General features: G+C 61.5%; 46 protein-coding genes and 3 pseudogenes (2 of these 49 cut by a window edge). 32 read left to right on the forward strand and 17 right to left on the reverse strand.

Going from position 1 to position 57,671, the window contains the following annotated elements; all coding sequences use genetic code 11:
* From NRS07_RS01020 to NRS07_RS01035, 4 genes are all read right to left on the reverse strand, one after another.
* On the reverse strand, positions 1 to 765 hold the 5' portion of the coding sequence (locus NRS07_RS01020; RefSeq protein WP_259210356.1) for a hypothetical protein. It extends 543 nt beyond the left edge of the window; only the first 765 of its 1,308 coding nucleotides appear in the window; the start codon lies at positions 763 to 765; its stop codon lies off the left edge, out of view.
* A gap of 4 nt (positions 766 to 769) precedes the next feature.
* Positions 770 to 1,861, reverse strand: a complete 1,092-nt coding sequence (locus NRS07_RS01025) for an NAD/NADP octopine/nopaline dehydrogenase family protein (RefSeq protein ID WP_259210357.1) — start codon at positions 1,859 to 1,861, stop codon at positions 770 to 772.
* 102 nt (positions 1,862 to 1,963) lie between these two features.
* Positions 1,964 to 3,199: a sensor histidine kinase KdpD gene (locus tag NRS07_RS01030; protein ID WP_259210359.1), complete on the reverse strand. Its 1,236-nt coding sequence runs from the start codon at positions 3,197 to 3,199 to the stop codon at positions 1,964 to 1,966.
* The gene (locus NRS07_RS01035) at positions 3,196 to 4,749 is read right to left on the reverse strand and encodes an ATPase domain-containing protein (protein WP_259210361.1); all 1,554 of its coding nucleotides are present in this window, start codon (positions 4,747 to 4,749) and stop codon (positions 3,196 to 3,198) included. Before NRS07_RS01035 ends, NRS07_RS01030 begins: the two co-directional genes overlap by 4 nt.
* A gap of 365 nt (positions 4,750 to 5,114) precedes the next feature.
* On the opposite strand from NRS07_RS01035, the gene NRS07_RS01040 reads away from it, so the two are divergent.
* A complete protein-coding gene (locus NRS07_RS01040; RefSeq protein ID WP_259210363.1) occupies positions 5,115 to 6,596 on the forward strand; it encodes a SulP family inorganic anion transporter in 1,482 nt (493 codons plus the stop codon).
* Here the strand turns inward: NRS07_RS01040 and NRS07_RS01045 are convergent.
* The 3 genes from NRS07_RS01045 to NRS07_RS01055 form a co-directional block, all read right to left on the reverse strand.
* A complete protein-coding gene (locus tag NRS07_RS01045; protein WP_259210364.1) occupies positions 6,593 to 7,708 on the reverse strand; it encodes an NADH:flavin oxidoreductase in 1,116 nt (371 codons plus the stop codon). The genes NRS07_RS01040 and NRS07_RS01045 overlap by 4 nt on opposite strands.
* A gap of 119 nt (positions 7,709 to 7,827) precedes the next feature.
* Positions 7,828 to 8,394, reverse strand: a complete 567-nt coding sequence (locus tag NRS07_RS01050; protein WP_259210365.1) for a carboxymuconolactone decarboxylase family protein — start codon at positions 8,392 to 8,394, stop codon at positions 7,828 to 7,830.
* Between the two features lie 65 nt (positions 8,395 to 8,459).
* Positions 8,460 to 9,338, reverse strand: a complete 879-nt coding sequence (locus tag NRS07_RS01055) for an AraC family transcriptional regulator (RefSeq protein WP_259210366.1) — start codon at positions 9,336 to 9,338, stop codon at positions 8,460 to 8,462.
* A gap of 149 nt (positions 9,339 to 9,487) precedes the next feature.
* On the opposite strand from NRS07_RS01055, the gene NRS07_RS01060 reads away from it, so the two are divergent.
* From NRS07_RS01060 to NRS07_RS01075, 4 genes are all read left to right on the forward strand, one after another.
* On the forward strand, positions 9,488 to 10,450 hold the full coding sequence (locus NRS07_RS01060; protein WP_373889849.1) for an IS1595 family transposase: 963 nt from the start codon (positions 9,488 to 9,490) through the stop codon (positions 10,448 to 10,450).
* Positions 10,451 to 10,622: 172 nt separating this feature from the next.
* A complete protein-coding gene (locus NRS07_RS01065) occupies positions 10,623 to 11,312 on the forward strand; it encodes a haloacid dehalogenase type II (RefSeq protein ID WP_259210369.1) in 690 nt (229 codons plus the stop codon).
* Between the two features lie 55 nt (positions 11,313 to 11,367).
* Positions 11,368 to 12,177 (forward strand): alpha/beta fold hydrolase, encoded by an 810-nt coding sequence (locus tag NRS07_RS01070; RefSeq protein ID WP_259210370.1) that lies wholly within the window; start codon positions 11,368 to 11,370, stop codon positions 12,175 to 12,177.
* Positions 12,178 to 12,202: 25 nt separating this feature from the next.
* The gene (locus NRS07_RS01075) at positions 12,203 to 13,015 is read left to right on the forward strand and encodes a deiodinase-like protein (RefSeq protein ID WP_259210376.1); all 813 of its coding nucleotides are present in this window, start codon (positions 12,203 to 12,205) and stop codon (positions 13,013 to 13,015) included.
* Positions 13,016 to 13,037: 22 nt separating this feature from the next.
* Here the strand turns inward: NRS07_RS01075 and NRS07_RS01080 are convergent.
* Positions 13,038 to 13,235, reverse strand: a pseudogene (locus NRS07_RS01080) (IS5/IS1182 family transposase); the annotation flags it as partial.
* Between the two features lie 151 nt (positions 13,236 to 13,386).
* Between NRS07_RS01080 and NRS07_RS01085 the strand changes: the two are divergent.
* The 4 genes from NRS07_RS01085 (at position 13,387) to NRS07_RS01100 (ending at position 22,148) form a co-directional block, all read left to right on the forward strand.
* Positions 13,387 to 16,218: a type VI secretion system Vgr family protein gene (locus NRS07_RS01085; RefSeq protein ID WP_259210377.1), complete on the forward strand. Its 2,832-nt coding sequence runs from the start codon at positions 13,387 to 13,389 to the stop codon at positions 16,216 to 16,218.
* A 20-nt stretch (positions 16,219 to 16,238) separates the two neighbouring features.
* Positions 16,239 to 18,512, forward strand: coding sequence for a DUF3274 domain-containing protein (locus NRS07_RS01090; protein WP_259210378.1), 2,274 nt, complete (start codon positions 16,239 to 16,241; stop codon positions 18,510 to 18,512).
* Positions 18,509 to 20,329: a DUF2875 family protein gene (locus tag NRS07_RS01095; protein ID WP_259210379.1), complete on the forward strand. Its 1,821-nt coding sequence runs from the start codon at positions 18,509 to 18,511 to the stop codon at positions 20,327 to 20,329. The genes NRS07_RS01090 and NRS07_RS01095 overlap by 4 nt, the downstream gene beginning before the upstream one ends.
* Before the next feature lie 76 nt (positions 20,330 to 20,405).
* Positions 20,406 to 22,148, forward strand: a complete 1,743-nt coding sequence (locus NRS07_RS01100) for a DUF2875 family protein (RefSeq protein ID WP_259210381.1) — start codon at positions 20,406 to 20,408, stop codon at positions 22,146 to 22,148.
* A 193-nt stretch (positions 22,149 to 22,341) separates the two neighbouring features.
* Here the strand turns inward: NRS07_RS01100 and NRS07_RS01105 are convergent.
* A pseudogene (locus tag NRS07_RS01105) lies at positions 22,342 to 23,086 on the reverse strand (IS3 family transposase).
* Positions 23,087 to 23,245: 159 nt separating this feature from the next.
* On the opposite strand from NRS07_RS01105, the gene NRS07_RS01110 reads away from it, so the two are divergent.
* From NRS07_RS01110 to NRS07_RS01125, 4 genes are all read left to right on the forward strand, one after another.
* Positions 23,246 to 25,042 carry a serine hydrolase gene (locus NRS07_RS01110; protein ID WP_259210382.1) on the forward strand — a complete coding sequence of 599 codons (1,797 nt, stop codon included), beginning with the start codon at positions 23,246 to 23,248 and terminating at the stop codon, positions 25,040 to 25,042.
* Positions 25,043 to 25,176: 134 nt separating this feature from the next.
* Positions 25,177 to 25,878: a response regulator transcription factor gene (locus NRS07_RS01115; RefSeq protein WP_259210383.1), complete on the forward strand. Its 702-nt coding sequence runs from the start codon at positions 25,177 to 25,179 to the stop codon at positions 25,876 to 25,878.
* 73 nt (positions 25,879 to 25,951) lie between these two features.
* Positions 25,952 to 27,091, forward strand: coding sequence for a HAMP domain-containing sensor histidine kinase (locus tag NRS07_RS01120; protein WP_259210384.1), 1,140 nt, complete (start codon positions 25,952 to 25,954; stop codon positions 27,089 to 27,091).
* A 73-nt stretch (positions 27,092 to 27,164) separates the two neighbouring features.
* The gene (locus NRS07_RS01125; protein WP_259210385.1) at positions 27,165 to 28,052 is read left to right on the forward strand and encodes a PHB depolymerase family esterase; all 888 of its coding nucleotides are present in this window, start codon (positions 27,165 to 27,167) and stop codon (positions 28,050 to 28,052) included.
* Positions 28,053 to 28,218: 166 nt separating this feature from the next.
* On the opposite strand, the pseudogene NRS07_RS01130 reads toward NRS07_RS01125, so the two are convergent.
* Both NRS07_RS01130 and glmS read right to left on the reverse strand, forming a co-directional pair.
* Positions 28,219 to 28,668 (reverse strand): annotated as a pseudogene (locus NRS07_RS01130) (transposase); the annotation flags it as partial.
* Positions 28,669 to 28,866: 198 nt separating this feature from the next.
* Positions 28,867 to 30,696, reverse strand: a complete 1,830-nt coding sequence (gene glmS, locus NRS07_RS01135) for a glutamine--fructose-6-phosphate transaminase (isomerizing) (RefSeq protein ID WP_259210386.1) — start codon at positions 30,694 to 30,696, stop codon at positions 28,867 to 28,869.
* A 160-nt stretch (positions 30,697 to 30,856) separates the two neighbouring features.
* Here glmS and NRS07_RS01140 point away from each other — a divergent pair, with 160 nt between their 5' ends.
* The gene (locus tag NRS07_RS01140; protein ID WP_259210387.1) at positions 30,857 to 31,327 is read left to right on the forward strand and encodes an Lrp/AsnC family transcriptional regulator; all 471 of its coding nucleotides are present in this window, start codon (positions 30,857 to 30,859) and stop codon (positions 31,325 to 31,327) included.
* 112 nt (positions 31,328 to 31,439) lie between these two features.
* Here NRS07_RS01140 and glmU read toward each other — a convergent pair whose 3' ends face one another.
* Complete coding sequence (gene glmU, locus NRS07_RS01145) at positions 31,440 to 32,816, reverse strand: bifunctional UDP-N-acetylglucosamine diphosphorylase/glucosamine-1-phosphate N-acetyltransferase GlmU (protein ID WP_259210388.1); 1,377 nt, start codon at positions 32,814 to 32,816, stop codon at positions 31,440 to 31,442.
* Positions 32,817 to 32,841: 25 nt separating this feature from the next.
* Between glmU and NRS07_RS01150 the strand changes: the two genes are divergently transcribed.
* The 5 genes from NRS07_RS01150 (at position 32,842) to NRS07_RS01170 (ending at position 36,018) form a co-directional block, all read left to right on the forward strand.
* On the forward strand, positions 32,842 to 33,735 hold the full coding sequence (locus NRS07_RS01150; RefSeq protein WP_259210389.1) for a DUF6279 family lipoprotein: 894 nt from the start codon (positions 32,842 to 32,844) through the stop codon (positions 33,733 to 33,735).
* Positions 33,736 to 33,811: 76 nt separating this feature from the next.
* The gene (gene rsmD, locus NRS07_RS01155; protein ID WP_259210395.1) at positions 33,812 to 34,444 is read left to right on the forward strand and encodes a 16S rRNA (guanine(966)-N(2))-methyltransferase RsmD; all 633 of its coding nucleotides are present in this window, start codon (positions 33,812 to 33,814) and stop codon (positions 34,442 to 34,444) included.
* Between the two features lie 143 nt (positions 34,445 to 34,587).
* Positions 34,588 to 35,088: a pantetheine-phosphate adenylyltransferase gene (gene coaD / locus NRS07_RS01160; RefSeq protein WP_259210398.1), complete on the forward strand. Its 501-nt coding sequence runs from the start codon at positions 34,588 to 34,590 to the stop codon at positions 35,086 to 35,088.
* A 13-nt stretch (positions 35,089 to 35,101) separates the two neighbouring features.
* The gene (locus NRS07_RS01165) at positions 35,102 to 35,362 is read left to right on the forward strand and encodes a YfhL family 4Fe-4S dicluster ferredoxin (RefSeq protein WP_259210399.1); all 261 of its coding nucleotides are present in this window, start codon (positions 35,102 to 35,104) and stop codon (positions 35,360 to 35,362) included.
* A 104-nt stretch (positions 35,363 to 35,466) separates the two neighbouring features.
* Positions 35,467 to 36,018, forward strand: a complete 552-nt coding sequence (locus NRS07_RS01170; protein ID WP_259210403.1) for a DUF1003 domain-containing protein — start codon at positions 35,467 to 35,469, stop codon at positions 36,016 to 36,018.
* A gap of 474 nt (positions 36,019 to 36,492) precedes the next feature.
* On the opposite strand, the gene NRS07_RS01175 is transcribed toward NRS07_RS01170, so the two are convergent.
* A complete protein-coding gene (locus NRS07_RS01175) occupies positions 36,493 to 36,708 on the reverse strand; it encodes a hypothetical protein (RefSeq protein WP_259210405.1) in 216 nt (71 codons plus the stop codon).
* 122 nt (positions 36,709 to 36,830) lie between these two features.
* On the opposite strand from NRS07_RS01175, the gene NRS07_RS01180 reads away from it, so the two are divergent.
* Positions 36,831 to 37,787: a LysR family transcriptional regulator gene (locus NRS07_RS01180; RefSeq protein WP_259210406.1), complete on the forward strand. Its 957-nt coding sequence runs from the start codon at positions 36,831 to 36,833 to the stop codon at positions 37,785 to 37,787.
* A 19-nt stretch (positions 37,788 to 37,806) separates the two neighbouring features.
* Here NRS07_RS01180 and NRS07_RS01185 read toward each other — a convergent pair whose 3' ends face one another.
* Positions 37,807 to 38,262, reverse strand: a complete 456-nt coding sequence (locus tag NRS07_RS01185; RefSeq protein ID WP_259210407.1) for an Lrp/AsnC ligand binding domain-containing protein — start codon at positions 38,260 to 38,262, stop codon at positions 37,807 to 37,809.
* Positions 38,263 to 38,481: 219 nt separating this feature from the next.
* Here NRS07_RS01185 and putA point away from each other — a divergent pair, with 219 nt between their 5' ends.
* Both putA and ald read left to right on the forward strand, forming a co-directional pair.
* Positions 38,482 to 42,129 (forward strand): trifunctional transcriptional regulator/proline dehydrogenase/L-glutamate gamma-semialdehyde dehydrogenase, encoded by a 3,648-nt coding sequence (gene putA / locus NRS07_RS01190; protein ID WP_259210410.1) that lies wholly within the window; start codon positions 38,482 to 38,484, stop codon positions 42,127 to 42,129.
* Positions 42,130 to 42,228: 99 nt separating this feature from the next.
* Positions 42,229 to 43,344, forward strand: a complete 1,116-nt coding sequence (gene ald, locus NRS07_RS01195; RefSeq protein WP_259210412.1) for an alanine dehydrogenase — start codon at positions 42,229 to 42,231, stop codon at positions 43,342 to 43,344.
* 338 nt (positions 43,345 to 43,682) lie between these two features.
* Here ald and NRS07_RS01200 read toward each other — a convergent pair whose 3' ends face one another.
* The 3 genes from NRS07_RS01200 to NRS07_RS01210 all read right to left on the reverse strand — a co-directional run bounded on the left by NRS07_RS01200 (position 43,683) and on the right by NRS07_RS01210 (position 45,107).
* A complete protein-coding gene (locus tag NRS07_RS01200; RefSeq protein WP_259210413.1) occupies positions 43,683 to 44,279 on the reverse strand; it encodes a hypothetical protein in 597 nt (198 codons plus the stop codon).
* 220 nt (positions 44,280 to 44,499) lie between these two features.
* Positions 44,500 to 44,772, reverse strand: a complete 273-nt coding sequence (gene tnpB, locus NRS07_RS01205; RefSeq protein ID WP_259210415.1) for an IS66 family insertion sequence element accessory protein TnpB — start codon at positions 44,770 to 44,772, stop codon at positions 44,500 to 44,502.
* A 200-nt stretch (positions 44,773 to 44,972) separates the two neighbouring features.
* A complete protein-coding gene (locus NRS07_RS01210) occupies positions 44,973 to 45,107 on the reverse strand; it encodes a hypothetical protein (RefSeq protein WP_259210416.1) in 135 nt (44 codons plus the stop codon).
* Positions 45,108 to 46,802: 1,695 nt separating this feature from the next.
* Between NRS07_RS01210 and NRS07_RS01215 the strand changes: the two genes are divergently transcribed.
* The 10 genes from NRS07_RS01215 to NRS07_RS01260 form a co-directional block, all read left to right on the forward strand.
* Positions 46,803 to 48,434 carry a GMC family oxidoreductase gene (locus NRS07_RS01215; protein WP_259210419.1) on the forward strand — a complete coding sequence of 544 codons (1,632 nt, stop codon included), beginning with the start codon at positions 46,803 to 46,805 and terminating at the stop codon, positions 48,432 to 48,434.
* A gap of 307 nt (positions 48,435 to 48,741) precedes the next feature.
* Positions 48,742 to 49,515, forward strand: a complete 774-nt coding sequence (locus NRS07_RS01220; protein WP_259210423.1) for an ABC transporter ATP-binding protein — start codon at positions 48,742 to 48,744, stop codon at positions 49,513 to 49,515.
* Complete coding sequence (locus NRS07_RS01225; protein ID WP_259210425.1) at positions 49,512 to 50,222, forward strand: ABC transporter ATP-binding protein; 711 nt, start codon at positions 49,512 to 49,514, stop codon at positions 50,220 to 50,222. Before NRS07_RS01220 ends, NRS07_RS01225 begins: the two co-directional genes overlap by 4 nt.
* 37 nt (positions 50,223 to 50,259) lie before the next feature.
* Positions 50,260 to 51,483, forward strand: coding sequence for an ABC transporter substrate-binding protein (locus NRS07_RS01230; protein ID WP_259210426.1), 1,224 nt, complete (start codon positions 50,260 to 50,262; stop codon positions 51,481 to 51,483).
* A gap of 13 nt (positions 51,484 to 51,496) precedes the next feature.
* Positions 51,497 to 52,381, forward strand: a complete 885-nt coding sequence (locus tag NRS07_RS01235; RefSeq protein WP_259210427.1) for a branched-chain amino acid ABC transporter permease — start codon at positions 51,497 to 51,499, stop codon at positions 52,379 to 52,381.
* A 4-nt stretch (positions 52,382 to 52,385) separates the two neighbouring features.
* On the forward strand, positions 52,386 to 53,360 hold the full coding sequence (locus NRS07_RS01240; protein WP_259210428.1) for a branched-chain amino acid ABC transporter permease: 975 nt from the start codon (positions 52,386 to 52,388) through the stop codon (positions 53,358 to 53,360).
* 204 nt (positions 53,361 to 53,564) lie between these two features.
* Positions 53,565 to 54,335, forward strand: coding sequence for a TSUP family transporter (locus NRS07_RS01245; RefSeq protein WP_259210429.1), 771 nt, complete (start codon positions 53,565 to 53,567; stop codon positions 54,333 to 54,335).
* 150 nt (positions 54,336 to 54,485) lie between these two features.
* Complete coding sequence (gene mnmG / locus NRS07_RS01250; RefSeq protein WP_259210431.1) at positions 54,486 to 56,429, forward strand: tRNA uridine-5-carboxymethylaminomethyl(34) synthesis enzyme MnmG; 1,944 nt, start codon at positions 54,486 to 54,488, stop codon at positions 56,427 to 56,429.
* On the forward strand, positions 56,426 to 57,085 hold the full coding sequence (gene rsmG, locus NRS07_RS01255) for a 16S rRNA (guanine(527)-N(7))-methyltransferase RsmG (RefSeq protein WP_259210432.1): 660 nt from the start codon (positions 56,426 to 56,428) through the stop codon (positions 57,083 to 57,085). Before mnmG ends, rsmG begins: the two co-directional genes overlap by 4 nt.
* 128 nt (positions 57,086 to 57,213) lie before the next feature.
* Positions 57,214 to 57,671, forward strand: partial view of a ParA family protein gene (locus NRS07_RS01260; protein WP_259210434.1) — the 5' portion only. Its footprint extends 313 nt past the window's final position; 458 of the gene's 771 nt are visible here — the first part of the coding sequence; it begins with the start codon at positions 57,214 to 57,216; its stop codon lies off the right edge, out of view.

A 57,671-nucleotide genomic window follows, 5' to 3' on the forward strand; every position in this document is an offset into this window, starting at 1 on the left:
CGGAGCGCGCAACACGCGGCGGATCGATCCGATCTGCGCCGCGGTGGCCGGCTCCGAGGCGAGCAACACCGCCTTGAACTGCACGCCGAGCTCGCCCGGCTCGAGCAGTTCGGCCAGCGCGGTCACGGAACTTGGATAACCATGCACATACTCGGGACGAAAGCGGCCGATGGCGTCGACGATCGCGGCCTTGTGCTGGTCGTGCACGTGATAGGGCGACAGCATCAAGCGGTTGCCAAGCACGCGCAGCGGTGCTTCGTGGGCCAGGCGGCGCGCGTCGGCGCCGATACGCAGGATGCGCGCCTTGTCGAAGGAAAAGCCGAACTTGCCCCATTCGTGGGTGAAAAAGGCTTTTTCGATATCGGCCAGGCGCTTGCTGCGCCACATGCCAATGCCTTGTCCGGATGAACCGCCACTGGTGGCATACGTCAGCCGGGACGGGTCGAGCCGGCTGTCGAGAAAGTCGCGCTGCTGCGCCATGACTTCTTCTTTGGACAAGTAGGGAAAGGCCGCCATGACCTGGTGCAGGGGTTCGTTCGCCGCTTGCGCCGCGCTGAGCCTGACCGTGCGGCGGTAGTACGGCACGTGTTGCAGCGCGTGTACCAGGATGTTGCGCAGACGCGCCCTGGACTGTGCGGCGATGGCGGCGCTGTCCTGTGCTAGCAAGGCGCGCACGCGGAAAAAATCGGGGTGGTACAGGACACGGCCGGGCAGATAAGGGCGCCAGGCATAGTAGTGATGCGACAGCAGGTCGTGCAGGGCCACGCGCTCACCCGTTCAGGAGGTGTGTGAATTCCTCGCGCGACACCTGCCCCAGGCCGAGGCTGGCCAGCGTGCGCGCCTCGGCGGCGAAGTCGCGCTCGAGCAGGCCGCTGGCGATCACGATCAGGGCGTCGGCGGTGGGGGTCGGCACCTGCATCAGGCGACCGATGGACGACAGCAGCGCCAGCCCCATCGGTACGTCTTCGGTAATGAAGCGCGTCTCGAGGGTGCTCGGTCCTTTTGGCCCGCCTTCGGCCGCGTAGCGGCGAAACACCGAGATCGACGGCTGCGACAGGTCTTCTTCGTTGCGGAACTTGCATTCGTCGAAATAAGGCGAGGGCTTGCCGCCGGTTGCGGCAATGACGGCGTTCTTTTCTGCATCGAGCCGGTTCAGCAGGCGCAGCACGGATGGCGTAAACGCTTCGCGGTACATCCAGAATTCGCCCTGCGCATATTCGATGCGGCTGGCCGACAACAGCGCGCCGATGGTGTGCACGATCAGGTTTGGATTGTGCATCGCGGACTCGACCACGTTGGTGCGGATCGCCACATAGGTAGGGAACAAGCTGGCAGCGCGTTCGAGCCCTTCGGCGGCACGCTCGCGCGGCAGGAAGGCCAGCGCGTTGCGCGTATTGCGAAACAGGACATTTACGACGCCGGGCGCGCTGATGCGGGCATCGTAGGGCAGGCTTTCGCCCTCGGCGAGCAGGAAACCGTGGCGCGCCTGGTAGGGCAAGAAATAGCATGACCCCATGTAGCCCGGCGCCAGCAGTACCAGTTGGTCTGCCCTGAGGTAGGGCCCGACCAGGGCGGCGACGCCGGGATGGCATTGGGTCTGGGTGGTGATGTAGACGACGTCTGGCGCCACGGCGAAGGCTTGCCCGGCATCGCGCGTGGCCAGCGCGATCGTCGCCGTGCTGCGCTGGCCGCCTTTCGGATTGCTGACGATGGTAATGCTGCCGGTGGCGCGCACCGTGTCGAAATTGGCGTCGTGCAGGGCGTGCGAGGTCTTGAGCAGGACCACGTGGTGTCCCTCTTGCGCGAGGATGGCGCCGAGCGCGCATCCGGCATTGCCGGCACCAACCATTAACACGTTCATGCGTCCTCCCATCAGCCAGAAGACACGATGCCTTTCTCCCCGGCGCCCGGATTGAACCGGATCAAACGGGTACGGATTTGCCGCGTACTGGCGACATGCGCCTCAGGCCGTGGCGGCCGGCAACCGGATGGTGAAGGTCGCGCCCTTGCCGCGACCGGCACTGCTGGCGCTGAGGCTGCCTTCGTGCAGCTCGACGATGCGGCGGGCAATGTACAGGCCCAGTCCGAGGCCGGTGGCATTGTCGTGCTGCTGCAGCCTGAACGCGCCGAACACGTGCGGCAGATCATCTGCTTCGATGCCCTGGCCGGAGTCGGCAATATCGATCTCGATCATGCCTTGCAGCTGGCGCAGATTGATGCGCACGACGCCGCCAGCCGGCGTGAACTTGACCGCGTTGAACAGCAGGTTCCAGAACACTTGTTGCAGGCGCCGGCCGTCGGCCTCGAAGCGCAGTTGGTCGCCGTAATCGACCGGCGTCACCTGCATCTGGATCTGTTTCGCATGCGCGTGGGTTTCCACCGTCGAAATGGCATCGCGCAAGACCTGGCCCAGCACGACCGGCGCACGGGTAATCGACATCTGCCCGGTCAGGGTGCGCGCCGCATCGATCAGGTCGTCGACCATGCCCGCTTCCTGGCGCACGTGCACGCGCATCGATTCGAGCCCGCTGACCGCTGCCGGCGGCAGGTCGGGCATCGTGCGCAGCAGCAGTTCGATGCGCATCGACAGCGCCGACAGCGGCGTCCGCATCTCGTGCGAAACAGTGGCCAGGAACAGTTCGCGCGTACGGTTTACGCGCGTCAGGTCATCGATGGTTTCACGTTGCCGATCGAGCGTACTCGACAGTGTGCCGAGCAGGGCGGTATAGGTTGCCATGCGCTGTTCCGATACCGGCGCATCGAGCCGCGCCTCGTTCCACAGCAAATGGCCTGGCAAGCCGATCTGCGTGGCAATGCGCTCGCAAGCCAGCGGCGAGCTGAAGTCGGAAAAGCGCCAGCCGAATACCAGCACGCCGTAGACTTCGCCGCGCAGCAGCAGTGGCTGCGCGCATACCCGCAAGACATCGCCAAACGGCGCCGACGCTGGTCTACCCTGCGCGCACACGGTGCGCACCAGGGCGCGCTCGTGCAGGGTACCGGCACCGTCCTCGGCCCACAGGCTGGAGCGCTCGGCCAGTAGCGCCGCCATGCGCGAGCCGGTCGCAGGTCCGAAGCGGCGCACCCCGGCCGTGTCGTAGGCGGCCGTGACCAGGCCGGTCGCTTCCGTAAACTGCCGCAGCGGTGTGGACCAGTCGTCCCAGTCGACCGGCGCCTTGTCGGGTAGATCGACCTTGATCACCGCGGGGTTTCGGTCGGCAGTTGCTCCGATTGGGGCAACGGAGCACCGCTGGCAAGGGCTTCTTCAACTGCCGGGCTTTGGCGTGACGGTGAGCGCGACAGCAAGCCGTAATAGGACGAGAACGGCAGTTGCGGCACGGCCTGGATATCGGTCGTGCTTTCGTCGACCAGCAGCAGGCCGCCCACGCCGATCGCGTATTCGCGCGTGACCTGCAGGTTGCGACTGCCGCGCACCTTGGGCACGGCAATGGCCCGTCTGAGTACGGTGGAAATTTCTACGTAGTTGAGCAGAATAATGTTGTCGACCAGGTGCGACCCCTTGAGTTCTTCGCTGATTTGCGACACCCCCAGGAGCTCCGGGCTTTCATAATTGAACAGGATCGTCGCCAGCCGGTTCTTGAAGTAGCTGGCCAGGGCGTACAGATAATCGGCGACCTCGCTGCGGCTGGTCATTTCGTAGACCGCGATCGAATCGAACACAACGCAGTCGATGTTTTCTTTCTCGACCAGCTTGACGATGCGGTCGAAGTGCACATCCAGGTCGAGTTCGAGCGGCGACTCGTAATGGATGAACAGGTCGCCCGTGTCGACCAGCGCCTGCAGATCGAAACCGAGCGACCTGGCGTTGCGCATCAGCTGGCGCGGATGCTCGTCCAGGCTCACCAGCAAGCCCTTGTGGCCATGTGCGATGGCGTTGGTCAGGAACTGGACGCTAAGCACGGTCTTGCCGGTGCCGGAAATGCCGCTCACCAGCGTCACCGAGCCCTTGTAGATGCCGCCGTCCATCATGTTGTCGATCGCGGCCGAGCCGGTCGACAAGCGCTCTTCCGAGGTCGGCTGGTCGGGCGAAGTCACCGGGCGCGACTGGGCGCGGCGGTACACATGCACGCCCACGCCCGGTTCAATACGCATGGTGTGGCTGCCGCCGATAAAATCCTGGCCGCGCGATTTCATCACGGTCAGGCGGCGCTGCACACGGCGCCGCGCTTCCTCGCGCGTGAGGGAAATGATGGTGTCGAACACGAACCGCTCATGCGCCAGCACCGCGCCCAGCGATTCGTCTTTCTCGGCGGTGACCATGGTGGTCACGCCCAGGCGCGTCAAGCCTTCGATCAGCAGGTGCACGTCTTCGCGGAAAGGCAGGTCGTTGACTTCGGCATACAGGCGCAGCGGCGTCAGGCCATCGATCAGCAGGCGCTTGGCGCCCATCGCAACGAGCGAGGCGGCGAACACGCCGTCGGCGCTGCGGAACTCGCTCAGCAACACAGCCGGGCTGGTCTGGATGATCTTGATCTTGCCCTGGTCGATCAGGCCCTGCAGGTCCCAGTTGAAACCGGCGGCGTCGCGCATCAGCTTGGCGGAATCGAGTTCGAACGACACGATGGCGCCCGGCTCGCCGTACTCGAGCGCGCCCTGATAGATAAAGCCCAGCCCGAGCGTGGTCTTGCCCGAGCCGGGTGGTCCCTCGACGATCAGGTTGTTATTCCGGGGCATGCCGCCAAGCAGTATCTCGTCGAGGCCGGGAATGCCGGTCTTTACCAATTCGTTCATACATTCAAGCTTATCGTGGGGGTGTTCAGCTTACCATGCGGGCACCAGACCATCGCCCACACCATGGAGGTGATGCCACGGTGACTTGACTCGCGCCATGTTGCAGTGCAATATGACAGGTTATGCCCCTGCCGCTTCCTTCATCCACCTTGACCTGCCCTGCACTGCAAAGCGCGCACCATGCACGTCTTGGGCATGCGAGCCTGGAAGCGCTCTCTTATCGCGGAGCCGGGCTGCCACGCGGTCATTTTTGCTCAGTGACCCCGCCGTAACGTTACCTCTCGCAAGTTGAACCGGCGACGCCGCGCCATCTGGCGGCGTCTTCCCCTTTCTTGTACTCGGCATCAGCCCGAGAAGGTATCTTCATGTCAATTCAAACGATTCGCCAGGACTGGTTTTCCAACGTCCGCAACGACCTGCTCGCAGGCCTTGTAGTCGCACTCGCGCTCATTCCCGAGGCGATTGCGTTTTCCATCATCGCCGGTGTCGATCCCAAAGTCGGCTTGTATGCGTCGTTCTCGATTGCGACCCTGATCGCCTTCTTTGGCGGCCGGCCGGGAATGATTTCCGCCGCCACCGGGGCCATGGCCCTGGTGATGGTGACGCTGGTAAAGGCGCACGGCCTGGATTACCTGCTTGCCGCCACGATCCTGGCGGGCCTGCTGCAGATCGTGGCCGGATGGATCAAGCTCGGCCGCTTGATGCGTTTCGTGTCGCGCTCGGTGGTGACGGGCTTCGTCAATGCACTGGCGATCCTGATCTTTCTGGCGCAACTACCCGAGCTGACCGGCGTGACCTGGCATGTCTACGCCATGACGGCCGCCGGCCTGGCGATCATCTACGGCTTGCCGTACATTACCCGCGCCGTACCGTCACCCCTGGTGGCGATTGTTGTGCTTACCGGCGTGTCCATGGTCCTGGGCCTGGGCATTCGTACGGTCGGCGACATGGGCCAGCTTCCGGACAGCCTGCCGTCGTTCCTGATCCCGAACCTGCCGTATACCTTCGAGACCTTGCAGATCATCCTGCCTTATTCGATCACGTTGATGGTGGTGGGCCTGCTCGAGTCCCTGATGACCGCCACGATCATCGACGACCTGACCGATACCAAGAGCGACAAGAACCGTGAATGTGTCGGCCAGGGCGTAGCCAATATCGCGACCGGCTTCATCGGCGGCATGGCCGGCTGCGCGATGATCGGCCAGTCAGTCATCAATGTGAAATCCGGAGGCCGCGGGCGCCTCTCGACCCTGACCGCGGGTGTCGTGCTCTTGCTTTTGGTCGTGTTCCTCGGTGAATGGGTTAGGCAGATTCCGATGGCGGCCCTGGTCGCGGTGATGATCATGGTATCGGTCGGCACCTTTAACTGGGACTCGATCAAGCACATGCGCCAGCATCCGGCCAGCTCGAGCATCGTCATGCTCGCCACTGTCGTCGTCACGGTGGCAACCCATGACCTGGCAAAAGGCGTGCTGACCGGCGTTCTGTTGTCCGGCGTGTTTTTCGCCCAAAAGGTCAGCCAGCTGCTCGCAGTGCGCTCGCAGACCGACGATGGGGGTCGCACCCACCGCTACCAGGTGACCGGACAAGTCTTCTTTGCCTCATCCGATCAGCTCGTCAACTCGTTCGACTACGGCGACGCCCCGGCCATGGTGCATATCGACCTGAGCCAGGCGCATTTCTGGGACATCACGGCGATCAGCGCCCTCGACAAGATCGTGCTGAAGTTCCGCAGGGCGGGCGCGCAAGTCGAGGTGCATGGCCTGAACGAGGCCAGTGCCACGCTAGTGGGCCGGTTCGCGGTCCACGACAAAGCTGACCGAAAAGATGTCGTGCCAGGTCATTAAGGGGTCGGCGCCAGAGTCTCTTGCTCCAGTTCGCTTTGCTTGATATTGGCCAGTGGCTGCAACAGTGCGAAGTCGAACTCGGTAATTGGCGCGGCGCCGGCCACCCGCAGCGGCCAGTCGGGATTGGCTAGTGCCGCCTTGCCCAGCGTGACCAGGGCCGCGTCGCCACGCTCGATGAGTGCCTCGGCTTTGTCGGGTTCGCCCAGCTGGCCATTGGCAATGACGGGCAGGCGGCCGTAGCGCACGGCCAGTGCGGCCAGGCTCTCGCCTTCGCCAAAGGCCGGCGCCGCCGCATCGAATTCGGTCGTATGGAGATAGTCGATGCCGGCACCTGCCAGGCTCTCGAAGATATCCTTGGCGTCCTGTTCGCCCTTGGCCCATTTGTGCTCGTAGTCATTGACCTTGCCCTGCGAGATACGCATGCCGACGGTGAAATCGTCGCCCACTTCGCGTCGCACCGCCTGGCTGACCTCGACCAGCAGCCGCACCCGGTCAAGGGTCGATCCACCGTATTGGTCGGTACGTTCGTTCGTATGCGCCGTCAGGAACTGGTCGAGCAGGTACCCGTTCGCCCCATGGATCTCGACGCCGTCGAATCCGGCCTGTTTGGCGCGGCCGGCGGCGCTGGCAAAGGCTGCTGTCACCGCGTCGATCTCGGCCAGCGTCATCTCGGCAGGCAGCGGGTAGGGTCCTTCGCCGCGATAAAAGCCCATCTGGGTACCGAGCGGCTGCACGGCCGAAGGCGCGACGGTGCCAGGTTCCCAGTGCGTTCCCTGGCTAAGCGCACCGGCATGCATCAGTTGCAGGACGATTTTGCTTCCTTCGGCGTGGACCGCATCGACCACCTTGCGCCAGGCATCGGCCTGGGCCGTGTTGGCGATGCCCGGCTGGTGCAGGTAACCCTGGCTATGAAGAAGATCGGGGTAGGTGCCCTCGGTGATCACGAGCGCATGTCCGCCCCGCGCAAAGCGCGCATAGTAGCGCGCCATATCGTCGGTGGCCAGGCCGTCGGCGCTGGCACTGGTGCGCGTCATCGGCGCGACGGCGATCCGGTTTTTCAGGACAAGGGTGCCGATGGTCGTGGGGGTAAAGAGCGTGGATGATTCAGTCATGGGTGCATTGCCTTCAAGTCATTTACGGTGGATGTAGACGACGGCCGGGTGCTTGCCCTGCCGCGGCATGTGGCGATCTGCCAGGGCCGTGACGACGGCCGGGCAAACAACGCGCTGCCTTACTCTACCCTGTACGCCGAAAATGCCTCGTCGAGTTCGGTGCCGAATGCCTGGTTGCTATAGTTGCTGAGCGTTTTGACCGCCGCTGCCAGCACAATGTAGAGCAAGTCGCGCTCTTCGAATCCGGCCTGCAGGAACTGGCCAACGATATCGGCCGAGGGCTGTCCGTGTTTCGCCACCATCTCCACCGACATGGCCGAGAGTGCGGCCAGGCGAGCGTCGGCAATGGGCTGGCGCGCCCGAATCGCCTGCACCACCTCCGCGGGAACCATCGACATCTTTTCCGCGATCATGCTATGTGCCGCCGTGCAATACGTGCAGCCGTTGTACTGGCTAATCGACAGGAAGACGACTTCCTGTTCTACGGGCGACAGGCCTGATTCTTTCCGGAAAGCGTCGTAACCGTGCAGGTAAGTGCTCAGCAGGCCAGGAGCGTTGGCCATGTTGGCATACATGTTTGGAATAAACCCGGTTCCCTTGAGTGCAGCGTCGAGGACGTCTTTCTGTTTTCCCTGTGCGCTGGCGTGATCGACCGGGGCAATTTGATGGATGATCTTGTTCGACATGCGTGGCTCTCCTGGAAGGTATTGACTGTGCGCAGGGCCGCTAGGCCTTGGCGCAAATCGTCATCCTATCCGTGTGCCGGGCCGGGCTGGGAATCGGGCGTCTCGTTGTGTGTTCCCGGCGTCTCGTCCTGGCTGTTGAGCCACTCGCGCGGCGAGCAGCCCAGTTGGCGGACAAATGCGCGGCTCAGGGCGCTGGCGCTGCCGTAGCCCACGTCGAACGCGACCTGCTTGGTCTGCAGGCCCTGTCTCAACAGCCGCTGCGCGGTCATGATCCGCCACGACGCCAGATAGCCGACCGGGGTGTCGCCAACGGTGGTGCGAAAGTGAAGCGCAAAGCGTGCGCGCGACATGCCAGCTTGCGCGGCCATGTCGGACAGCTTCCAGTCGCGCGCCGGATCTTCGTGCATGGCGATGAGCGCTTTCGCGAGGCGCGTGTCGGCTAGTCCCGCGAGCACACCGCCTTGCGTCAAGCCATGTTCCACGCAATACCCGAGCAGGCGGATCATCAGCACTTCGCACAGGCGGTCGAGGGCGGCCTGGCCACCGTAGCGGCCGGCGAAGGCCTCGTCGACCATCAGGCCGAGCAAGGCGTGTGCGCCCGGCAGGCGCTCAAGCGGGATGAGCACGACGTCCGGAAGCGAATCGGCGATCGGGCTGCGGCCCCCGCCACCGAAGCGCACGGTGCCGCACACGACCTCCGCCCCTTCGCCTTCATCGGCGATCAGGCGATGCGCCTTCGGGCGAGGCAGGAACAAGAGGGTGGGCGTGGTAACGAGCACTGTCTCTTGCTCAAGGCCGAGCACCTGAACCGGCCCCTGCTGCACCAGATGGAGGTGGCCCTGCATCGCATCGTCGGGAAAATCATGGATGCCGCAAATTTTTCCTGTGTAGAAAACACCTGCACTCAGGCTGAAGCGGTTCAATAGCAGCGATAAATGATCCATGGCCCGGTCGTAAGTAGTCGTGCGGCGCGCAACGCGATGCCTGCCAGCGGCCGATTATAGAGGGCGCTGTACTCGTTAGCTATGGATGAGCATTGAACTGCTGAGCCATTTCGCGGTCCAACCCCGGTCGATCTCGATGGGAGTCATCTGTGAAAACGCCCAGGTTTGCCAAGCTGTTTGCCCAGTTTCCCATGCTCAACCAGGGCCAGCGGCTGCAGGTGCTCGATGCCCTGCATCCCGCAGCCGGCCTCGACCGGGTAATCGCCCTGATTGGGCAGATCCGTTCCGCAGGGCGGCGCTGTCCGCAGTGCAGCTGCCAGCGCTATCACCGGCACGGCCAGGCCAACGACCTGCAGCGCTATCGCTGTTGCCAGTGCCGGCGCACGTTTAATGACCTGAGTGGCACGCCGCTGGCGCGGCTCAGGCTGCGCGGCAAGTGGCTCGACTACCTCGGCGCCGTACTCGATTCTCGTCCGGTGCGCGACGCCGCCAAGCGGGTCGGCGTCCATCGTAACACGGCATTTCGCTGGCGCCATCGCTTCCTGGACCGGGTCAAGCATGACCGGCCAGCGCAGCTCGTCGGCATCGTCGAAGCCGACGAAATGTATTTGCTGGAATCGCAGAAAGGCTCGCGCACACTCGGTCGCCCGCCGCGCAAGCGAGGCGGACGGGCCAGTCTGCCCGGTATCTCACGCCACCTCGATTGCATTCTGGTTGCACGCGACCGCAGTGGTCGGACTATCGATGCGGTTACCGGACGCGGCGCCCTGAAAGTGCCCCAACTGGTGCGGCACCTGTTGCCGAAGCTGGCCCCGCAAGCGCTCCTGGTTACCGATTCGCACGCCGCCTACCGTGCTTTTGCCCGCCAGCGGGGTATTGCCCACCAGGCAGTCAATCTGCGCTCCGGCGAGCGGGTCCGGAGCGCGATTCATGTCCAGAACGTCAACGCCTACCACCGGCGCTTGCGCCAATGGCTGGCGCGGTTCCATGGGGTTGCCTCGCGTTGGCTCCCCAACTACCTGGGCTGGCGTTGGGCAATTGATGGCGGGCGGGTCACTTCCGTCGAGCACTTGCTGCGCATCATATTCGGACTCATCCATAGCCAACGGTGACAGCGCCTTATAGAACGGCGGGAGTACGGCCCCTCGACGCCAGGAGTGCCGTGCCGATTGCTAGCGTTTGTTGCCGTATGGGTAAATTTTGTATCGTGCCCGGCATATTCGCGGGCCGGCCTATGATTGTTCTTGATTAGCAAACCCTGCTATTGCCAATGAAGGAGATGTCATGAGCTTTCCGACGGTGAGTGCCCCCAAGGTGCTGCTCTTCGATGTGAACGAAACCCTGCTCGATCTGGCTGCATTGCATGAGAGTGTCGACAGCGTGCTGCTGGAACACCAGGGCTCGAAACAGTGGTTCAGCAAATTGCTGCATTACTCGCTGGTGCTCACTGTCAGCGGACAGTACCGTCCACTTCCCGAGATCGGCGTCGCGGTGCTCCAGATGATGGCGACCAACCGCGACGTCATGCTCAGCGAAGAAGACGCGAAAAAAGCGCTGGAACCCCTGCGCAGCGCACCGGCGCATCCCGATGTCCTGCCCGCACTCGACGCCCTGCGCAGCAGCGGCATTCGCATGGCAGCGCTGACCAACTCTTCAAGCGAGGTCTTGCGCGCCCAGCTCGAACACGCCGGTATCGCCCCCTTCCTGGAGCGGCAGCTCAGCGTCGAGTCGGTCGGCAAATACAAGCCGCATCGTGACGTCTACGCATGGGCGGCAGAGCAAATGCAGGTGCCTTTGCAAGACTGCATGCTGGTGGCCGCCCATCCCTGGGATGTTGCGGGCGCGGCCTGGGCAGGAATGCGCACCGCCTTCCTGGCCCGCCTCGGCGTGCAGCCGCTGCCCATCGCCCCCAAGCCCGACATCGAGGCCCTGGATCTGGGCGACCTGGCACAGCGACTGGGCGCGGCCGCATGATTCGAGGCCACCGGCTTGACGCCGCTTTGGCATCTGCAACAACAAAGGAGAAAACATGGAACAGACCGTAGTTGTCGACGACCTTCGCATGACCTGGACCGAGCAGGGGACGGGCTTTCCCGTAATCCTGGTGCACGGTATTCCGACCTCGCCTGCGCTGTGGCGGCATGTGATGCCGCGATTGCCGCAAGCACGCTGCATCGCATGGGAAATGGTGGGCTACGGCTCGTCGCGCGTGCAAGGCCGCGGACGCGATATCTCGATTGCGAAACAGGCCGATTATCTGGCGCGTTTTCTCGACACCATCGGCATCACCCGGGCGGTCTTTGCCGGGCATGACCTCGGTGGCGGCGTGGTCCAGATCCTGGCGGTGCGCCGTCCAGACCTGTGCGCTGGCCTGATGCTGACCAATGCGATTGGCTACGACTCGTGGCCGATCCCCAGCGTCAAGGCGATCAGTGCGGCAGGCGGCCTGGTGCGCCGCCTGCCCGCGGCAGCGCTCAAACCCATCCTGGGCAGCATGTTCGCACGCGGTCATACCTCGACAGAAGCGGCCGAAGAAGCCTTGCGCGTGCACTGGCCAATGTACAGCTCGCGTTTTGGACCGGACGCCTTTGTCCGGCAGGTCCAGTCGCTGGATGTGCACGATACGCTCGCCATTGAACAACAATTGCGTGAGCTCGCGGTGCCGGCGCGGATCGTCTGGGGCGATGCAGACCAGTTCCAGAAAATCGAATACGGCGAACGGTTCGCGCGCGACCTGAAAGCCCCGTTGTACCGCATTCCTGGCGGCAAACACTTTACGCCGGAAGACTCTCCCGGCGTGATCGCCGATGCGATCGGCGAACTGCTTACGCTTACCTGACCCACTTTTTTCAAGGAGAATTGCAATGACTTCTGTAAGCCAATACCGGTATGACCACGTCACCCGCCATGTACTGATGGACGATATGACGTTTAGCGACAAGGCGCCGCGCCCCGGCGAGCGCATACCGCAATTCGACCTGCCCCTGGCCGGTGGTGGCCGCGTTAATACTACCGATGCCAGCGGCCGCAAGCCGATGCTGCTGGTAACCGGATCGCTCTCTTGTCCGATGACGGCAAGCTCCAATCCGATGCTCAAGGAAATGCACCAAGAGTTCGGACGAGATATTGACTTTGTCATGCTGCAGGTGCGCGAAGCCCACCCGGGCGAATATCTGGAACAGCCGCAGAGCCTGGACGAGAAGATCGAGCACGCGCGCCAGTTGCAGCAGCGCGATGCGCTGCCATTTCCTATCGCCATCGATGACGTCGACGGCAGCGTGCACCAGGCACTCGACGGCAAGCCGAACTCGGTCTGGCTGATCGATGCGAACGGTACGATCGTCTACCGCGCCTTGTGGGTCGGTGACGAGGCGGGATTGGAACAGGCGCTCGATGCGGCGGTGCGCGGCGTGTCGCCGCCGCTTCAGGAAAGTACCCGCAGGCTAGCGCCAATGGCGATGGGAATCGGGAAGATGCAAGAAATGACGACGCGTTCCGGCCCCCGCGCTCAGCTGGACATGTGGCGCGCCGCGCCCCCAATGGCGGCCATCTCCTGGATTGCTGGTTTATACCAGCCGCTACCGCCAAAATGGCGCACGATTGCAGCGGTCGGTACTGTGGCCGTGGTGATGACGGCGGTGATGAAGGCAAAGTCGGCGCGTCGGAATAATCGTTAAGGCCTGGGTAGTTTTTTTGTAATACTGGAACCGTCACTGGCCTGCCCAGCCGGGTAAAACGGTTCAGCACGGCAGCGCGTTGTGGGAGCTCGGCGACCAAGCGGTCGACGTCGCATCCCATGTCGCGCTCGCTGTGCAGTTTGCAGCAGCGCACCTTCGTTCGAGCCAAGCTGCGCCAGTGGTAACCGCTCTACTTCTTCCATATTGTCCACCCTGAACGGCAACCGACAGCTCTTGCGCAAACGCATGATGCTGTGGTTAACCTACGTCAATAATCTTCTTTTTCGACAACGCTCCAGGACCCCACGTCTGGTACCACCTGGAGCGCATGTCGCCGTCGGCTGCTTGACCAGACTGAAAGAAGATGACAGATGGCAGACATGCGCACCGTGCAAGACCTTCGACTTGCCATGTCGACGCTCGGGACGCGAGACCGGCCTTTAGGACTCGTGCTCGCCCGCGCCGACGGAGCGCGCGATGATGACCTGCTAGCCCAGAGGCTGATCGGCAAGGAATCCGTCTGCGGCGGCTTTGAGTACCGCGTCCTGTGCGTGGCCGATAACGCCGCGCTAGCCCTGAAGGACTTTATCGGGCTAGCTGCCGAACTGCGCGTGATCACCGACCGCGGCAATGTACGCCGCATCTGCGGGATCGTCACCGAAGCGGCATCGGGCCAGAGCGACGGCGCCCTGGCGACCTACCAGCTGGTGATGCGCGATGCGTTGTCGATCATGGAAGGCCGCACCAACACCCGGGTTTTCCGCAACCAGAACGAACTGGACGTCATCAAGACTTTGGTGGCCGAGTGGCACAAGCGCAATGCTGTCCTGCGCGCGACGTTCGAGCTACAGGTCGACGTCGGACTAGGCAGCAAGTTCGCCGCGCGTGAATTCATCATGCAGCACAACGAGTCGGATGCGGCTTTCATACGGCGCCTGCTGCAGCGCCGCGGTATTGCCTGGTTCTTCCGCACTGGTTTGCCGAACGATTCTTACCAGCGCCGCCCGCGGCAGGAGCCAATCGGGCATACGCTGTTCTTGTTCGAAAACACCAACCATCTGGAGCAGAATGCGGCTGGCAGTGTGCGTTTTCATCGCGACGCCGCCACCGAGCAGCGTGATGGCATCACTGGCTGGAGCGCCGTGCGCACCCTGCAGCCCGGCAGCGTTTCTTTGCACACATGGGATTATAAGAATCCATCCGGTGGCATGTTCATGGAAACCCGCGCGCAGTCAAGGGCCGACCAGGGCGAGCGCGGGAACGAACTGGCCGCGGGTCTTGACAACTACCACGTTGCGGCGCCGCACATTGCCGAAAATGCAAGAGACCTGACCGAGTTAAGCTACGCGCAAATAGCGCACTACGAATATGAAGCCAAGAGCTTTCACGGCGAAGGCGGCGTGCGCGACCTGGCGGTAGGTGAATGGTTCAGCCTGGAGGGCCACCCTGAAATCAATACCCATCCGGCGAACGAGCGCGAATTCGTCATCACGGCGCAGCATATAGCAGCGCAAAACAATTTACCGGTCGAGATTGGCGCTCGCGTCGAGCGGCTGTTCAACCGAAACGACTGGAGCCAGGGCGACTACGCAGTCTTTGCCAACGGCGACGGTGAGCCGATCCGCTACAAGACGCGCTTTACCTGCGTGCGTCGGGGCATTCGTATTGTTCCGCCCCGTGCCACCTTGCCACAGCCGGCGCTACAGACGGCGATCGTGGTCGGTCCCGCCAACGAACAAGTATGGTGCGACGAAATGGGGCGCGTCAAGATCCGCTTTCCAGCGACGCGTCCGCAAGACCACGAACACGCCAACGGTGTCGGTAGCTCGGACTCGGATGCCGATTCGGCCTGGGTGCGCGTGGCTTCCAACTGGGCCGGCAACGGGCCCGGTAGCGCCGGACAGTGCGGCACACGCCTGTTGCCGCCGATTGGCACCGAAGTATTGGTCGGCTGGGCTGGCGCAGACCCGGACAAGCCCATCATTATTGGCCAGCTGTACAACGGCAGTGGCCCACCGCCGACGTTCCGCCACGAAGGCAGGCTGCCAGGCACAAAGTACCAGTCGGGCATCCGTTCGCGCGAGATACGCGGCGGGCGCGGCAACCAGCTACGCCTGGACGACACCACGGGCCAGATCAGCGCGCAGCTGGCGAGCGATCATGCCACCACGGAGCTCAACCTCGGCTACCTGACCGAGCTGCGCCAGGATGGCAGCGCCGCTCCGCGCGGCGAAGGCGCAGAGTTGCGCAGTGACGAGGCGATCGCACTGCATGCTGCCAGGGGTATCCTGCTGAGCGCATGGAAACTGCTGGGTGGCGCGAACGCGAAAGGCAGCCAGCTCGCGCGCGAGGATTATCTCGGCCTGTTGCGTGAGTGCGGTGAACTGTGCGCCGCGCTCGGCAACTTCGCGGCCGAACACCACGGCATGCCAATCGACACCAAGGAGCAAGACGAACTGCTGGCCCGTTTCAAGCGGTGGGAAGGCGGCAGCAATACCGCACCCACGGCGGCCGAGCCGGGAGAGCCGGTCATTGGCATCACGTCCCCGGCAGGGATTGGCTTTGCCAGCAGCAAGGCCATCGTCAGCTATTCGGCGCGGAACATCGATACGGTAGCCCAGCAGCACCTGCAGATGACCGCCGGCCAGCGCTTGAGCATGAATGCCGGCAAGGGCATTTCCTTGTTCGCCCAGAATGGCGGCCTCACTGGCATCGCCCACTTTGGCAAGCTGCTGCTCCAGAGCCAGCACGACGACACCGACATCAACTCGGCCAAGAACCTGAATGTGAGCGCCACCGAAGGCACCGTCACTGTGTCTGGCAAAGTCATCTTGTTGGTGGCCGAAGACGGTTCTTTCCTGAAACTGGGCGATGGTCCACCGGTTTTGGGCAGCAAACAATCGCTCAAATTTCACGCACCCGAGTTCTTCTACGAAGGGCCAGAAAGCATGACGGCCCAGTTTCCAAAGTTCGGCGAGGGCGTGGCCGACCAGAAGCTGGCGGTGCACTACGCGCGCGGTACGCCGCTCGAGAACGGTGACCGGCCGCTGGGCGGCGCCGTCAAGGACGCCAGGATGAACATCGGGCTGAGCGACGGCAGCGCCATGCAGGTGCGCAGCGGTGCCGATGGCAAATCTGAATTGATCGAGCGCGACGCCATGCACATGGCCGACATCAGCCTGATGCGCGGCGGCGACCAATAGCCCAACCGTAAGGTGAACTCATGACAGATGCGAGCAGCATATATCCAAAGTCTGAATATGTGGCGAAGTACTCCTGCACGGTATTGCAAAACAAGCGTGCCTCCGACAAGCTCATCGAGCACCCCCGCGACAAGCCTTGCAACATCATCATCATCCACGGCGTGAACGATGTTGGTACCAGCTTCAATGAAGTCGAAGAAGGACTCTGCGCCGGACTTGAGCAACGCTTGTTCCGCTGCTTCAAACCGGCGAAGTACTCGCTGCCTACCGACAAGAACAAGGTGGTCGACGACCCGGACGCAACCTACTTCAAGCGCAAGCTAGGTACCGACACCGACAGTCCGGTTATTCCGTTCTACTGGGGCTTCCGGGAGGCGAGAGAAAAAGCAAAACCGGTTAACGGCCAGATGACCGACCGCTACGGCAATCGCCTCGACAAGGATTTGTCCAAAGGGGGCGGCCCGTTTGCCAATGCCACCAGCAGCCTGCCCGACATGTGGAACCGCGGTGCCGGGGCACCCATGGATCCCATGAAAGACCCGCTGCGGCCGCTCAATAATGCTCCGGGCCGCATGTACATGGTGCTCGCCGCGCGGCGTTTGGCAGCCCTGGTCGCGATGATCCGCGACTACGGGCGGGACGAGACGGTCACGATTGTCGCGCATAGCCAGGGCTGCTTGATCAGTTTGCTCGCACAGGCATTCCTGATGGAGCGTGGCGAGCGCACCGCCGACACCCTGATCCTGACCCATCCCCCGTACAGCCTCGATGATGACACCGACACGCTGGTCGACCTGGCGAATTTTTTTACTGGCGGTACGGATGCCCCGATGGGACCGCACTACGGCAAGATTGCGGCGCCGCAGACCCTGCACGGCAGACTGCAGACCCTGGTGAACATCGTCAAGGGCGTTGCCAAGGCAAAAGCAAGCGCGCCTGCCTTTGCAAACATCAGCGAGGCTGGATGTGGCGGCATGGTCGAGGGCCGCTGGACGCCGGATGCCGATCGTGACAACCGGGGTAAGGTCTACCTCTACTTCAGCCCCGAAGATATGACGGTTGCCCTGCAGAACATGAAAGGAATTGGCTGGCAAGGCGTCCCTGACTACCTGCAAGGCACGCGGGCCACCGGGCAACGCGACGTCAGCGGGTATGCGGCCAGCAAAGGTTTGAGCATCGGCCCTGTCCGCAATATTACCGAACAAACCACCCGACAACCGCTCCTGGAATTGGGCAGCAGTTTCCGCCAGCGCGTGTTTACTGCAAAGCGGCGCTGGGACCCGCAAAAGCGTCGAGCGCTGCCGGTACTGGTTGGCCAGCCGCCCCACGATTTCGCATTGTCGATCAAGGGCGAAGACGACCACGCACACGTCGCGAAGAGCGGGCGCGGACTGCGCGCCTCGCTGCCGGTTGCCACGTGGCCAGTCCAGCCGGGCGACACGCCCGAGACTCAGCGCTACGGAATCCGCAGGATCAATGGCGAACCCTTGCCCAAGCCCTGCTTGGCAGACTTGCGCGGCAGTCAAATCGACGCAGTCAAGATTCCGGAAAGCTCGACGCATTCCAGGCTGAAACCGGCAAATCGTGGGCCGTGTGAAGAAGTTGACCCGATCACGGCGGCGATAGCGATCGCTCGTAGCGACGCTTTGCGCATCAACCCCGAGGTGTGCCCCGACCCGACGGGAAAGGTCAGCTATCCACGCGTCCAGCAACCATTGCCCAGACAGGATGTTCAACGGATGGAAACCGCGTACAACGCGCAGAAAAATCCAAAGGGTACGCACGACGAGAACAGGTTCGAGATCGTGCATGCGATACGCAACCCCGACGGCACGGTCGTTGCGATGGTGCGGGAAAGCCGGGATGCGGCGCGGCGCCGCTGGCAGCATGAAGTGAGCGCCAAGTCCTTTCATAGCGCGATCTTCGACAGCCGCAAGAACCATAGCCAGGTCACGGCCTACGACGTTTCCATTGGCCGGGGAAGGGCGGCCACCGATCCAAATTTCTATGCCTACCTGTGCGCGGTGGCGGACTGGCGGTTGAAGGATCCGCCTTTGGGTGAGGGCTACCGAAAAGGAATCATGAAGTGGGCAGACTTCGTAATGTCTTTCAGCGTCTACCTCGAGTGTGAACCTCCGTGGCGGCGTGAGCTCATCGAAGGCAACATGAGGTACTACACCGACGGCACCTTGCCGGCTTGCCTGCCGCTATTGACTGGCAAGCTCCTGGACATCGTGGTGTCGGAAACGACGGGAACGCGGATCACGCGGACGGCGCCGAAGGAGAAAGCGTGAGTGCCCTGGCCCTGGATAACGAGGCTATGGTCAAGCGTCCGAAGCCTTGGCGCTATCTTGCCGGCGCGGTCCTCGCCTATCCCCTTTTGCTCGTGCTGTGGGTGATATTCGATTTTCGGGTTCTCAACCCGGAACTGATGACTGTTGACGTGGAGACGACGATGGACAAGATACGTTGGTTCGGGGTGCCGCTGGCGGTCGTTGCATTTCTGTTCGGCGGCAGCTGGCTGGTAGCGTCCTTCAAGGCAGACGCGCGGGAAACCGAGTGGCAACAGAAAACGCAGCAGCTCAAGGCGCACGAGGCCGCAGCCAACACCGAGCCGGCGCGCCGGGAGTACGTGCTGGAAGTGATCGGCTTGGGCGTCACGGTCGAGAAATACCGGCAAGGCAAGCTGTGGGAAGCCCTGCAAACCGGAACGCCCTTGAGCAGCATCCGCGAGCCGGACCCGAATAAGTATGAGTGGAGCAAATTCGACAAGAAAGGCGTAGCTGGATCCCGCGCGTATGACGCACTGGAAAACGGCGCGGCGGCCTCACCAATGTACTGGGGTGCGCCGTCCTTCTATGCCGGCAGCCCCATACTCGATCCCGCCGAACAGCCGAGCGAGATACGGCCCATGGCCGGGCTGGCCAGCGGCGCGGAAACTACCGGAATGGCCTGGCACCTGTTCGTGACCGCGCCATGGCAGCTGGCAGAGCGCCCCGACCAGCTGCTGGAACAGGTATTCGCCTTCTTCGACACTCATCCGGACGTGCCCTACGTCATGCTGCATTCGGAAGACAGCTCGGCAACGCGCGACGACTTTCTAGCTCCAAGTGCGCCTAGGCTTGTCAAGGACGGTCATTACATCCCGGCCATGCCCGATTCCACCGCCGTCTTCGTGCTGGCACGCCGCGAACGCGTCGAGCCGCTGCGCCCGTATGTGTGGGACGACCCGGACAATGACTACCTGCAAGAGAACCTGCGGATGATGTACTACGACGTTCAAAAGAAGGTACCGACACCCGAAAAACTGGCCAACCCCGAAAAACACCACCGTACGCGCCTGCCGACTGTCGCCGAATGGCTGACGGCCGCGGCCGCATTCGCCAAGCGTCCGGTGTTCGACCATGACCAAGCAGACATCTCCCTGGCGGCGTTCCGCCGCTGGCTGAACGACCCGCCTAAGGACTGGAAACCAACGCCGTGGTTCCCGGTGCCATGGAATCGCAATCAGATGAAGGCATTCGACAACTTGCCTTCGCTTGGCTTTATTCACCGTCCAGTCTTCGTCAAATTCGAGGACGAGCACGGCCAGCCGGTCAAGCGCCGCGAGGCGCGCCAGAAGTTGTTGGAAGCAGGCTGGCAACAGGCGCTCCACACCTTGCCGGCTGCCGAGCGTGCAAAAGGCCCGGCCCGCATCATTGGCGCCTTCGGCAAGCAGGTCGACCAGCAGATTGCATTTGAAGGCACCCTGCACAGCTACGCGGCGCAAGGCGGCCCCGAGATCGACACCAGCAAGACCAAGCAGTTCATCAACACCGACCATCGCTTCGGCAACACCGGAGCCAGCACTTTCTTTGTGCAGATGGCGGTCGGCGTGTTGGGGAGCTATTACGAGGGTGGCACCTCGGCCGCCGTCAACCTGCGCGATCCCGCCGGCGCCAGCATTGTCTTTATCAGTCCGCCAACAAAAGAGCGGCGCGAGGCGCAGAAAGACCGCGACCTGTTTCAACATCAAGTACAGCCGGCGATCGATCCGGAAAACTACAAGGCGCCGACAGTCTTGCAAAACGAAGGGGCAATGGGCGTCAAGGAGACTGCTTCTAAGCAGTAATGCTCTCGTCATGTGACCGAGGCTCGAGTTACGGGTTCTCGACCCGGAACTGATGAACGTTGACGTGGAGACGACGATGGACAAGATACGTTGGTTCGGGGTGCCGCTGGCGGTCGTTGCATTTCTGTTCGGCGGCAGCTGGCTGGTCGGGTCCTTCAAGGCAGACGCGCGGGAACGCGTGTGGCAACAGAAAACGCAGCAGCTCAAGGCGCACGAGGCCGCGGCCAACACCGAGCCGGCGCGCCGGGAGTACGTACTGGAAGTGATCGGCCTGGGCGTCACGGTCGAGAAATACCGGCAAGGCAAGCTGTGGGAAGCCCTGCAAAACGGAACGCCCTTCAGCAGCATCCGCGAGCCGGACCCGAATAAGTATGAGTGGAGCAGCTTCGACAAATCTGGCGTGGCCGGATCGCGCGCGAATGACGCATTGGAAAACGGCGCGGCGGCTTCGCCAATGTACTGGGGCGCGCCGTCCTTCTATGCGGGCAGCCCCATGCTCGATCCCGCCGAACAACCCAGCGAGATACGGCCCATGGCCGGGCTGGCCAGCGGCGCGGAAACTACCGGAATGGCCTGGCACCTGTTCGTGACCGCGCCATGGCAGCTGGCAGAGCGCCCCGACCAGCTGCTGGAACAGGTATTCGCCTTCTTCGACACTCATCCGGACGTGCCCTACGTCATGCTGCATTCGGAAGACAGCTCGGCAACGCGCGACGACTTTCTAGCTCCAAGTGCGCCTAGGCTTGTCAAGGACGGTCATTACATCCCGGCCATGCCCGATTCCACCGCCGTCTTCGTGCTGGCACGCCGCGAACGCGTCGAGCCGCTGCGCCCGTATGTGTGGGACGACCCGGACAATGACTACCTGCAAGAGAACCTGCGGATGATGTACTACGACGTTCAAAAGAAGGTACCGACACCCGAAAAGCTGGCCAACCCCGAAAAACACCATCGTACGCGCCTGCCGACTGTCGCCGAATGGCTAACGGCCGCGGCAGCATTCGCCAAGCGTCCGGTGTTCGACCATGACCAGGCAGACATCTCCCTGGCGGCGTTCCGCCGCTGGCTGAACGACCCGCCAAAGGACTGGAAACCAACGCCGTGGTTCCCGGTGCCATGGAACCGCAATCAGATGAAGGCATTCGACAACTTGCCTTCGCTCGGATTCATCCACCGTCCGGTTTTCGTCAAATTCGAGGACGAGCACGGCCAGCCGATCAAGCGCCGCGAGGCGCGCCAGAAGTTGTTGGAAGCAGGCTGGCAACAGGCGCTCCACACCTTGCCGGCTGCCGAGCGTGCAAAAGGCCCGGCCCGTATCATCGGCGCCTTCGGCAAGCAGCTCGACCAGCAGATCGCATTCGAAGGCACCCTGCACAGCTATGCGGCGCAAGGCGGCCCCGAGATCGACACCAGCAAGACCAAGCAGTTCATCAACACCGACCATCGCTTCGGCAACACCGGGGCCAGCACTTTCTTTGTGCAGATGGCGGTCGGCGTGTTGGGGAGCTATTACGAGGGTGGCACCTCGGCCGCCGTCAACCTGCGCGATCCCGCCGGCGCCAGCATTCTCTTTATCAGTCCGCCAACAAAAGAGCGGCGCGAGGCGCAGAAAGACCGCGACCTGTTTCAACATCAAGTACAGCCGGCGATCGATCCGGAAAACTACAAGGCGCCTACAGTCCTGCAAAACGAAGGGGCAATGGGCGTCAAGGAGACTGCTTCTAAGCAGGAATGTTTAAAACCGTCGAGGATAGACGAAAGCATGTGCGAGCTCTCTCTTGGGAAGAAAAGGGCCGACTCAGAAAGTCCACGAAGCTAGCGGCAATTTGGCGAGCTGCCTTTGCAACAGCCCGCCAGCAAACCAGAAGTTGTTCTTTCTTTTTTTTGAATGAGCCGAGTTAAGTTTTTCAAATCAGTAGTAAGAAAATCAACGACTTACATATCTTGCAGACAGAGAAATGGTTGTCAACTCCTGAATCGCCCCGGCTTTCATGGAGGCCGGTTAGTGTGAGTCAGGCCGGTACGGCTTGACTGTTCTGTTGCCTGTAATAGTTTGCCTCAGCTTCCGCTGGCGGTATATAGCCGAGCGGTTCCAGCAGTCGGTGATGATTGAACCAGGACACCCATTCCAGCGTGGCCAGTTCGACGGCCTCACGCGTTTTCCAGGGAGCGCGGCGGTGGATCAGTTCAGCCTTGTAGAACCCGTTGATGGTCTCAGCCAGGGGATTATCGTAACTGTCGCCCTTGCTACCCACAGACGGTTCGATGCCGGCTTCCGCCAGGCGCTCGCTGTACTTAATCGATACGTATTGCGAGCCCCTATCGCTATGGTGGACCAGCCCGTTCCGTTCGGGCTGACGTACGTACAGCGCCTGTTCCAGGGCATCGAGCACGAAGTCGGTTCGCATCGAACTGCTGACCCGCCAGCCGACAATGCGCCGAGCGAAGACGTCGATCACGAAGGCGACATAAACGAAACCTTGCCAGGTCGAGACGTAGGTGAAATCGCTGACCCACAGCTGATTTGGCCGCTGCGCCTTGACGCGCTCATTTTCGGCGGTAGTCGGCCCTGGACGCTGGCCGGTATCACGCTCTTGCTGGCGTACCCAAACGGCGCAGTGTTTCCGATGTGCAGCCGATCTTGGCAGCGATCGACGTGATGGCGGCCCACTGCGACTCATATTGGCTGCCGGCTTCGCTGACCATGCGCACGGCGCGCTCGATAACTTCAGGGGAATACTTGGGTTGCTTTTTCATAGCCCCATTCTCTCAAACAATGGAGCCTCTACAAAACCCGGGGCGATTCACTATAGCAATTCCGTTCGACTGTTGACTCCAAGTGATCACGCGATTTCACCTGCGTTTCACTGCCAGCGTTCTACCCTGAGCACTGGTCCATTTCACAACACCACACAATTGAACAAGCTGCTCAGGTTATTGGGTTTATTGCTGCTCGCGACGCCGCTGCAGGCGGCGCCAGATGTCCACTCCCAGCTCGCACAGCTACTGCACGAGGAAAAACTCCAGGGCGCGGTGTGGACCACACTGGAGGCGCAGGGCGCCGCCGGCCTGCGCGACGCGGGCACGGGCGCGCCGATGCGGTTTGACGACCGGGTGCAGGTAGGCTCGATCGCCAAGACCGTGCTTGCCACCGGCATACTTCGCATGGTGAGCGAGGGCCGTCTGGCTCTGGACGCTCCCGTTGCCACGGTGCTGCCCGGCATACGGTTCGACAATCCATGGGAAGCCAGCGACCCGGTACGCATTCGGCACCTGCTCGATCATACGGCCGGGCTGGATGACGTGCACCTGTGGCATGTCTTCACCATGCGGGCCGCTGCAGACACGCCGCTTGCCGCCGCCTTTCGACAAGGGAGCAAGGTGCTGCGGGTCCGCCAGCGCCCTGGCACGCGCTTCTCGTACTCGAACAGCGGCTATACGCTGCTGGGGATGGTCATTGAAGCCATTACCGGGCAAGCTTACGAGCCTTACCTGGACGCTACGCTGCTTGCGCGACTCGGCATGCACGACAGTAGCTTCGCCTTCGTCACGCAAGAGCGCGATCCGCGCCTCGCCAGCGGGCACTTCGAGGATGGCGCCACGCACCCGGCAGTACCCTCGTACGTGCGGCCGGCGGCCCAGTTCACCACCACCGCCGCGGACATGGGCCGTTTCGCGCGTTTCCTGATGAGCGATGGCAGCGTCAATGGCAAGCCCTTCATCGACACGGCCTTGTTGCGGCAAATGGGCGAGCCGGCCGGCACCGAAGCCGCGCGCGCGGGCTTGAGCGTCGGCTATGGCCTGGGGCTGCGACGGTACGATCGGCACTGGGCCGCTGCCAAGTGCCATGGCGGGAACACGGTCGGGTTCCGGGCGAAGCTCTGCCTGTTTCCGGACACGCAGCAGGCCTTTTTCATCGCCATCAATGCCGACAGTGAAACCGCCGACTATGCACGGTTCGACGCCTTGCTGACCCGCACCCTGAAGGTCGGCATGCTCCCAGCGCCTTTCGCTTCGCCGCATTTCGACAGCACGGCTTGGGAGGGCTGGTACGTTCCGGCGCCCAACCGGTTCGACAGTTTCCGCTTGCTCGATACCGTGTTCAACCCTGTCCACATCAGCGGCGATGGACATGCGCTGAAGCTTGTGTCGCCACAGTCTGGTGCCCTGATGCTGCGCCACGCGGGCGGCAGGCTGTTCCGTGGGCCAGACAAGCTGCGTGCATCGCATGTCTTGCTCGTTTCGGCCGAAGGCAGGCGCGTCCTCAGCACCGGAACACAGAGCTACGAGCAGGTATCCCTGGCGTACCTGGCGCTGCTGTGGATCAGTATCGGGGGCGGTGTGCTGGGACTCACCTATATCCTCATCAAGCCGCTCTGGCGGCTTGCCAGGCGCCGGACCGCGGGCCACATCGCGGGCTGTAGCGCGCGCCGAGACCCCTTGTGGGCGCCATTCGCCGGCGCGCTAGCCCTCCTGCTGCCGCTTCCTTTCTTTTACCACCAGTCGTTCATGCGGCTGGGGGAGTTGACGCTGGCCAGCGGCCTGCTGGCTGCCGTCACGGGCGCGCTGCCGGTCGCAATGCTCGCCGGACTGGCGGCGTCGCTGCGGGCAGCACGCGTTGATATCCTCGACGCGGCGGCGATGCTCGCGGTCTTGCAGCTTTGCCTGGTGCTGGCCGCGTGGGGACTGCTGCCGCTGCGCTTGTGGGCGTGAGCATGCTTCGCCGGCGCCTGGCGCGGATGCGGTAGCGATCGATTACATGCTGCTTGCCGCTATACTGATGAGTTCTGAACAAGGAAGGGAGGCGGGGACCATGCGATGCTGCCAGTCCATCCCCGCTAGAAATCATGCACCGTAGCGCTCTGAGCCTCCTGGTCGTGGAAGACCATCCGACAATCGCGCGCCAGGTCGTCGAGTTTTTGGAAGGACTGCGCTGGCACACCGATCATGCGGCCACCGGCGCCCTTGCCATTGACCTGGCGACGCGCGAAGCGTATGACGTCGTCCTGCTCGACCTGAACCTGCCGGACATGGATGGCCTGGAGGTGTGCCGCGCGATCAAGCAGACGGCAGCGCGCAACGTGCCGATCCTGATGCTCACCGCGCGCGATGCCTTCGAGGACAAGGCGCGCGGCTTTCGCGGTGGCGCGGATGACTATCTGACCAAGCCGTTCGATTTGCGCGAGCTGGCCCTGCGCTGCGAAGCGCTGGCGCGACGCCATCAACTCCACGTCAGTTACGAAATGCAGGTCGGCCGTCTCACGCTCCTGCCGCGGGAAAGGCGCGCGCTATACGACGAGGCGCCACTGGCGCTGACCCATGCGGGTTTCAAGATCCTGTTTCTCCTGTGCTCGGCGCACCCGCATGCGGTGTCCCGATCCAGATTGGTGCATGAGCTCTGGGGGGCCGACCCGCCGGACAGCGATGCCCTCAAGTCGCATATCTACGCGCTGCGCAGGCAGCTGGAACTGGCCAGCGGCGCCAACATGATCGTGACCATTCCCCAGCTGGGTTACCGTCTGACGCTGGATACGGCAAGCCATGTTTAGGTCGATCCGGCTGGGTCTTTTTACCGCGCTGGCCGGCTTCACGGTATTCCTCTGCGCGTGCTACACCGGACTGATGCTCGTCATTGCCTACGTCACCGAAGACATGCTGGTCGACCGGATCATGCAGCGCGAGGCCCATGCCATGGCCGCGCAATTCCAGCAGCATGGCACACCTGGAAATCCTGCCAACGACCTGATCCGCGCCTACGCCAGCCTTGATGCGCTGCCGCCACCAGTTCGCGATACGGTAGTGGCTGGACGCCTCCGTGCCGAAATCTTCACCGATACCGGCCAGCACTATCATGTCCGTACGCTCGACCTGCAGGCGCGATCCGGCACCCAGCGCCTCTATCTGCTGGCCGATGTCGGGCCGCTGCTTATCGTCTCGAAACTGATCCGTGAGGTGGGCGGCGTATTGACCGCCGTTGCCGTGGGCTTGATCGGCCTAGCGCTGCTGCTGGCCTACTTGCTGTCCAGGCGCCTGGTGCAGCCTTTGCAGGTACTGGCGGATGAAGTGCGAACTACCCGGCCGGGGGAGCACATCCTGTTCACCGCGCAGCAGCGGCGTGACGAGATCGGCTACCTTGCTCAAAAGCTCGGGAGCACCATCGCCGAACTGCACGCGGCGCTGGCGCGCGAGCATGCGTTCACGCGCGATGTCAGCCACGAGCTGCGTACACCGCTCACGGTCATGAAGAACGTCTTCGTCAAAGCAGGAACCCATGCGCTGGACCAGCAGGAGACGGCACAGTTGCAAGCCGGGGTCGAAGAGATCGACAACACGATCGACGTGCTGTTCGCCCTCGCGCGCGCCGAACACATTGCGGACGCGCGCTTCGACCTGCGCGGCTGTATCGAAAACGGCCTGCTACGCGTAGTGGACGAGAACTGGACCGATGAACGCCTGGTACTCGACCTGCCGGAGCGGCTCGATGTGATGGGAAACCGCCATTTGGCCATGCTACTGCTGAACAACTGTCTCGGGAATGCGCTGTTTCATGGCGGCCCTGGATCCCGGCTGCGATTGTCATTTGTAGAAGGGCGCTTAAGCTTGTTAAACAGCCTTGATCCGGCGCGGGCAGGCACGATGCAGGGTTTCCTGCATGGCCAGAACCTGTTGCGTCGCATTGCTGCGGCCATGCGCTGGCAACTGGACTTCCATGCCGGGGCGACCGCCTACCGGGTCGATATCGTACCGCGGCGCGCTCCCTGAAAGCAGTAGGATTTCACCGCCGCTTCACCACTGGCCGTCCATCCTGTGTGCTCGCCCACTTCCGAGACTCACAATGAAATTCCTGGTCAGCCTTCTCATCCTTGCGTGTGTATCCTCCTCGGCAGTTGCACAAGTAAAATCCCTGGTGCACAAGGAGGAAAAGCGCCGCTACATTGTCTATGTGCCGCCGTCGTACGCCGGCCAGCCTCAGAAAGCCTTTCCCGTCGTGCTGAACTTCCATGGCGGCGGCATGAGCATGGCCGAACAGATGCTCTACACGCAAATGAACCGCACCGCGGACCGTCATGGATTCATCGTCGTCTACCCGGCCGGCGTCAAGCAGGACTGGAACGTCGGTTTTGGCATGCCTTACCTCGGGGGGACGGACGACATCGGGTTTGTTGTAGCGCTTCTTGCCAAGCTCAAGCAGGATTACCGGATCGACGGCCAGCAAGTGTATGCAACCGGCTTGTCGCGCGGAGGCTTCTTTACGCTGCGCATCGCCGCCGAGTTGCCGCACCTGTTCGCCGCAGTGGCGTCGGTAGGCGCTCCCATGCCGGCACCTGTCATCGCGCATCATGCGAAGCCGGCCAGGATCGGCGTGCTCCTGATGCACGGCACGGCTGACCAGGTCGTGGCCTTCGATGGCAGACCGGGTGGATATCTGTCTGCCCGGGATACCTTTAGCTATTGGCTCAAGCAGAACGGAGCCGAGGCGGCCGTGCAATCGCGCCGCGTCATCGATGCCGACCCTCGCGACGGCACCGAGGTCAGCTGGCTGGAACAAGACAATGGCGTGCAGACGACCGCCCTGGTAACGATCAAGGACGGCGGGCATACCTGGCCTGGCGCCGACGCATTCAATGTCGGCCTGCCGATCGGAAAGACGACCCGCGATATCGATGCGAACGAGGTGATTTGGGAGTTCTTTCGAAAACATCGCCTGCAAGATCCGCGATGAGGAAACATGAGGTTGGCGCCTGCGCAAGGTCGCATGTACGAAAAGCGTATCAGTCGGCATTGACCAGAAAGCGCTTTAACGGCCACTGATCCGACGGCGACGTTTTCGGCAGGCTCAACAGACGAACCGGCCAGAGCACGCTAAAGCGCTGCAAGAATTGGGCATGAGCCCGAATCGCCGCCATCATGTTGGCGCTACCAAGTAACGTCAGCAGACGCCTGAAGTTATAGGCGAGTACATGCAGGCTCATCTCGACCTTCACACGTTCCAGACCTCTGGTCAGGAAGCGCGTCGATCCCATCCAGGCCTTGATCGTTGCATACGGATGCTCGACAGTGGAGCGCCGGATACGCATGGCCGCAGGCGTTTGTTCGAGACGCGCTTGCATCTGGTCGAGCACATCCTGATGTTCCCAGCGCGTCACGCGCCGTTGTGCGCTCGGCGTGCACCTGTCCTTGAGTGGACAAGCCTTGCAGTTCGAGCTCCAGTAACGGTGGTTCGTCATGCCTTTCTCGACACTGGCAAAGCGCCATATCAAGGCTTCGCCTGCCGGGCAGCGTTACTCGTTCTTCACCGGATCGTAAATGAAGTCGGCCTTGTCGAATCGGTCGTCCGCGCCAGGCGCTGTGTCATTATGCATATCAGAGCAACGCAAACTAACAAGAAAGCCCATGTGGCCAGATCATGGCACACATGGGCTGCTACATCCTGTAACTGTCTAACGCCGTTTATTCACTCAAAGCTTGACGAACTTGGCTCTGAGTTGACAAACATAATTCTATCTATTCAGTTTTTCTGGACGGCTTACACCGTATTACTCCACCGTCACCGACTTTGCCAAATTACGCGGCTTGTCCACATCGGTGCCACGCGCCAGCGCTGTGTGATACGCCAACAGCTGCAGCGCGGCCACGTGCAGGATTGGCGACAAGTCGCCGTAGTGTTCCGGCAAGCGGATCACGTGCACGCCATCGCCCGAGGTGATGCGCGAGTCGACGTCGGCGAACACATACAGCTGGCCGCCGCGCGCGCGCACTTCTTGCATGTTCGATTTCAGTTTTTCCAGCAGCGCATCGTTCGGTGCGATCGTTACCACCGGCATTTCTTCAGTCACCAGCGCCAATGGTCCATGCTTGAGCTCACCGGCCGGATAGGCTTCGGCGTGGATGTAGGAAATCTCCTTGAGCTTCAGGGCGCCTTCCAGGGCGATCGGGTAGTGCATGCCGCGCCCCAGGAACAGGGCATTTTCCTTGCGCGCGAAATCGTCGGCCCAGGCCATGATCTGCGGCTCCAGCGCCAGCACCGAGGCCAGCGCCACCGGCAAGTGGCGCATCATGCGCAGGTGCTCGGCTTCTTCGGCGTCGCTCAGGCGGCCGTTGACCTGCGCCAGCGTCAGGGTCAGCAAAAACAGCGCGGCGAGCTGGGTCGTGAAGGCCTTGGTCGAGGCCACGCCCACTTCCACGCCGGCGCGGGTGATGTAGTTGAGCTTGCACTCGCGCACCATGGCACTGGTGGAGACGTTGCAGATAGTAAGGGTATGCGGCATGCCCATGCTGCGTGCGTGCTTGAGCGCGGCGAGGGTGTCGGCGGTTTCGCCGGACTGGGAAATCGTCACCACCAGGGTCTGCGGGTGCGGCACGCTGTCGCGGTAGCGGTATTCGCTTGCGATCTCGACGTTGACCGGGACCTTGGCGATCGATTCGATCCAGTACTTGGCGGTCAGGCCGGCGTAGTAGCTGGTGCCGCAGGCCAGGATCAGCACGCGGTCGATTTCCTTGAACACGGCATGGGCGCCGTCGCCGAACAGTTCGGGCATGATGCCGGTGACGCCTTCGAGGGTGTCGCCGATCACACGCGGCTGCTCGAAGATTTCTTTCTGCATGTAGTGGCGGTATGGGCCCAGCTCGGCGGCGCCGGTGTGGGCGTGCACGGTCTTGACTTCGCGTTCGACCGGGCGGCCGTCGACGTCGACGATCCAGTAGCGCGCCAGTTGCAGGTCGACCACGTCGCCTTCTTCCAGGTAAATGATCTGGCTGGTGGTGCCGGCCAATGCCATGGCATCCGAAGCAACGAAGTTTTCATTCTCGCCGACGCCGACGATCAGTGGCGAGCCCTGGCGGGCGGCAACGACGCGGTGCGGTTCTTCGCGCGAGAAGACGGCGATGGCATAGGCGCCGTGCAGGCGCTTGACGGCTTGCTGGACGGTCTCGAACAGGTCGCCCGTGTACATGTGGTCGACCAAGTGGGCGATCACTTCGGTATCGGTCTGGCTGGTGAAGACATAACCGAGGGCGCTCAGTTCGGCGCGCAGCTCGTCGTGGTTTTCAATGATGCCGTTGTGGACCAGGGCGATGCGGGCATTGTCTTCGGCTGGCGAAAAGTGCGGGTGGGCATTGTGCGATGCCGGCGCGCCATGGGTGGCCCAGCGGGTGTGGGCGATGCCGGTGAAGCCTTCGAGGCGTGCTTCGCGTACTTGCGATTCGAGCTCGGTCACGCGCGAGGTGCTGCGCGAGCGGGTCAGCTTGCCGTCGAGGTGCACGGCAACGCCGCACGAATCGTAACCGCGGTATTCGAGACGCTTCAAGCCCTCGATCAGGACTGGCGTGATGTTGCGCTTGGCGACTGCTCCGACGATACCGCACATGATGAACCTCTTTAAGAATTAGCAATAGATCCTATCGTAGAGCAACTACGATGAAATATGCTTTCAGTTTCACTAACTATTTGAAATATAATTTCACTCATGCCTGTATATGAAATATTATTTCACATTGAGCCGTATAACTTCTTGGAAATTTCATGCGATGTCTGAGCAATTACTTCTCGACGAGCTCGATCGTCGCATCCTGAATGCATTACAGACTGATGCATCACATACGAATGCCGAATTGGCCGAACTGGTGCATGTGTCGCCGCCAACTTGCTTGCGCCGCGTCAAACAGCTTACCGACAATGGTGTTATCGAGCGGCAAGTAGCGATCGTGTCCCCAGACCGGCTTGGTCCGCGCCTCACCGCCATTGTCGAGATCACGCTCGACGTGCAGGCAGCCGAACGCATGGACGAATTTGAGCGCCTGGTGGGGCTGGAGAGCGCCGCGCTGCAGTGCTACCGCGTCACGCCAGGACCGGACTTTGTGCTGGTGGTGCAAGTGGCCGACATGCCGGCCTACCACGCGCTGGCCCACCGCCTGTTCACGGCGCATGCCAACGTGCGCAACGTCAAAGCGTATTTTTCTACCCACCGCAGCAAGTTCGACACCCGCATCGCCGTGTGAGCGGCGCAGGCGCATTGTGGATAAGCCTGTGGAAACAGTGCGGTAAAACCACGGGATAAGCAGGGTACAAGCCTGTGTTTATCCTGTGGCCTTGCTGTGGAAAGTAGGTGAATTATTTCTTGGCCTTGACCGGACGGGTCCAGTTTTCTATGGTCATTTGCTTGGGACGCGAGATGGTCAGCTTGCCGGCTGGCGCATTCTTGGTAAGCGTGGTGCCCGCACCCAGGGTTGCGCCCTTGCCGACGGTCACTGGCGCCACCAGCTGGCTGTCGCTGCCGATGAAGGCATCGTCTTCGATCACGGTACGGAACTTGTTGGCGCCGTCGTAATTGCAGGTAATGGTGCCGGCACCGATATTGACGCGCGAGCCAATCGTTGCGTCGCCGACATAGGCCAGGTGGTTGGCCTTGCTATGCGCAGCCACCGTGCTGTTCTTGATCTCGACGAAATTACCCACATGAACGTCCTGGCCCAGCTCGGTACCGGGACGCAGGCGCGCATACGGGCCGATCTGCGACTGCTCGCCCACCACTGCCTGTTCGATGTGGCAGAACGGCTTGATCTGCGCGCCGGCGCCAATGTTGGCGTTGACCAGCACGCAGTGAGGACCGACGGTGACGCCGTCGGCCAGCTCGACCCGGCCTTCAAACACGCAACCGACGTCGATCGTGACATCGCGGCCGCAGATCAGTTCGCCGCGCACATCGATGCGGGCCGGATCCATCAGCGTCACGCCCTGCTCGAGCAGCGTATTGGCAATGTTGAGCTGGTGGCGCCGCTCGAGTTCGGCCAACTGCACCTTGCTATTGACGCCGGCTACTTCCCATTCGGCCGAGGGATGGGCCGATACCACCGGCACCCCGTCTGCCACGGCCTGGGCCACGATGTCGGTAAGGTAATACTCGCCCTGCGCATTGTTGTTCGACAACGCGGCCAGCCATCGCTTGAGGTGAGGCGTCGGAACCACCATGATGCCGCTGTTGATCTCGCGAATCGCACGCTCGGCCGGGCTGGCGTCTTTTTCTTCGACGATGCGCACGATGCTGCCATTCTCGCGCACGATGCGGCCCAGCCCGAACGGATTGGCCTGCTCGACGGTCAGGATGGCGAGCTTGTCGCTGCCGGCGGCCTCGACCAGTCTGGCGAGCGAGGCGGCGGTGGTCAGCGGTACGTCGCCGTACAGCACCAGGGTCGGCACGTTTTCATCGAGCTGCGGCACCGCCTGCATCACGGCGTGGCCGGTACCGAGCTGCGGCTGCTGGAGGGCGGTATCGATCGCCGCACCGGTGTCCTGCGCGAGCTGGCCAACCATTTCCGGCACCGCTGCGCCCCCGTGTCCGTAAATCACGCATAATTTACTGAGCGATAAAGTTCTCGCAGTATCAATTACATGTCGCAACAGCGGCTTCCCCGCCAACGGATGCAAGACTTTTGGCAGCGCAGACTGCATGCGCTTTCCCATGCCAGCGGCGAGGATCACTACGTTCATAAGCCGTTCTCAAAAAGTTGATAATATGAAAAATTTTAACACGCCAGACAATGTGTTCCGGCGCACGGTTGCGCTCTGCATGTTCGCCCTGCTTGCTTTGCTAGCAGGTTGCAGCTCGGTCAAGTTCACCTACAACCAGGGCGATACCTTGCTGTATTGGTGGATGAATTCCTATGCCGACCTCGAAGGCAAGCAAGCCGACATCACCAAACGCGACATCGATACGCTGTTCAAATGGCACCGCCAGACCCAGTTGCGCGACTACGCGGCCCTGCTTGGCGGCTTCCAGCGCCAACTCGCGGCCAATCCGACCCAGGCCGACCTGACCCAGGCTTACCGCGATATTCGCCTGCGCGGCGAACGCTTGAGCACGCGCGCCGTGCCGGAAATCACGACCCTTGCACTGTCGATCAAACCGGAACAAATTGCCAACATCGAACGCAAGTTCAAGTCGAAAAACGACGATTACCGTAAGAAATTTATGGAAGGCAGCACTGAAAAACGCCAGCGCGCCCGATTCAAGAAGTCGATGGAACAGTTCGACCTGTGGTTCGGCAATTTCAGCAGTGAACAAGAAGCCATCCTGCGCCGCGCCTCCGACGCGAGAGCGCTCGACAACGAAGGCTGGCTGGAAGAACGGATGTGGCGCCAGCGTCGTATCCTGGCCGTGCTGCGCAAAATCCAGCAAGAAAAACTCAACCGCGAACAGGCCACGGTCCAGATCCAGGCCATGCAGCGCGAGCTATTCGCCCGCATGGATTCGCCGGAGCGCAAGGCTTTCTATGACGCCAACATGGACCAGACCACCAAGTACATCCTGACCGCGATCCGCATCGCGACCCCGGCGCAAAAGAAACACGCGCACGAGCGCATGCAGGGCTGGATCACGGATTTCGAAGCACTCGCGACAGGTAAATAAACCGGCTATCGATGCGCGCGCCAGCCGGGCAGGGCGCGCGCAGATCGGCGTCAACGCCCATGCTATAGTGCCGCCCATGCAAAAAAAGCCAGTCAAATCCAAGGCCCACGGCACGCCCCGCCTGGCGCCACGCCAGGTGCGCATCATCGGCGGTTCCTGGAAACGCGTCCTGCTCCCAGTCCTCGAGGCCGAAGGCCTGCGCCCCACCCCGGATCGTGTCCGCGAGACCGTGTTCAACTGGCTCAACCACCAGCTTGGCGGCGACTGGGAACAAGCTGCCGTGCTCGACTTGTTTGCCGGTTCCGGCGCGCTCGGATTCGAAGCGGCCAGCCGCGGCGCGGCCTCGGTAACCATGGTCGACAACCATGGCCCGGCGGCGCGCCAGCTGGAAGACAACCGCGACAAGCTCAAGGCCGCCAACGTGCGGGTGCTGCGCGCCGATGCGCTGGCACTGGTGGCCGACCTGGCGGCCCGCAGCCAGCGCTTCGACGTGATCTTTCTGGATCCTCCCTACCAGCTCGGCCTGCTCAGCCAGGTCTTGCCGCTATGCCCGGCCATCCTGAACGAGGGCGGCCTGGTGTATGCGGAAACCGGCGAACCTTTGCCGCAAGAAGGCGAGGCCATCCCCGACTGGCTGGCCGGCTGGGACATCATTCGCGCCGACAAGGCTGGCATGGTCTACTATTATTTGCTCAAACCGAGCAGCTGAAAACCGCACCAGCACAGTGCCTGGGGCTGGCGTAGCCGGATATTGTGCACAAGGATTGGGCAGCAACCGCCCCAGACCCGGGCAGCTGCCGGATTTTCAGGCATAATGCGCGTTCCGATCAGGTGATTTTCCAGGGAGCCGCAATGGTTGTAGCCGTTTATCCAGGTACGTTCGATCCGCTCACGCGTGGCCACGAGGATCTCGTTCGCCGTGCATCGGGCCTGTTCGACCGCCTGGTAGTGGGAGTGGCCGACAGCAAGAACAAGAAGCCGTTCTTTTCGCTCGACGACCGCCTGGAAATTGCCAACGAAGTGCTGGGCCATTACCCCAATGTGCAAGTAGAGAGCTTCTCCGGCCTGCTCAAGGATTTCGTGCGCAAGCACGATGCGCGCGTCATCGTGCGCGGCCTGCGCGCGGTGTCCGACTTCGAATACGAGTTCCAGATGGCGGGCATGAACCGCTACCTGCTGCCGGATGTCGAAACCCTGTTCCTGACTCCGTCCGACCAGTACCAGTTCATCTCCGGCACCATCGTGCGCGAGATCGCCATGCTCGGCGGCGATGTGTCGAAATTCGTCTTCCCGTCGGTGGACCGCTGGCTGCAAAAGAAGATCGAGGCCATGAACGCGGCGCCGGCCGCTTGAGCGAGCGTTAACCATGGCACTACTCATTACCGACGACTGCATCAACTGCGACGTCTGCGAACCAGAATGCCCGAACGATGCCATTTCGATGGGCATCGAGTTCTACCAGATCGATCCGCACAAATGCACCGAATGCGTGGGCCATTTCGATGAGCCGACCTGCCAGGTGCTGTGCCCGGTCGCCTGCATTCCGCTCGATCCGGCCTGGCGCGAAACGCGCGAAGAACTGCAGGCGAAATACGAACGCCTCACCGCCGACAAGGCGAACGCTTGATCCCCGCCGGCTGCTCAGCCGGCTTTTTTTTGCCCGTTCCGGTGTCACCGCTTGTGTGCGAACACGCGCATATCGCGCTGTAGCCGCGTGCTATCCTGATTTTCATGGAGTCGCCACACGAATCCCAGGAAGCCGTTCCCGCCGCCTTGCACGAACACCTCGGCACGGTAACCGACTTCTATGCCCGCCATGAAGCCGAAGCCACCCGTGGCCAACGCCTGTTCGAGAAGATCAGCCTGTTCCTCGGCACGCCTGCCTATGTCAGCGCCAACCTGATCGGCGCCGTCGCCTGGATAGGATGGAATATCGCGGCGCCCGAATACGGATGGATCCAGTGGGATGAACCACCTTTCTTCTGGCTGCAGGGTTTCATTGCCCTGAACGCCTTCCTGATCTCGACTGCCGTGCTGATTCGCCAGAACCGCATGTCGGCCCTCGCCAGCCAGCACGCCCACCTCGATTTGCAGGTCAATTTGCTGGCAGAAGAAAAGAGCAGCAAGATCATTGCCATGCTCGAAGAGCTGCGCCGCGACTTGCCGAACGTCCGCAACAAGGTCGATGACGAAGCGGCGGAGCTGGCTACGCCAACCGATACCGAAGCGGTCTTGAGCATCATCAAGGACTCATCCGAGAGCCTTCACTGCGAACGCACCTGATTTGCTGCACCCATACTTGAACGGCATGGTGCCGTCATCGGCCATCGTTTGCACGAATTAATACCACAAGTGAATATCATGTATGGAGATAATGTGAACTGTATGTAATATGCGTGAATGCCCTGCTACTATCGATATTTGTAGCGCAACTTCTATCTTCTTGTCCACACTCCGATTGACTCTCTAAAAATTCAACCATTCGATTAACTTCTCTTTTTTTCCACGAATATCACTCAAAATTGATTCAACATACGATAACTCTTGCATTCGTGCCTGCACCATACAAGGCCCATCAAACCGAATAATTTGATACTTCGTGAACTTTGTTAAATACAATGCGCGAGCAAAATGATGCTAACGCATGGTCACGCCCATACCAGTAAGTATTGGTGTTTAAAGCGGAAATTGAAAACTGCGGACGTAAAAAAACGCGGCGTCCAGATCGGAGGCCGCGTCAAACGGAAAGAGGTGCAATCAAGGGCGCTTGGCCAGGATCTTCGCAGAGCGAGGGCGCAAGGCCAGCATGGCGGCGCGGCCCATGCCCACCAGCAGCGGTCGGAAGAACATGGCCGTGCCGCCGAGCAGCGCCAGCCCTGCGGCGCTGCGCACGATCTGGCCCACCGGCAAGGTGGTCATGGTGGCGGCAACGCTAGCACTGGCGTTCTGGATCAGGATCAGCATGGTAGACATGCACGCAATATAGTGCGTTGCAACATATAAATCTAATTCCGTTCACTGATGACGCTTATCCATTCTGTGAATAGTTGAGGTACACTTGCTGGCACTTTCTGCATTGCTATTTCTACGTCCCCATGAGCTTTCTCACGCTTGACCTGAACTTGCTGCGCGTCTTCGATGCAGTGATGACCGAGCAAAACCTCACCCGCGCGGCCGGTCATCTGGCCATGACCCAACCTGCCGTCTCGAATGCAATCAAGCGCCTGCGCGAAAGCCTTGGCGATGAACTCTTGATCCGCACTGCCTATGGCGTCAAGCCGACGCCGCGTGCCGAAGCGCTGTGGCCGGCGGTGCGCCAGGCACTGGTGGCGCTGGAGGCGGCCGTGATGCCGGAAACCTTCGATGTCTCCAAGGCGCAGGCCACCTTCCGCATGGCCATGGCCGATGCCACTGCCGCGCTGTGGCTGCCTTCGCTGATGCGCTCGATTGAAAGCGAAGCGCCAGGCGTGAACATTCGCATGGTGCCGCTGACCACGCGCGAACCGCGACCGATGCTGCTGCGCGGCGATATCGATCTGGCGGTGGGGTTCTTTCCTGGGGTGGCGGCGCAGTTGTCCTACGAGACCGGTTCGCCGATCCGCCACGAGCGCCTGTATTCCGGGGTGTATGTGTCGGTGATGCGCAAGGACCACCCGCTGGCCAAGGTCAAGCTCGACCTCGATACCTATTGCAAGGCGAATCACCTGCTGGTGAGTTTTTCAGGCCGGGCGCATGGGCTGGTCGACGAGGCGCTGGCGCAGATCGGCCGCGAACGCCGCATTTTGCTCACGGTGAACCAGTTCTTTACGGCCGGGCGGGTGGTGGCGAACTCGGACCTGATCACGGTTTTGCCGAAACACCTGATCGCCTCGACCGGCTCGACCGATGCACTGATCTGGCGCGAGCTGCCGTTCCAGCTGCCGGCGGTACACCTCGACATGCTGTGGCATGAGCGCGATAGCCGCAGCCATGCGCACCGCTGGCTGCGTACCAACCTGGAAAACCTGGCAGAGACGGCGGCTCCAAAGTCGGGCGCGCGCAACCTGGACTGACCAATCGCTGCCGGAGACGTTACCGGATCGGCAGCTTGGTGGTGTTCTTGACTTCTTCCATCACGGCATAGGTGTGCGTCTCGCGCACGCCTTTTTGCAAGAGTGTCTTGCCCAGGAATTCGCGGTAGGCCGCCATGTCTTTCACACGCGCCTTTACCAGGTAATCGAAGCCGCCCGCCACCATGTGGCATTCCAGCACTTCTGGAATCATCTGCACGCTTTGCTTGAAAGCGTCGAACACTTCGGGCGTGGTGCGATCCAATACTACTTCAATGAATACCAGCAGCGAGACGTCCAGCAGCTGTGGATTGAGCTGGGCTGTATAGCCCATGATATAGCCTGTTTCGTGGAGCTTGCGCACGCGCTCCAGGCAAGCGGCAGGAGACAGGTTGACCCGGGCAGCGAGCTCGACGTTGCTGATGCGTCCGTCGTTTTGCAGCTCCGCCAGAATTTTCTTGCTGATCTTGTCGAGCATGGTCATCTCCTGCCATGTAAATATTATTTGGTCAGATTGTCTCACCAAAAACTATCTATTGCTAGTACGCCGCAAAAACAGAATTAATCCAGAAGATTTCCTTCTACAATCGTTCATTCCATCGAATTCCGGAACGCGCCGGCTGCCTGCCTGGCAGTGCGGCGTTTTTTGCTGCGCGCGTTCCCTGGACCACCCTGTTTCCCTTTTTGAAGACTCGTCATGCAGATTGCCGCCGCTCCGGCCACTTCGTTCGTTCCGTTCAACGCCCTCCAGCGCGAGGTCAAGCCCGACCAAACCGTGCTGCGCGCAGCCATCACCGCGGCCTATCGCCGCAATGAGTCCGAAGCCGTGCAGTGGCTGCTGGCGCAAGGCGCTACTACTCACCCGGATGCACACAGGCTGGCACAGCGCCTGGTGTCGAGCGTCCGAGAAAAGCGCACCCGGTCCTCGGGCGTGGACGCGCTGATGCACGAGTTCTCGCTGTCGTCGGAAGAAGGCGTGGCGCTGATGTGCCTGGCCGAAGCCTTGCTGCGCATTCCCGACAGCGAAACGGCTGACCGCCTGATCGCCGACAAGATCAGCCGCGGCGACTGGCGCAAGCACCTGGGCGAGTCGCCTTCGCTGTTCGTCAACGCGGCCACCTGGGGCCTGCTCATCACCGGCAAGCTGGTCTCGACCAGCAGCGAAAAGAACCTCGGTTCGGCGCTCACGCGCCTGATCGCCAAGGGCGGCGAACCCTTGATCCGCAAGGGTGTGGACATGGCCATGCGCATGCTGGGCAACCAGTTCGTCACCGGCCAGACCATCGATGAGGCGCTCAAGAACAGCCGCGACAACGAAACCCGCGGCTACCGCTATTCGTACGACATGCTGGGCGAAGCGGCACTGACCGAAAACGACGCGAAACACTATTATGCGTCCTACGAGCGCGCGATCCACGCGATCGGCCGCGCTTCCAACGGGCGCGGCATCAAAGACGGGCCGGGCATCTCGATCAAGCTCTCGGCGCTGCATCCGCGCTACAGCCGCGCGCAGCACGCGCGCATGATGGGCGAATTGCTGCCGCGCGTGCGCAGCCTGGTGCTGCTGGCGAAAACCTACAACATCGGCATCAACATCGATGCCGAGGAAGCCGACCGCCTCGAGATCTCGCTCGACATGCTCGAAGTACTGGCCTTCGATCCGGAACTGGCCGGCTTCGAAGGCATCGGCCTGGTGGTGCAGGCCTACCAGAAGCGTTGCCCGTTCGTGATCGATTACCTGGTCGACCTGGCCAAGCGTAGTAGCCGCAAATTCATGGTGCGCCTGGTAAAGGGCGCCTACTGGGACGCCGAGATCAAGCGTGCGCAGGTCGACGGCATGCCGGGCTATCCGGTCTACACCCGCAAGGTGTACACCGATGTGTCCTACCTGACCTGCGCCCGCAAGCTGCTGGCCGCGAGCGACATCCTGTACCCGCAGTTCGCCACCCACAATGCGCATTCGCTGGCGGTGATCTATACCTGGGCCAAGGCTGACGGCATCGACAACTATGAATTCCAGTGCCTGCACGGCATGGGCGAAACCCTGTACGACCAGGTAGTCGGCGCGGACAAGCTGGGCAAGGCCTGCCGCATCTATGCGCCGGTCGGTTCGCACGAGACCCTGCTGGCTTACCTGGTGCGCCGCCTGCTCGAAAACGGCGCCAACTCGTCGTTCGTGAACCAGATCGTCGACGAAAACGTCGCCATCGATTCGCTCCTGGCCGACCCCTTCGACCAGGCCCGTGCCGCCGCTGGCCAGCCGCATCCGGCGATCGCGCTGCCGCTGCAGATGTTCGGCAGCGAGCGCGCCAACTCCGCCGGCCTGGACCTGGTCAATGAAGACACGCTGCGCCTGGTCGCCGACGGCCTGGCGCAGCAGCGCCAGTATGTCGCCGGCCCGCTGATTGCCGGCCAGGTAGAGGCCAGTGAACACGCCAGCATCGTCAACCCGGCGCAGTCGAGCGATATCGTCGGCCAGGTTACCGACGCCTCGCGCGCCGATGTCGAGACGGCGCTGGCCGCCGCCACCGCCTTCGCTGGCGAATGGGCCGCCACCGGCGTCGAAAGGCGCGCCGCCATGCTCGAGCGCACAGCCGATTTGTTCGAGCAGCACGGGCTGGAGCTGATGGCACTGGCCGTGCGCGAAGCCGGCAAGTCGCTACCGAACGCGATCGCCGAACTGCGCGAGGCGGTGGATTTCCTGCGCTATTACGCGGTGCAGATTCGCCACTCGGACGCCGCCGGCGCGCTCGGCCCGGTCAGCTGCATCAGTCCGTGGAACTTCCCGCTGGCGATCTTTACCGGCCAGGTCGCCGCTGCCCTGGCCGCCGGCAACGTGGTGCTGGCCAAGCCCGCCGAACAGACCCCCTTGATCGCGCACCGCGCGGTCGAGCTGTTCCATGATGCCGGCGTGCCGCGCGCGGCGATCCAGCTGCTGCCGGGCCGCGGCGAAGTGGTAGGCGCGGCCCTGACCTCGGACGCGCGCGTAAAAGGCGTGATCTTTACCGGCTCCACCGACGTGGCGCAGCTGATCAACCGCACGCTGGCCGCGCGCACCGAACAAGAAGGCGTCGACATTGCGCTGGTGGCGGAAACCGGCGGCCAGAATGCGCTGATCGTCGATTCGTCGGCGCTGCCGGAGCAGGTGGTAACAGACGTGCTGTCCTCGGCCTTCGACTCGGCCGGCCAGCGCTGCTCGGCGCTGCGCGTGCTGTTCCTGCAAGAAGACATCGCCGACAAGACCATCGCCATGCTCAAGGGCGCGATGCTGGAACTGCGCGTCGGCAGCCCGGACCGCCTGGCGACCGATATCGGCCCGGTGATCGATGCCGAAGCCCAGCGCAACCTGCTGGCCCATATCGAACGCATGCGCGCAACCGCGCGCAGCCACTTCGCGCTCGAGCTGCCCGCCAGCGTGGCGGCCAATGGCACCTTCGTGCCGCCCACGGTGCTCGAAATCGGCTCGCTCGATGAGCTCAAGCATGAAGTATTCGGCCCGGTGCTGCACATCGTGCGCTACCGCCGCGCCGACCTGGCCAAGGTGATCGATACCATCAATGCCACCGGCTACGGCCTGACGCTGGGCGTGCATTCGCGCATCGACGAAACCATCGATTTCATCGTCCAGCGTGCGCATGTAGGCAACATCTACATCAACCGCAACATCGTCGGCGCGGTGGTCGGCGTGCAGCCCTTCGGCGGCGAAGGCAAGTCGGGCACCGGTCCGAAAGCCGGCGGCCCGCTCTACCTCAAGCGCCTGCAGCGCGACCCTGCGCCGCTGATGGAACACAGCCGTGCAGCCGATGCCGGCCTCGAAGCCTTGCGCGGCTGGCTGCGTACCGATGGCGAGCAGCGCGCCATTATGGCGCTGGCCGACACCTATGGCCGCCATGCGCTGCAAGGTGTCGAGCTGGTGCTGCCGGGTCCGACCGGCGAGCGCAATACGCTGGCGTTCACTGCGCGCGGCACCGTACTGTGCGCGCCAGGCACGACCGCCGGCCTGCTCAACCAGATGGCGGCAGTGCTGGCCACCGGTAACCGCGCGCTGGTGCTCACGGCGCCGGAACTGATCCCGGCCAATTTGCCGACCCTGGTCAAGGAGCGCGTACGTTTCATCGGCCCCGAGGACCTCGAGACCGCGCAATTCCAGGTCGCGCTGGTAGAAGCGGGCCTGGCTGGTTCGCTGCGCACCCGGCTGGCCGCGCGTACGGGCGCCATCGTCAGCATTGTCGACACCCAGGCCGCGGCACCGGTAGCCTTGTGGCGCCTGGTGGCCGAGCGCGCGGTGTGCGTCAACACGACCGCCGCCGGGGGCAACGCAAGCCTGATGACGCTGGGAGTGTGAATATCTGCCGTGGGCGGCGCAGCCGCCCACGGCGTGGCGTTGGGTGTAATCTTTGCAGTAGCCGTAGCTGGAGACAATTCTTATAACCTGGAGGCAGACATGCTAGTAGGCGTACCAAAAGAGATCAAGAACCACGAGTACCGCGTCGGGATGACACCGGCGTCGGTGCGCGAGCTGACATCGCGCGGCGTCGATGTCATTGTGCAGCAGGGCGCGGGCGAGCAGATCGGTTTGTCGGACGAGCAGTACGTGGCGGCCGGCGCCACCCTGGTCGGCACGGCCAAGGAGATCTTCGGGCGCGCCGACATGGTGGTCAAGGTCAAGGAGCCGCAACCGGTCGAGTGCGCGATGCTGCGCGAAGGGCAGATTCTCTACACCTACCTGCACCTGGCGCCGGATCCGGAACAGACCGCCGCGCTGGTCAAGTCCGGCGCGGTCTGCATCGCCTACGAAACCATCACCGGTGCCGGAGGCGGACTGCCGCTGCTGGCGCCGATGAGCGAAGTGGCCGGCCGCATGTCGATCCAGGCCGGCGCCGCCCACCTGGAGAAATCCAAGGGCGGCATGGGCTTGCTGCTGGGCGGCGTGCCGGGCGTGGCGCCAGGCCATGTGGTCATCATTGGCGCCGGCGTGGTCGGCACCAATGCGCTGCAGATGGCAGTTGGCACCGGTGCCCGCGTGACGGTGCTCGACAAGAACGTCGACCGCCTGCGCCAGCTCGATCTGGTGTACGGCAACCGTATCGCCACGCTGTACTCGAACGCGTTGTCGATCGAGGAAACGGTGCTGGACGCCGACCTGGTGATCGGCGGCGTACTGGTGCCGGGCGCGGCCGCGCCAAAGCTGGTCACCCGCGACATGATCGCGCGCATGAAAAAGGGCGCGGTGGTGGTGGACGTGGCGATCGACCAGGGCGGGTGCTTTGAAACCTCGCATGCGACCACCCATGCCGACCCTACCTTCGTGGTCGATGGCGTGGTTCATTACTGCGTGGCCAACATGCCGGGCGCAGTGGCGCGCACGTCCACCTTTGCGCTGAACAACGCCACCATCGGCCATGCGGTGGCGCTGGCCACCAAGGGCTGGCGCCAGGCGCTGTCGCTCGACGCCCATCTGCGCAATGGCTTGAATGTCTGCCAGGGCAAGGTCACTTACCAGGCCGTCGCCCGTGACCTGGGCTACGACTACGTACCGGCCGAGTCGCTGCTGGGCTAAGTCTGCATCACATCGGCGCTTCGCCAGTCCCGGTACTTGCCGGGTGAGCGTAAAAGCCTGGCGTTGCCGCCGATGTCACGACAGGCACCAGGTCCAGGTCAAGCTGGTCCTGGCCAGGATGTGAACAACTCCCGAGTTTTCCACAAGCGTCTCTAGCAAGACCGCTGCAACCATCTCCATTCGCACCAGGACGCGTCCAGCGTCGATTTCTCTCTACGGTCCTGGTCAGGGCGCAGATCACCGCTTAAAACGCGTGGCGGTAAGCGTTTACTGAGCGGCGTTGCATCTTGACACTCGTCGATCCGTTGCTACCCGAGTGTGACGAATGCCTCGGATGCTTACATCGCCGGCTTGTCCTTGAAGCCAGTCTCTCCGCTCGGAATGTCGAACTGAAATTTCTCCATGTATGGCGGCATCTTTCCGGCCTTCATTTGCTTGATCGCATCAGCGTAGAACCGACGCGCATCGGCTACTGATTTTTTGCCGTGTGCGACGTCATGGGCCAGATTGATCGCCAGGAAATTGGCCCCTTCTTTGTCGCATCGTGCCGACATTTCTCCATTGGTACGTTCGAGTACCACGCTGCCATCGTACTGTGCCATCTCGTCATATTTCTCGGGCTTTACGCGAAAGTCGATCCACTGCTGCATGACATCGTCATGCACCATCGGGAAGTGATGGGGCACCGCCTTACTGTAAATAATGGTGCGCTTCCAAGGGCCGTTGTTATGCCAGACCAGCATCGTGCTAGTGGCTTCATGCGGTGGGCCGTATTTCTCCATCGTATTCTTGATCGCGTCCTTGGAAGCTTTCGGCCAACCGGACGTCATTGAAGTAACGGATGCCGCATCAACCTTGGAGGCTGGCGCATCTGCAGCGGCGGCTGTTGAGAAAGCGAATGCGAGAACGGTAGAAAAAAATATGGCGCGTTTCATGGAAACCTCCGTGATTTTAATGAGCAAGACACCGAATCAAAAACTTTGACCCGCTGCAGGAGCCTTCATATAAGACTGCGCCGACTCCCGCGTCTGTTACCTCACACACGTACGCGGTGAATGACATCTGATCCGGGCTGTCTATTCGTCCGCTCGCCCATCTTGGAATGATTTGGAAACATTCGAACAGGAACTAAATGGCAACCTTTTATGTAAGCGATCACGCTGCGGTGTGAGCCGGCCAGCCACCCAGGTCATGCAGGTCCGACCGTAGCGGATTCTCGGCAAAGATCTCTATCCAGATCCGCGGTGTGAGCTGATACACGACGCGAATCTGAGTCGCTCGGCGGTTGATGAACGCGAACAGGTTTTTAGACAGCGGATCCTGATGCATGACGTGTTTCGCCAACGCGTAGAGGCCATCGAACGACAGGCGCATGTTGACCGGCTGACCGTACAGAAACACGCGTACCTGGCCTGTAGGGAAGAACATCAGCGCCTCGTGATCGTCAGGACGATGCCGCCGCCGAGATCGATCTTAATGTCGATTCCAGCAGTCGGCGTCGGCACCGATGCAGGCGGATGCACCATGGACGTAACACCGGACGTGTTCGCGATAGTGCCAAGGTCAATGAATGCTGCTGGCTCTGTGGGCTTTGCCGCGTGCCCATTGGCGGCGGCCAGCTTTGAACGCTAGATATGGAAGCTGGCCGTCGACACCGATTCATCCCGGCAGAAGGCAGCGATGGTCTTGCCGCTTTGCGCCTGCCGGAGCAAGCGGCTACGCCAGGCGGCTTCCTTTGAGGTGTGAGGCTCCAGCTTGTCCATGTCCGGCTCTGTGTCATTGAACTCGGAGGGGATTATGCCGGTTTGAACAATCCAGAGATATAACGCCGCTCAGGAACCGGTTACGCGTGGCGGGCTCTTCCTGGGCTCCTAAGCGCTTGCCGTGTTTTCGTTTCGCAGCGCCGACAGCCACTCACCCCATACTTTTCCCCCGTTCTCAGCGCGCGCATGCATGGCTGGAAGCGCTGCGCTGACCGCATCGGGCAGCCCAGTGCGCTCTGCAAGCCCTCCAGCAGGCCGCCAGTCGACGCTGCCCTGCTGCCAGCGGCCTGGTGAGCAGAACCCGCTCGAACGCCTTCAGGGACGCGTCACGGCCTGCAGGAGCGACAGCCTGTGCATAAGCACCAGCTTGTCCACATCATCTTTGCCAGCCAGCACTTACCGTGTTTCCGACAGACCATCGCTTTGATCGAGCTCATGAATTAAAAGGTCTAGCCGGACTTGCGGCTGTCTTTCCGGTCTTACCGGTGACGACAGCGCGCCGATCGCAGCTTTCAGTGTTTAGTTAACTAAGATGTATATATAAAACTAGTAGTAGTTAGTAAACGTCGATGTTTCTGTTGATAAGTCAGGTTTACTCCACAAGATCAAGCACTTGCGGTCATATTTTGGTGTGGGACAAACCCTGTGTGCAAGATAGACCAAAAGTGGACAGTTTTTTTTTGGCGAGCAAAGTAGCAGGTTCTGCACATCCAGACCTGTGGATATGCAACGGCTTGTCCACAGTTCTACAGTTGCCAGGCTCGCCCAGGCGCGATTTGCGATGCCCAGGTCGATGGTGTTGCCAAGGTCTTGCAAGCAGGTGCAGAAACTAGACGCGTACTTCATGCAGTCACGAGCTGCGCCTTGCATGACCCGACCAGGGGCGTGTTGGTGCCTGAACTGGTTCTGGTGTTTGCAGTCGGTTTTGCATCGCGCAGCGAGGTTTTGTTGGTCTCTTTGTTTTAGTAAACAAGCTTGTATACAAAATAGTAGTAATAGTAAACGCCGTAAGTTTTGTGGATAACTAGGTTTTTTTCCACAGCATCAATGGCTTACGTGCTTTTCAAGTCGCTGTACAAGGCTTGTTTGTAAACTGTAAGAAACTTGGACAGATTTCAGCGTGGACGGTCAACTGCGCCTTTCTACACATTCGATCCTGTGGATATCCAAAATGTTTTCCACAGGTGTAGACCGATGTTTGTATTGCTTTTTGAAAACGTTTTGCAGGAAATGGGTGATGCGTTGGTGCGGACGCGATTGCGGTCTGCAGCGTCAGGTCATCCCCCAGGCGGGTCGAAAAAAAAACTTCTCCTTTTTTTTCAAAGGTTTACAAGTTAAATAGATATACAAAATAATAGTAATAACTAAGGCCAGGCCGTTTCTGTGGAAAAGCCGGTTAACCGTCGAGGAATCAATCGCTTACGCAAGGTATAAGGCGGTGCAGCAGTGCTAGCGCTTGCAGCCTGTAAGGGTGGACAACAATTTGCGCCGCAAACAATGAGGCGGTTCTGCACAAACCGTACCTGTGGATATCAAGAACCTTATCCACAGAGGGGGGCTGGACATCGGTTTACGATCTGGTAAGCTTGCCTCAACGAATCGATGGGAGGGGCTGTGGATCAGGACGCGCTGTGTCGATTGCCCCTATTGCGTGAGGCCGAGGGTGACGTGCGGGTCACCTTGAGGCGCTAGCCAGTGGAATCGGCTGGCGAGTACGACTACATCATCGTCGGGGCCGGCACGTCGGGCTGTGTGCTGGCCAATCGCCTGAGCCGAAACCGGAAGCTCACTATCCTGTTGCTCGAAGCGGGTGGCAAGGATGACTACATGTGGATCCACATTCCAGTGGGCTATCTGCATTGCATTGGAAATCCGCGTACCGACTGGCTGTTTCGTACCGAGGCCGAGGCCGGACTGAACGGCCGCTCGCTCATGTATCCGCGTGGCAAGGTGCTAGGAGGCAGCTCTTCGATCAACGGCATGATCTACATGCGGGGCCAGCCGGGCGACTACGACCGCTGGGCCGAGGTAAGCGGCGACGAGTCCTGGCGCTGGGACCAGGTATTGCCGCTCTTTCGGCGCAGCGAAGACCACTACGCCGGTGCCAGCCAGTGGCATGGCGCCGGCGGCGAATGGCGGGTGGAAAAGCAGCGCCTGTCCTGGAAGGTGCTGGACGCCTTCCGCGATGCCGCGGCCGAGGTGGGGATCCCGAAAATTGGCGACCTGAACGCCGGCCTGGGCGCAGGATCGGCCTATTTCGACGTCAACCAGCGGCGCGGGATTCGCCTCAATACGGCCAAGGCCTTCCTTAAACCGGCGGCGCAGCGTCCCAACCTGACCATCATGACCGGTTGCCACGTCGAACGCTTGCTGTTCGAGCGTGGCCCCAACGGAACGGTCTGCATAGGGGTGCAATTTACCGGCAACGGAAGGGCGTACACGGCCACCGCGCAGCGCGAGACCCTGCTTGCGGCAGGAGCGGTGGGCTCGCCCCATATCCTTCAGCTATCGGGCATTGGCGACGCCGGCGAGCTGCAGCGCCATGGTATTGCGCCGGTGGCAGATCTGCCTGGGGTCGGCGCCAATTTGCAAGACCACTTGCAATTGCGCACGATCTTCAAGGTACAAGGCGTCAAGACCTTGAACATGCGCGCCGCCAACGCGTTCGGCAAGGCCCTGATCGGGCTCGAATACGCCTTGTTTCAGAGCGGCCCGATGTCGATGGCGCCATCGCAGCTGGGCGCTTTCGCGCGCTCGTCGACAGCGCAGCCGGCACCGGACCTGCAATTCCACGTCCAGCCGCTGTCGCTGGACAAGTTTGGCGACCCCTTGCACCGCTTCCCGGCGTTCACCGCCAGCGTCTGTCACCTGCAGCCGAGCTCGCGCGGGTGGGTGCGGCTGGCTTGCAGCGACAGCTACGCGCCGCCCAGGATCATGCCCAACTACCTCAGTACCGAGGCCGACCGCAAGACGGCCGCGCTGGCGCTGGCACTGGCGCGCCGGATCGTGGCGGCACCGGCACTGGCAAAATACCGTCCGCAAGAGTTCATGCCGGGCCCGCACTACCAGACCGAAGAACAACTTGCCCAGGCGGCAGGGCTGATCGGCACCACGATTTTCCATCCGGTGGGTACCTGTCGCATGGGGCGCGGCGACGATCCGCTGGCGGTGGTCGATAGTCGCCTGCGCGTGCGCGGTGTCGGCAAGCTGCGGGTAGTCGATGCCTCGATCATGCCCTTCATTACCTCGGGCAATACGAATTCGCCGACCATCATGATCGCGGAAAAAGCCGCGCAAGACATCCTCGAGCAAGACTGTCAAAGCTAAGAACCTATCCCAGTAGGTTATGAGTCGTTGCTGGCGCGCCTGACAGGCGGGTGCTGCGTTACTCGTCGTTGCATGGCTCGCCATGCGGCCTCCTCGCGCCTTGCCCGCGCCTGCCATGCATCGCCATCAACTTCCTCCTCCCTACTGGGATAGGTTCTAACTACCGTGCAAAATTGCACAAGCGTAGTGCGTGCTTGCGGTGCCCACATGGGCCCGGCTGTATTGTCGCCAGCGGTGCTTGTATATATTATTTGGCAAGTAGCCGCGCAATTCCTGTCAGTGTCAGCACCACGTGCCTGGAGATGCAATGACGGATGTCATCCTGGAAACCAGGAAGCTTACCAAGGAATTCAAGGGCTTTACGGCTGTCAGCGAGGTCGACCTGCGGGTCGAGCGCGGCCATATCCACGCCCTGATCGGTCCGAATGGCGCCGGCAAGACCACCTGCTTCAACCTGCTCACCAAATTCCTGACCCCGACTTCCGGGCAGATCTTGTTCCATGGGCGCGACATTACGGCCGCCCGTCCGGCCCGGATTGCACGCATGGGCATCATTCGCTCGTTCCAGATATGCGCCGTCTTTCCCCACATGACGGTGCTGGAGAACGTGCGCATCGGCTTGCAGCGCCAGCTCGGTAGCAGTTACCACTTCTGGCGCAGTACGCGCTCGCTGGCCCGGCTGGACGGGCGCGCACTGGCCTTGCTGGCCGAAGTCGGCCTGGACAGCTTTGCTGCGACGCTGGCAGCCGATTTGCCCTATGGCCGCAAGCGCGCCCTGGAAATTGCCACCACGCTGGCCATGGATCCGGAACTGATGCTGCTGGACGAACCGACCCAGGGCATGGGCCACGAAGATGTGCACCGGGTGACTGAACTCATCAAGAAGGTCTCGGCTGGCCGCACCATTTTGATGGTCGAGCACAACATGGGTGTGGTTGCCGGCATCTGCGACCGGATCTCGGTCTTGCAGCGCGGCGCCATGCTGGCCGAAGGCAGTTATGCCGAGGTGTCGCGCAACCCGCAAGTAATGCAGGCCTATATGGGAACCAGCGATGCCGGCCCGCCGGGAGCATCTTCATGACAGCCGCGCTCGAGATCGTGGACCTGCACGCCTGGTATGGCGAATCGCACATCCTGCACGGCATCAACCTGAGAGTAGAGGCGGGCGAAGTCGTCACGCTGCTCGGGCGCAATGGCGCCGGGCGCAGCACGACGCTGCGCGCCATCCTGGGCCTGACTGGCCGGCGCACCGGCTCGATCAAGGTCAACGGCACCGAAGCGATCGGGCTGCCTACTTACCAAGTTGCCCACCTCGGTATTGGCTATTGTCCGGAAGAACGCGGACTGTTCGCTTCCCTGACGGCCGAAGAAAACCTGTTGCTGCCGCCACAGCTCAAGGGCGCGCAGGGGACGGGCATGACGCTCGACGAGATCTACACCATGTTTCCCAACCTGTACGAGCGCCGCAACAGCCAGGGCACGCGCCTGTCGGGTGGCGAGCAGCAGATGCTGGCGGTGGCGCGCATCTTGCGCACGGGCGCGCGCCTGCTGCTGCTCGACGAGATGTCGGAAGGACTGGCGCCGGTCATCGTGCAAAGCCTGGCGCGCATGATCATGACGCTCAAGGCCAAGGCTTATACCATCGTCATGGTCGAGCAAAATTTCCGGTTCGCGGCGCCGCTGGCAGACCGCTTCCATGTGCTCGAACACGGGCAAGTTGTAGAAACCATTGCTGCCTCGGAACTAACCAGCAGGATGCCGGTGCTCACCGAGCTGCTCGGCGTGTAATCAACCGCAATACATGCATACCTACAACGGAGACCACATGAAACTTCGCGCCATTGCCCTGGCCAGTGCTGCCAGCTTCGCCCTCGGGCTGTCCTTGTCGGCCGCGGCCCAAGCACCGGCCGCCGCCATCTCGGGCGATGTCGTCAAGATCGGTTTCATCACTGATCTGTCCGGCGTGTATTCCGACATCGACGGCAATGGCGGCGCCGAAGCCATCCGCATGGCGATCGCCGACATGGGCGGCGCTGTCCACGGCAAGAAGATTCAACTCATCGTGGCCGACCACCAGAACAAGCCGGACATCGCCGCCTCGAAGGCGCGCGAATGGTTCGACCAGCAAGGAGTCGATCTCTTGATTGGCGGTACCAATTCGGGCGCCAGCCTGGCGATGGCCAAGATAGCCGCGGAAAAGAAAAAAGTGTTTATCGCGATCGGCTCGGGCACCGCGCAACTGACCAACGAGCAATGTACGCCCTATACCGTGCACTATGCCTACGACACGGTGGCGCTGGCACGCGGTACCGGTTCGACCATGCTCAAGCAGGGCGGCAAATCGTGGTACTTCCTGACCGCAGACTATGCCTTTGGCCAGTCGCTCGAGAAAGACACGGCCGCTGTGATCAAGGCGGGCGGTGGCACCGTGCTTGGCAGCGTCAAGCATCCCTTGTCGGCGTCGGATTTTTCGTCGTTCTTGCTGCAAGCCCAGTCATCCAAGGCCCAGGTACTGGGCATGGCCAATGCCGGTGGCGACCTGATCAATGCCGTAAAAGCCGCCAAGGAGTTTGGCCTGAACAAGAAGATGAAGATCGCCGGCTTGCTGGTATTCATCAACGATATCCACACGCTGGGCCTGAACACGACCCAGGGCATGTATTTTACCGATGGCTGGTATTGGGACCGCACGCCCGAGTCACGCGCCTGGGCCAAGCGCTATTTCGCCAGGATGAACAAGCAGCCTTCGATGCTGCAGGCCGCCGACTACTCGGCCACGACGCAATTCTTGAACGCGGTCAAGGCGACCGGCACCGACCACGCCGACAAGGTGATCGCGCACCTGAAGAAAACCCCCATCAACGATATGTTTGCAAAAGGCGGCATCGTCCGCCCGGATGGCCGCATGGTCTACGACATGTACTTGATGCAAGTGAAGTCCCCCGCAGAATCACAGGGCGCCTGGGATTATTACAAGGTCGTTGCCACCATACCGGGCAGTCAAGCCTTTACCAAGAAGCCAGAGTCCAAGTGCGCGTTATGGAAGTAAGCGCATTGGCCCCATGGAAATTTTAGGCATCCCCCACCAAGCCTTGCTCAGCCAGCTCCTGCTCGGCCTGGTCAACGGCTCGTTCTACGCCATGCTGTCGCTGGGCCTGGCCGTGATCTTCGGCCTGCTCAACGTCATCAACTTCTCGCATGGCGCGCTGTACATGGTCGGCGCCTTTACCGCCTATATCGGCGTGACCAGTTTCGGCCTGGATTACTGGACGATGCTGGTGCTGGCGCCACTCATGGTGGGCCTGCTCGGCATCGTGATCGAGCGCAGCATGCTGCGCTGGCTGTACCAGCTCGACCACCTGTACGGCTTGCTGCTCACTTTCGGGATAACGCTGCTGCTGGAAGGCCTGTTTCGTTCCTTCTACGGGGTCTCCGGCCAGAGCCTCGACGTGCCGGAGCAGCTGGCTGGCGCTACCGACCTCGGCTTCATGATCCTGCCGAATTATCGTGCCTGGGTGGTCGCTGCCTCGACAGTGGTCTGCCTGGCGACCTGGTTCATCATCGAAAAAACCCGGCTCGGCGCCTACTTGCGCGCCGCTACCGAGAACCCGAAGCTGGTCGAAGCCTTCGGCATCAACGTGCCCATGATGGTGACGCTTACCTATGGCTTCGGGGTGGCACTGGCGGGCTTTGCCGGGGTGCTGGCGGCACCGGTCATCAACGTCACGCCGCTGATGGGGTCGAACCTGATCATCGTCGTGTTCGCGGTGGTCGCCATCGGCGGCATGGGTTCGATCCTCGGTTCCATCCTGACCGGACTGGCACTGGGCGTGATCGAAGGCCTGACCCGGGTGTTTTATCCGGAGGGCTCGGAAGTGGTGGTGTTCATCCTGATGGTGATCGTGCTGCTGCTGCGGCCGGCCGGACTGTTCGGCAAGGAGCGATAAAAGCATGAACAAGAAAATCCTCGAGCAGGGCTTGCTGGCGTTGTTGCTCATGGTCGTGCTGGTGGCGCCCTTGGTCGCCTATCCGATCTTCTTGATGAAGCTGCTGTGCTTTGCACTGTTCGCCTCTGCCTTCAACCTCTTGATCGGCTTCGGCGGCTTGCTGTCATTTGGCCATGCCGCTTTTTTTGGCAGTGCCGGCTACGTGACCGGTCATCTGTTGAGCGTGGTCGGCCTGCCGACCGAACTGGGAATCGTGCTGGGCGTGGCCGCCGCGGCACTGCTGGGCCTGGTCATCGGGGCGCTGGCGATCCGCCGCCAGGGCATCTATTTTTCGATGATTACGCTGGCCCTGGCGCAGATGGTGTATTTCGTCGCGCTGCGTTCGCCGCTGACGCATGGCGAGGATGGCTTGCAGGGCGTGCCGCGCGGACGCCTGTTTGGCATGCTGGACCTGACGAACGACCTGGCGATGTATTACCTGGTGCTGGCAATTGCCGTGGCTGGCTTTGCACTGGTTAATCGCACCGTCCATTCGCCGTTCGGGCAGGTGCTCAAGGCGATCAAGGAAAATGAAGCGCGTGCTATTTCTTTGGGCTATGACGTTGACCGCTATAAGTTGCTGGCCTTTGTCTTGTCGGCAGCCCTGGCAGGGCTTGCAGGCGCCACCAAGACGGTTGTGCTGGGCTTTGCGACCCTGACCGACGTCCACTGGACCATGTCGGGCCTGGTCGTCTTGATGACGCTGGTAGGCGGCATGGGAACCATGGCTGGTCCCATCATTGGCGCCTTCCTAGTGATCGCATTGGAAAACAAGCTTGGCGAGATTGGCGCATGGCTGGCCGAAACCCTCGGCATTGCCTGGTTTGCGACGCTGGGAGATTCGGTTGGCATGGTGATCGGTTTGATCTTTATCATCTGCGTTTTATCCTTCCGCCGAGGTATTGTCGGAGAACTCGGTGCGCTGATTAAGTTGCGCTAACTAAGTTACGCTAATTAAGTTGCGCTGATTGACTGCCGGGCTTGCCCTAGCATTGCCGACCTGACGCGCGCGATTGCAAGCTTCTCGCTGCACTTGTTGCGTCGCAACAAATAGTTTATCGGCTCGGATCGATGCTGCCCAGCAGACCTTGATGGCAGGCGCTGCCGTACAATGCAGCCTCTGCATGTCTTCTACGTTTCTTCCATGATTGATTTCGTATGGCTCGGCGCCGCCGCCTTCGCTGCCGGACTGGTCGACGCCGTGGTCGGTGGCGGTGGCTTGATCCAGGTCCCGGCCATCTTTTCCGTGTTACCAAAAGAGGTACCGGCGACCCTGCTAGGTACCAACAAGTTCGCCAGCATTTTCGGCACCAGTGCCGCAGCGGTGAACTATGCGCGCCGGGTGCGGGTAGCGTGGAGTACCGCGGCGCCGGCGGCGGCGGCGGCGTTTGTCTTGTCGTTTGCCGGTGCCTGGACTGTCACCCGGGTGCCCGCTGATTTCGTTCGAACGCTACTGCCCATCGTCCTGGTTGCGGTAGCCGTCTATACCTTCAAGAAAAAAGACCTGGGTGCCATCCATGCGCCGGTGCACACTGGATTGACCGAGCGCTATTGGGCAGTTGGCATTGGCGCGGCGATCGGCTTCTACGATGGCTTTTTCGGGCCAGGAACCGGCAGCTTCCTGATCTTTCTGTTTGTCCGGTTTTTTGGTTTTGATTTTCTCAGTGCCTCGGCCGCGGCCAAGATCGTGAACGTGGCTTGTAATTTTTCTGCCTTGATGTGGTTTGGATACAGCGGACACTTGCTGTGGCAGTTGGGCTTGATGATGGCAGGGTGCCAGGTCGTCGGGTCCCTGATCGGCACCAGGCTGGCGCTGAAACACGGTAGCGGTTTCGTGCGCAAGCTGTTCCTCGTGGTGGTGTCCGGGTTGATCGTGAAGACCGCTTACGATGCATTCAAGACCATTGGGTGGTGACTGTTCCACGTGAAACAACACGACGGCTAGCGCCACCTGCGCGACGATTGTTCCACGTGAAACAAATCTGTCGTTTTCAGACCGCGACAGAGTCCTGCGAGAAAAAAGAATCTATAATCGCGCATTAGTCTCCTCGCACTGCATCCCATCATGCTATTTCCTACTGAATTCGACGTCATCGTCGTCGGTGGCGGCCATGCCGGCACCGAAGCGGCGCTCGCATCCGCGCGCACCGGTCAAAAGACCTTGCTCCTTACTCACAACATCGAGACCCTGGGGCAGATGTCCTGCAATCCCTCCATCGGTGGCATCGGCAAAGGACACCTGGTCAAGGAAGTCGATGCGCTCGGTGGTGCCATGGCCATCGCTACCGATGAATCGGGGATCCAGTTTCGTATCCTGAATTCGTCCAAAGGGCCGGCCGTGCGCGCTACCCGCGCCCAAGCCGACCGCATCCTGTACAAAGCGGCGATCCGTTCACGTTTGGAAAATCAGCCGAACTTGTGGCTATTCCAGCAAGCCGTGGACGACCTGATGGTGGAGGGCGATCGCGTGGTTGGCGCCGTCACCCAGGTCGGAGTGCAATTTCGCGCACGCGCGGTCGTGCTCACCGCGGGGACTTTCCTGGACGGAAAAATCCACGTCGGCCTGCAGAATTACTCGGGTGGCCGGGCGGGCGATCCGCCGGCGCTGTCGTTGTCGAGCCGTCTGAAAGAGCTTCAGCTGCCACAAGGGCGCCTCAAGACCGGCACGCCGCCGCGCATCGATGGCCGCAGTATCGATTTCTCGAAACTGGCGGAGCAGCCGGGCGACCTCGATCCGGTGCCCGTTTTTTCAGTGATGGGCACGGCGGCGATGCACCCGCGCCAGGTGCCGTGCTGGGTCACGCATACCAACGAACAGACCCATGACATCATTCGCGCCGGCCTCGACCGAAGCCCGATGTATACCGGTGTGATCGAGGGCGTGGGGCCGCGTTACTGTCCTTCGATCGAAGACAAGATCCACCGCTTCGCGTCCAAGGAATCGCACCAGATCTTCCTCGAGCCAGAAGGTTTGAGCACCCACGAGTTCTATCCGAATGGTATCTCGACCAGCTTGCCATTCGACGTACAGCTGGCCCTGGTGCGCTCGATGAAGGGCATGGAAAACGCCTTTATCTTGCGACCGGGCTACGCGATCGAATACGACTATTTCGACCCACGCGCGCTGAAAGCGTCGCTTGAAACCAAGTCGATCAAGGGGCTGTTCTTTGCGGGACAGATCAATGGCACCACCGGCTACGAAGAAGCTGCGGCACAAGGCTTGCTGGCCGGCCTGAATGCGGCCCTGCAGACCAAGGGAGAAGAGGCGTGGGCGCCGGCGCGCTCGGAAGCCTATCTTGGCGTGCTGGTCGACGACCTGACCACCCAGGGCGTGGCCGAGCCTTACCGCATGTTCACCAGCCGCGCCGAATACCGGCTGTCGCTGCGCGAAGACAATGCCGACATGCGCTTGACCGAGATCGGCCGCAAGCTCGGCCTGGTTGGCGACGCCCAGTGGGCCGCCTTCGAGGCTAAGCGCGAAGCCGTTGCGCGCGAACTGGAGCGTTTGCGCTCGACCTGGGTCCACCCGCGCATTCTGGCAGCGGCCGAATCAGAGCGCGTGGTAGGGCAGGCGATCGAGCGCGAATACAACCTGGCCGACCTGCTGCGCCGCCCGGGCGTGCAATACGACACCTTGATGAGCATGAGCGGCATCGACGGCCAGCCGCTGGCGGGGCCGGGCGTGGACGACCTGGCGGTACGCGAGCAAGTCGAAATCCAGCTGAAATATGCTGGCTATATCGAGCGCCAGGCCAAGGAAGTGGAGCGCCACGACCACTACGAACACCTTAAGCTGCCCGAGAACCTGGATTACCTCGACATTACTGCCCTGTCGTTCGAGGTACGCCAAAAGCTCGACAAGGGCCGACCGGAAACCCTGGGCCAGGCTTCGCGCATCTCCGGGGTGACGCCGGCGGCAATCTCGCTACTGCTGGTACACCTGAAAAAGCGCGGCGCCAAGGGTTTTACCACCACCACCAACAACAACGGCACGGAGCTGGCTCAATGAAGTATCTGGACCGCGCCGCCCTGGCGCAAGTACTGACCGATGGAATCGCGCAGATGCAGATCACGGTCTCCCCGGCACAGCAAGAACAGCTGCTGGATTATCTGAGCTTGATGAATAAATGGAACAGCGTCTATAACCTGACTTCGCTGCGCGACCCGATGCAAATGGTTACCCATCATTTGCTCGATTCGCTGGCGGCGGTGCCGGCGTTTGCCGGCGCAAAAAATGTGCTCGACGTCGGGGCTGGCGGCGGCTTGCCCGGCATCGTGCTGGCAATCTGCCGGCCCGACATGAAGGTTGCGATGATCGACACCGTGCACAAGAAAACTGCCTTCCTCAAGCAGGTCAAGGCTGAACTGGAGCTGCACAACGTCAGCGTGCACACCATGAAGGTGCAAGAGCTGGTCGTGAGCGAGAAATTCGACGTGATTACCTCGCGCGCATTCGCCGACCTGACAGATTTCCTGAACTGGTCGGGTCACCTGCTGCTCGAAGGTGGAAAATTCATCGCCCTCAAAGGGGTGGCGCCAGCAGAAGAACAGCAACGCATTCCCGACCAATGGAAAGTGACCGGTTTGCAGCCATTGCAGGTGCCGAAACTGGGAGCCGAACGCCACCTGGTGTTCGTGGAGCGATCACCTGCCAATACGCCGTAAACAAAATAAACCGAATAAATCGTTTATACAGTTTATATTATACAAATCATTTAAACGGTTTGTATGGTATGAACCGTATAGCTTCTTGCTCATTGCACCACATCGTTGCTTCCACGGATTAACTATAGATGGCGAAGATTTTTTGCGTAGCGAACCAGAAGGGTGGCGTCGGCAAGACCACCACCAGCGTCAACCTGTCGGCAGGACTGGCCAAGCTGGAGCAGCGGGTGCTGCTGGTAGACCTTGATCCGCAGGGCAATGCCACCATGGGAGCGGGAATCAACAAGGCATCCTTGCCCAGCTCGATCTACCAGGTGCTGCTCGGTGAAGCCGACGTGGCCAGCGCCCGCATGCGCTCGGAAGCGGGGCGCTTCGATGTCTTGCCCGCCAACCGCGAACTGGCCGGCGCCGAGGTAGAGATGGTCTCGCTCGCCAACCGCGAGCGCCTGCTCAAGGAAGCCCTGGCCGCGGTCGACCACGACTACGATTTCATATTGATCGATTGCCCGCCCGCGCTGTCGCTGCTGACCCTGAACGGATTATGCGCCGCGCATGGCGTGATCATTCCGATGCAGTGCGAGTACTA

This window comes from Massilia sp. H6 (assembly GCF_024802625.1).
Classification (GTDB): Bacteria; Pseudomonadota; Gammaproteobacteria; order Burkholderiales; family Burkholderiaceae_D; genus Telluria.

Coding starts and splice junctions, on each gene's coding strand:
- NRS07_RS01025 (WP_259210357.1), bottom strand. CDS start 1,861: ATGAACGTGTTAATGGTTGGTGCCGGCAATGCCGGATGCGCGCTCGGC.
- NRS07_RS01035 (WP_259210361.1), bottom strand. CDS start 4,749: ATGAACGAATTGGTAAAGACCGGCATTCCCGGCCTCGACGAGATACTG.
- NRS07_RS01040 (WP_259210363.1), top strand. CDS start 5,115: ATGTCAATTCAAACGATTCGCCAGGACTGGTTTTCCAACGTCCGCAAC.
- NRS07_RS01045 (WP_259210364.1), bottom strand. CDS start 7,708: ATGACTGAATCATCCACGCTCTTTACCCCCACGACCATCGGCACCCTT.
- NRS07_RS01050 (WP_259210365.1), bottom strand. CDS start 8,394: ATGTCGAACAAGATCATCCATCAAATTGCCCCGGTCGATCACGCCAGC.
- NRS07_RS01055 (WP_259210366.1), bottom strand. CDS start 9,338: ATGGATCATTTATCGCTGCTATTGAACCGCTTCAGCCTGAGTGCAGGT.
- NRS07_RS01065 (WP_259210369.1), top strand. CDS start 10,623: ATGAGCTTTCCGACGGTGAGTGCCCCCAAGGTGCTGCTCTTCGATGTG.
- NRS07_RS01070 (WP_259210370.1), top strand. CDS start 11,368: ATGGAACAGACCGTAGTTGTCGACGACCTTCGCATGACCTGGACCGAG.
- NRS07_RS01075 (WP_259210376.1), top strand. CDS start 12,203: ATGACTTCTGTAAGCCAATACCGGTATGACCACGTCACCCGCCATGTA.
- NRS07_RS01085 (WP_259210377.1), top strand. CDS start 13,387: ATGGCAGACATGCGCACCGTGCAAGACCTTCGACTTGCCATGTCGACG.
- NRS07_RS01090 (WP_259210378.1), top strand. CDS start 16,239: ATGACAGATGCGAGCAGCATATATCCAAAGTCTGAATATGTGGCGAAG.
- NRS07_RS01100 (WP_259210381.1), top strand. CDS start 20,406: ATGGACAAGATACGTTGGTTCGGGGTGCCGCTGGCGGTCGTTGCATTT.
- NRS07_RS01115 (WP_259210383.1), top strand. CDS start 25,177: ATGCACCGTAGCGCTCTGAGCCTCCTGGTCGTGGAAGACCATCCGACA.
- NRS07_RS01120 (WP_259210384.1), top strand. CDS start 25,952: ATGCTCGTCATTGCCTACGTCACCGAAGACATGCTGGTCGACCGGATC.
- NRS07_RS01125 (WP_259210385.1), top strand. CDS start 27,165: ATGAAATTCCTGGTCAGCCTTCTCATCCTTGCGTGTGTATCCTCCTCG.
- glmS (WP_259210386.1), bottom strand. CDS start 30,696: ATGTGCGGTATCGTCGGAGCAGTCGCCAAGCGCAACATCACGCCAGTC.
- NRS07_RS01140 (WP_259210387.1), top strand. CDS start 30,857: ATGTCTGAGCAATTACTTCTCGACGAGCTCGATCGTCGCATCCTGAAT.
- glmU (WP_259210388.1), bottom strand. CDS start 32,816: ATGAACGTAGTGATCCTCGCCGCTGGCATGGGAAAGCGCATGCAGTCT.
- NRS07_RS01150 (WP_259210389.1), top strand. CDS start 32,842: ATGAAAAATTTTAACACGCCAGACAATGTGTTCCGGCGCACGGTTGCG.
- rsmD (WP_259210395.1), top strand. CDS start 33,812: ATGCAAAAAAAGCCAGTCAAATCCAAGGCCCACGGCACGCCCCGCCTG.
- coaD (WP_259210398.1), top strand. CDS start 34,588: ATGGTTGTAGCCGTTTATCCAGGTACGTTCGATCCGCTCACGCGTGGC.
- NRS07_RS01165 (WP_259210399.1), top strand. CDS start 35,102: ATGGCACTACTCATTACCGACGACTGCATCAACTGCGACGTCTGCGAA.
- NRS07_RS01170 (WP_259210403.1), top strand. CDS start 35,467: ATGGAGTCGCCACACGAATCCCAGGAAGCCGTTCCCGCCGCCTTGCAC.
- NRS07_RS01175 (WP_259210405.1), bottom strand. CDS start 36,708: ATGTCTACCATGCTGATCCTGATCCAGAACGCCAGTGCTAGCGTTGCC.
- NRS07_RS01180 (WP_259210406.1), top strand. CDS start 36,831: ATGAGCTTTCTCACGCTTGACCTGAACTTGCTGCGCGTCTTCGATGCA.
- NRS07_RS01185 (WP_259210407.1), bottom strand. CDS start 38,262: ATGCTCGACAAGATCAGCAAGAAAATTCTGGCGGAGCTGCAAAACGAC.
- putA (WP_259210410.1), top strand. CDS start 38,482: ATGCAGATTGCCGCCGCTCCGGCCACTTCGTTCGTTCCGTTCAACGCC.
- ald (WP_259210412.1), top strand. CDS start 42,229: ATGCTAGTAGGCGTACCAAAAGAGATCAAGAACCACGAGTACCGCGTC.
- NRS07_RS01200 (WP_259210413.1), bottom strand. CDS start 44,279: ATGAAACGCGCCATATTTTTTTCTACCGTTCTCGCATTCGCTTTCTCA.
- tnpB (WP_259210415.1), bottom strand. CDS start 44,772: ATGTTCTTCCCTACAGGCCAGGTACGCGTGTTTCTGTACGGTCAGCCG.
- NRS07_RS01210 (WP_259210416.1), bottom strand. CDS start 45,107: ATGGACAAGCTGGAGCCTCACACCTCAAAGGAAGCCGCCTGGCGTAGC.
- NRS07_RS01220 (WP_259210423.1), top strand. CDS start 48,742: ATGACGGATGTCATCCTGGAAACCAGGAAGCTTACCAAGGAATTCAAG.
- NRS07_RS01225 (WP_259210425.1), top strand. CDS start 49,512: ATGACAGCCGCGCTCGAGATCGTGGACCTGCACGCCTGGTATGGCGAA.
- NRS07_RS01230 (WP_259210426.1), top strand. CDS start 50,260: ATGAAACTTCGCGCCATTGCCCTGGCCAGTGCTGCCAGCTTCGCCCTC.
- NRS07_RS01235 (WP_259210427.1), top strand. CDS start 51,497: ATGGAAATTTTAGGCATCCCCCACCAAGCCTTGCTCAGCCAGCTCCTG.
- NRS07_RS01240 (WP_259210428.1), top strand. CDS start 52,386: ATGAACAAGAAAATCCTCGAGCAGGGCTTGCTGGCGTTGTTGCTCATG.
- NRS07_RS01245 (WP_259210429.1), top strand. CDS start 53,565: ATGATTGATTTCGTATGGCTCGGCGCCGCCGCCTTCGCTGCCGGACTG.
- mnmG (WP_259210431.1), top strand. CDS start 54,486: ATGCTATTTCCTACTGAATTCGACGTCATCGTCGTCGGTGGCGGCCAT.
- rsmG (WP_259210432.1), top strand. CDS start 56,426: ATGAAGTATCTGGACCGCGCCGCCCTGGCGCAAGTACTGACCGATGGA.